This window comes from Henriciella marina, from assembly GCF_027213945.1.
Lineage (GTDB): Bacteria > Pseudomonadota > Alphaproteobacteria > Caulobacterales > Hyphomonadaceae > Henriciella > Henriciella marina_A.
The window spans coordinates 393,857-444,011 of sequence record NZ_JAPWGW010000004.1 but is presented as its reverse complement, the minus strand read 5'-3'; the positions used below and the strand labels follow the sequence as shown (position 1 = coordinate 444,011).

General features: G+C 57.9%; 45 protein-coding genes, 2 tRNA genes and 1 pseudogene (1 of these 48 only partly in view). 31 read left to right on the top strand and 17 right to left on the bottom strand.

The features are described from left to right. From O4G74_RS14155 to O4G74_RS14145, 4 genes are all read right to left on the bottom strand, one after another. A partial coding sequence (locus tag O4G74_RS14155; protein ID WP_269403212.1) for an efflux RND transporter periplasmic adaptor subunit occupies positions 1-929 on the bottom strand: 929 nt, incomplete at its 3' end. Next, positions 926-2,221 carry a TolC family protein gene (locus O4G74_RS14150; RefSeq protein ID WP_034813616.1) on the bottom strand — a complete coding sequence of 432 codons (1,296 nt, stop codon included), beginning with the start codon at positions 2,219-2,221 and terminating at the stop codon, positions 926-928. The genes O4G74_RS14155 and O4G74_RS14150, both read right to left, overlap by 4 nt. Positions 2,222-2,294: 73 nt before the next feature. Further along, entirely contained in the window at positions 2,295-2,603 is a 309-nt protein-coding gene (locus O4G74_RS16480; protein ID WP_034813617.1) for a DUF2946 family protein, read from the bottom strand. A 123-nt stretch (positions 2,604-2,726) separates the two neighbouring features. Continuing rightward, the gene (locus O4G74_RS14145; RefSeq protein WP_084333203.1) at positions 2,727-3,191 is read right to left on the bottom strand and encodes a MerR family transcriptional regulator; all 465 of its coding nucleotides are present in this window, start codon (positions 3,189-3,191) and stop codon (positions 2,727-2,729) included. A gap of 81 nt (positions 3,192-3,272) precedes the next feature. Between O4G74_RS14145 and O4G74_RS14140 the strand changes: the two genes are divergently transcribed. From O4G74_RS14140 to O4G74_RS14070, 15 genes and pseudogenes are all read left to right on the top strand, one after another. Next, positions 3,273-3,734: a hypothetical protein gene (locus O4G74_RS14140; protein ID WP_034813618.1), complete on the top strand. Its 462-nt coding sequence runs from the start codon at positions 3,273-3,275 to the stop codon at positions 3,732-3,734. A gap of 1 nt (position 3,735) precedes the next feature. Next, positions 3,736-4,353, top strand: coding sequence for a cation transporter (locus O4G74_RS14135; RefSeq protein ID WP_034813619.1), 618 nt, complete (start codon positions 3,736-3,738; stop codon positions 4,351-4,353). Positions 4,354-4,519: 166 nt separating this feature from the next. Then, positions 4,520-4,726, top strand: a pseudogene (locus O4G74_RS14130) (transcriptional regulator domain-containing protein); the annotation flags it as partial. 87 nt (positions 4,727-4,813) lie between these two features. Then, positions 4,814-5,347, top strand: coding sequence for a DNA -binding domain-containing protein (locus O4G74_RS14125; protein WP_051607688.1), 534 nt, complete (start codon positions 4,814-4,816; stop codon positions 5,345-5,347). Positions 5,348-5,399: 52 nt separating this feature from the next. Beyond that, the gene (locus O4G74_RS14120; protein ID WP_051607689.1) at positions 5,400-6,224 is read left to right on the top strand and encodes a DNA -binding domain-containing protein; all 825 of its coding nucleotides are present in this window, start codon (positions 5,400-5,402) and stop codon (positions 6,222-6,224) included. Between the two features lie 528 nt (positions 6,225-6,752). Beyond that, entirely contained in the window at positions 6,753-7,316 is a 564-nt protein-coding gene (locus O4G74_RS14115; protein ID WP_034813620.1) for an antirestriction protein ArdA, read from the top strand. Positions 7,317-7,321: 5 nt separating this feature from the next. Further along, a complete protein-coding gene (locus tag O4G74_RS14110; protein WP_034813621.1) occupies positions 7,322-7,795 on the top strand; it encodes a hypothetical protein in 474 nt (157 codons plus the stop codon). After that, entirely contained in the window at positions 7,792-9,813 is a 2,022-nt protein-coding gene (locus O4G74_RS14105) for a ParB/RepB/Spo0J family partition protein (RefSeq protein WP_269403211.1), read from the top strand. Before O4G74_RS14110 ends, O4G74_RS14105 begins: the two co-directional genes overlap by 4 nt. 457 nt (positions 9,814-10,270) lie before the next feature. After that, a complete protein-coding gene (locus O4G74_RS14100; protein ID WP_013301513.1) occupies positions 10,271-10,594 on the top strand; it encodes a DUF736 domain-containing protein in 324 nt (107 codons plus the stop codon). Between the two features lie 240 nt (positions 10,595-10,834). Beyond that, entirely contained in the window at positions 10,835-11,089 is a 255-nt protein-coding gene (locus tag O4G74_RS14095) for a helix-turn-helix transcriptional regulator (protein WP_013301514.1), read from the top strand. Further along, positions 11,046-11,774 (top strand): S26 family signal peptidase, encoded by a 729-nt coding sequence (locus O4G74_RS16475; protein ID WP_156947843.1) that lies wholly within the window; start codon positions 11,046-11,048, stop codon positions 11,772-11,774. Before O4G74_RS14095 ends, O4G74_RS16475 begins: the two co-directional genes overlap by 44 nt. After that, the gene (locus tag O4G74_RS14085) at positions 11,771-13,708 is read left to right on the top strand and encodes a DUF3363 domain-containing protein (RefSeq protein ID WP_034813622.1); all 1,938 of its coding nucleotides are present in this window, start codon (positions 11,771-11,773) and stop codon (positions 13,706-13,708) included. Before O4G74_RS16475 ends, O4G74_RS14085 begins: the two co-directional genes overlap by 4 nt. Positions 13,709-13,898: 190 nt before the next feature. Beyond that, positions 13,899-14,534, top strand: a complete 636-nt coding sequence (locus tag O4G74_RS14080; RefSeq protein ID WP_034813623.1) for a DUF6338 family protein — start codon at positions 13,899-13,901, stop codon at positions 14,532-14,534. A 171-nt stretch (positions 14,535-14,705) separates the two neighbouring features. Then, positions 14,706-15,941 (top strand): metallophosphoesterase family protein, encoded by a 1,236-nt coding sequence (locus tag O4G74_RS14075; RefSeq protein ID WP_034813624.1) that lies wholly within the window; start codon positions 14,706-14,708, stop codon positions 15,939-15,941. Positions 15,942-15,944: 3 nt separating this feature from the next. Continuing rightward, positions 15,945-19,460, top strand: a complete 3,516-nt coding sequence (locus O4G74_RS14070) for an AAA family ATPase (protein ID WP_034813625.1) — start codon at positions 15,945-15,947, stop codon at positions 19,458-19,460. A 22-nt stretch (positions 19,461-19,482) separates the two neighbouring features. On the opposite strand, the gene O4G74_RS14065 is transcribed toward O4G74_RS14070, so the two are convergent. Beyond that, the gene (locus O4G74_RS14065) at positions 19,483-21,375 is read right to left on the bottom strand and encodes an ATP-dependent nuclease (protein WP_051607693.1); all 1,893 of its coding nucleotides are present in this window, start codon (positions 21,373-21,375) and stop codon (positions 19,483-19,485) included. Between the two features lie 470 nt (positions 21,376-21,845). Here O4G74_RS14065 and traG point away from each other — a divergent pair, with 470 nt between their 5' ends. Both traG and O4G74_RS14055 read left to right on the top strand, forming a co-directional pair. After that, positions 21,846-23,768: an IncP-type conjugal transfer protein TraG gene (gene traG, locus O4G74_RS14060; RefSeq protein ID WP_084333209.1), complete on the top strand. Its 1,923-nt coding sequence runs from the start codon at positions 21,846-21,848 to the stop codon at positions 23,766-23,768. 3 nt (positions 23,769-23,771) lie between these two features. Further along, positions 23,772-24,149 (top strand): hypothetical protein, encoded by a 378-nt coding sequence (locus tag O4G74_RS14055; RefSeq protein ID WP_034813626.1) that lies wholly within the window; start codon positions 23,772-23,774, stop codon positions 24,147-24,149. Positions 24,150-24,185: 36 nt separating this feature from the next. Here the strand turns inward: O4G74_RS14055 and O4G74_RS14050 are convergent, their stop codons facing one another. After that, positions 24,186-29,207, bottom strand: coding sequence for a DUF4011 domain-containing protein (locus O4G74_RS14050; protein WP_269403209.1), 5,022 nt, complete (start codon positions 29,205-29,207; stop codon positions 24,186-24,188). Positions 29,208-29,373: 166 nt separating this feature from the next. Continuing rightward, positions 29,374-29,550 carry a hypothetical protein gene (locus O4G74_RS14045; protein ID WP_156947845.1) on the bottom strand — a complete coding sequence of 59 codons (177 nt, stop codon included), beginning with the start codon at positions 29,548-29,550 and terminating at the stop codon, positions 29,374-29,376. A 201-nt stretch (positions 29,551-29,751) separates the two neighbouring features. Between O4G74_RS14045 and trbB the strand changes: the two genes are divergently transcribed. The 13 genes from trbB (at position 29,752) to O4G74_RS16470 (ending at position 40,375) form a co-directional block, all read left to right on the top strand. Next, complete coding sequence (gene trbB / locus O4G74_RS14040; RefSeq protein ID WP_034813633.1) at positions 29,752-30,732, top strand: P-type conjugative transfer ATPase TrbB; 981 nt, start codon at positions 29,752-29,754, stop codon at positions 30,730-30,732. An 11-nt stretch (positions 30,733-30,743) separates the two neighbouring features. Beyond that, positions 30,744-31,076 (top strand): TrbC/VirB2 family protein, encoded by a 333-nt coding sequence (locus O4G74_RS14035; RefSeq protein WP_034798591.1) that lies wholly within the window; start codon positions 30,744-30,746, stop codon positions 31,074-31,076. Beyond that, positions 31,076-31,330 (top strand): VirB3 family type IV secretion system protein, encoded by a 255-nt coding sequence (locus tag O4G74_RS14030; RefSeq protein WP_034798589.1) that lies wholly within the window; start codon positions 31,076-31,078, stop codon positions 31,328-31,330. The genes O4G74_RS14035 and O4G74_RS14030 overlap by 1 nt, the downstream gene beginning before the upstream one ends. After that, complete coding sequence (gene trbE / locus O4G74_RS14025) at positions 31,324-33,762, top strand: conjugal transfer protein TrbE (RefSeq protein WP_269403208.1); 2,439 nt, start codon at positions 31,324-31,326, stop codon at positions 33,760-33,762. The genes O4G74_RS14030 and trbE overlap by 7 nt, the downstream gene beginning before the upstream one ends. Positions 33,763-33,772: 10 nt before the next feature. Then, positions 33,773-34,474 carry a P-type conjugative transfer protein TrbJ gene (trbJ, locus tag O4G74_RS14020; protein ID WP_034813637.1) on the top strand — a complete coding sequence of 234 codons (702 nt, stop codon included), beginning with the start codon at positions 33,773-33,775 and terminating at the stop codon, positions 34,472-34,474. A gap of 6 nt (positions 34,475-34,480) precedes the next feature. Further along, positions 34,481-35,800, top strand: a complete 1,320-nt coding sequence (trbL, locus tag O4G74_RS14015; protein ID WP_034813640.1) for a P-type conjugative transfer protein TrbL — start codon at positions 34,481-34,483, stop codon at positions 35,798-35,800. 4 nt (positions 35,801-35,804) lie between these two features. Further along, the gene (gene trbF, locus O4G74_RS14010) at positions 35,805-36,500 is read left to right on the top strand and encodes a conjugal transfer protein TrbF (protein ID WP_034813643.1); all 696 of its coding nucleotides are present in this window, start codon (positions 35,805-35,807) and stop codon (positions 36,498-36,500) included. Further along, entirely contained in the window at positions 36,497-37,504 is a 1,008-nt protein-coding gene (gene trbG, locus O4G74_RS14005; protein ID WP_034813645.1) for a P-type conjugative transfer protein TrbG, read from the top strand. Before trbF ends, trbG begins: the two co-directional genes overlap by 4 nt. Then, entirely contained in the window at positions 37,501-38,757 is a 1,257-nt protein-coding gene (locus O4G74_RS14000; protein WP_034813659.1) for a TrbI/VirB10 family protein, read from the top strand. Before trbG ends, O4G74_RS14000 begins: the two co-directional genes overlap by 4 nt. Further along, positions 38,757-38,993, top strand: a complete 237-nt coding sequence (locus O4G74_RS13995; RefSeq protein ID WP_084333211.1) for a DUF2274 domain-containing protein — start codon at positions 38,757-38,759, stop codon at positions 38,991-38,993. The genes O4G74_RS14000 and O4G74_RS13995 overlap by 1 nt, the downstream gene beginning before the upstream one ends. Before the next feature lies 1 nt (position 38,994). Then, positions 38,995-39,306, top strand: coding sequence for a DUF736 domain-containing protein (locus O4G74_RS13990; protein ID WP_034813662.1), 312 nt, complete (start codon positions 38,995-38,997; stop codon positions 39,304-39,306). A 16-nt stretch (positions 39,307-39,322) separates the two neighbouring features. Continuing rightward, on the top strand, positions 39,323-39,532 hold the full coding sequence (locus tag O4G74_RS13985; RefSeq protein WP_034813663.1) for a hypothetical protein: 210 nt from the start codon (positions 39,323-39,325) through the stop codon (positions 39,530-39,532). Between the two features lie 222 nt (positions 39,533-39,754). Beyond that, the gene (locus O4G74_RS16470) at positions 39,755-40,375 is read left to right on the top strand and encodes a sce7726 family protein (RefSeq protein ID WP_084333275.1); all 621 of its coding nucleotides are present in this window, start codon (positions 39,755-39,757) and stop codon (positions 40,373-40,375) included. On the opposite strand, the gene O4G74_RS13975 is transcribed toward O4G74_RS16470, so the two are convergent. The 6 genes from O4G74_RS13975 to O4G74_RS13950 form a co-directional block, all read right to left on the bottom strand. After that, positions 40,293-41,378: a beta family protein gene (locus O4G74_RS13975; RefSeq protein WP_269403206.1), complete on the bottom strand. Its 1,086-nt coding sequence runs from the start codon at positions 41,376-41,378 to the stop codon at positions 40,293-40,295. The two genes, O4G74_RS16470 and O4G74_RS13975, sit on opposite strands and share 83 nt — an antisense overlap. Before the next feature lies 1 nt (position 41,379). Beyond that, the gene (locus O4G74_RS13970; protein ID WP_034813677.1) at positions 41,380-42,645 is read right to left on the bottom strand and encodes an XRE family transcriptional regulator; all 1,266 of its coding nucleotides are present in this window, start codon (positions 42,643-42,645) and stop codon (positions 41,380-41,382) included. Then, positions 42,642-43,118: a DUF6932 family protein gene (locus tag O4G74_RS13965; RefSeq protein WP_034813692.1), complete on the bottom strand. Its 477-nt coding sequence runs from the start codon at positions 43,116-43,118 to the stop codon at positions 42,642-42,644. Before O4G74_RS13965 ends, O4G74_RS13970 begins: the two co-directional genes overlap by 4 nt. 110 nt (positions 43,119-43,228) lie before the next feature. Beyond that, positions 43,229-44,473: a tyrosine-type recombinase/integrase gene (locus tag O4G74_RS13960; RefSeq protein WP_233347640.1), complete on the bottom strand. Its 1,245-nt coding sequence runs from the start codon at positions 44,471-44,473 to the stop codon at positions 43,229-43,231. Between the two features lie 286 nt (positions 44,474-44,759). After that, positions 44,760-44,836: transfer RNA gene (locus O4G74_RS13955), tRNA-Asp, on the bottom strand. A 137-nt stretch (positions 44,837-44,973) separates the two neighbouring features. After that, the gene (locus O4G74_RS13950) at positions 44,974-47,412 is read right to left on the bottom strand and encodes a putative bifunctional diguanylate cyclase/phosphodiesterase (protein ID WP_269403205.1); all 2,439 of its coding nucleotides are present in this window, start codon (positions 47,410-47,412) and stop codon (positions 44,974-44,976) included. Between the two features lie 125 nt (positions 47,413-47,537). Between O4G74_RS13950 and glpK the strand changes: the two genes are divergently transcribed. After that, on the top strand, positions 47,538-49,046 hold the full coding sequence (gene glpK / locus O4G74_RS13945; RefSeq protein WP_269403204.1) for a glycerol kinase GlpK: 1,509 nt from the start codon (positions 47,538-47,540) through the stop codon (positions 49,044-49,046). Positions 49,047-49,048: 2 nt separating this feature from the next. Here the strand turns inward: glpK and O4G74_RS13940 are convergent. From O4G74_RS13940 to O4G74_RS13925, 4 genes are all read right to left on the bottom strand, one after another. After that, a tRNA-Pro gene (locus O4G74_RS13940) sits at positions 49,049-49,125 on the bottom strand. A 57-nt stretch (positions 49,126-49,182) separates the two neighbouring features. Continuing rightward, positions 49,183-49,692: a MerR family transcriptional regulator gene (locus tag O4G74_RS13935; protein WP_269403203.1), complete on the bottom strand. Its 510-nt coding sequence runs from the start codon at positions 49,690-49,692 to the stop codon at positions 49,183-49,185. Between the two features lie 10 nt (positions 49,693-49,702). Further along, the gene (locus O4G74_RS13930) at positions 49,703-50,002 is read right to left on the bottom strand and encodes an integration host factor subunit alpha (protein WP_119378009.1); all 300 of its coding nucleotides are present in this window, start codon (positions 50,000-50,002) and stop codon (positions 49,703-49,705) included. 50 nt (positions 50,003-50,052) lie between these two features. After that, positions 50,053-50,155, bottom strand: the final stretch of a protein-coding gene (locus tag O4G74_RS13925) for a beta-ketoacyl-ACP synthase III (RefSeq protein WP_269403202.1). It continues 866 nt past the right edge of the window; 103 of the gene's 969 nt are visible here — the last part of the coding sequence; its start codon lies off the right edge, out of view — the gene reads right to left on this strand; the stop codon is at positions 50,053-50,055.

The window sequence follows — 50,155 nt, the reverse complement described above, 5'->3', positions numbered from 1 at the left end:
GCCAGGACGCGGCCATCCTCCTGCTGGAATGTCACGGTCTGGCCTTCGCTGACCTTGCCGAGATCTTCCTTGTAGACGGCGATGTCGGCCCAGACGACGCTATCATCGATGATGACAAAGATGGGCGCGCCGCCAGCCGATACGGTTTCTCCAAGAGAAACGCTCCGCTGAATCACCTCTCCGGCAAGGGGAGCCGTCACATAGGCTTGTGCAAGCGACCCATCCGCAGCCTCATTAAGCTTGTCCAGTGTGCCATGACCAATGCCGATCGCATGAAGCCTGTTTTCAGCAGCTTCCCGGCCGGCATTGGCTGCAGCGAATGCCGCACGCGCCGACTGCAGATCGGCCTCGGCGGTGATTTTCTGCTCCCAGAGGTTTTCCTCACGCTCAAGCTCGGCTTGCGCGAGGCGCTCGGCGCTCAGGGCATTCAGATAATCGGCCTTTAGGCCGGCGAGTTCACGACTGGTCAGCCGGGCAAGCGTGGCGCCGGCTTTCACGATATCGCCTTCGCCTGCATAAAGTTGGGCAACGGTGCCCTCGACCTGTGGCGAGACCCTTGCGACACGGTCCGCATCGAAACGGATCTCGGCCGGCAGTTCCAGCTGGCCCGAAACCGCTCCGGTTTGGGCTCGCCCGGTCCGGATACCGGCAGCTTCCGCCTCCTCGGCGGTCAGCTCGACATGATCGCCGCCTTCACCTTCGTGTTCGGTATGACCGCCTCCATCTTCATGTCCCTCATGATCGTCGCCATCGGCCTCATCATGGCTTTCATGCTCCTCATCACTACCGTCCTCGTGGTCGTCATGGCCATCTTCGGCTTGTGGGGGCGTCCGGTTTGCACCAGACGAATCGGAGGCGTCACTGCCGCAAGCACTAAGATACAAAAGCGCTGGAGAAAGCAGCGCCGCATAGAATAAATTCAGTTTCATTCGATCTCTCCTTCGAACGGCGCGGCGCCAATCAGCGCACGCAACCGCAGCGTGTATGTCTGGAGCGCCAGCCGGGCATCGATTACGGCGGCGCGGGTTTCAATCAGACTGCGCCGCGCATCGAGCGTGGCTGTGAGGTCGAACTTGCCAACCCGGTAGCCCTCTGCCGCAGCTGTATAGGCTTCTTCTGCGAGCGGCAGCGCTTCGCCCTCGAGACGCTGCAAGCGAGACTTCGCAGCCCGCACCTGCGCGGCGAGGCTCGCTTGCTCGGCCCGCAACCTTGCCTCAACAGTCTGTGCTGATAGCTCGGCACTCTGGGTACGTAATCCCGCCGCCCGCGTTGCGTCCTGATTGCGGTCAAAGACCGGCAAAGGAACACTGACACCCGCCAGAAACGCGCTATCGCCCGTGTCCTCAAATCTTCGGACACCAGCCGATACGGTTATATCAGGCCATGCGCCAGCGCGGGCCCGGTCCGTCGCCGCGCTACGAGCCGTCGCTCCGGCCTTAGCCGCCGCAAGTGACGGATGAACGCCAGAATCTGGTTGAGCCGACCCACCCGCCGGATCTGTTACGATTTCCGCAGTGCCAGACAAGACAAAGTCGATCTCTGGACTACCCCAAACGGACGCAAGCGCTAGCCCTTTGGCTTCGACCTGGCCCCGCGCACCATCCGCAACCGCCTGAAGCGCTGCTGCTTCAGCCCGCGCGCGCAGCAACTCAGGCGGAGCCGACGCTCCAGCGTCCACGCGGCGCTGGACGACGCCAGAGAACTCGGATGCGAGATCGGCTGAGGCCTGAGCGACCTCGGCCATGTCGTAAGCGGCACGAAGTTCCAGATAGAGTTCCCCTGCGAGTTTCTGAGCTTCCAGGCTTCGTACAGAACATTCGGCACTCGCCAATGCGGCTTCAGCTCTGGCGGCCCGCTCGGAAAGTCTTCGTTTGTCGCCAAGCTGTAAGGTCTGCGCCACTGCCAGGGTCGTCTCGTAGGCATTGAAGCCTTCAAGCGATCCGCTGCCGGCAAAGTTCTCGGTTTCGACAGACAGAGATGGATTAAGCCAACGGCTCGCCTGATCGGCGTCGGCCGATGAAGCTTTCGCCTCGAGAGCCGCCGTCAGAACTTCAGGCGAAGCATTGGCGGCGCGAGCAATAGCCGCGTCGAGCGTCAGTGGTTGGGATAGATCATAGTCAGTCGCGCTGACATAGACAGAACTACACCCTTGCGCATAGGCCGTACCGGCCATGACCGGCAGGGCGAGCGCGGTGATCGCGCTGCATATAATAATTTTCATTTTTGCTGGTTTCCTCGTCCAGATTCAACGACAGCGAGGCCGTAGCCACGCAAAATATTCCTGTGTCGTTGGTCTAGGCGCGAGGAGGACGGTAAAGACCGTCTGGGCGGAGGTTCTCGAGAAAAGAACCGCCAGGCAACAAATGTTTTGTCTGCACGACAGACTTCGGAGCGCCGCTTAGATCGCCGCCGCCTATCAGATGGAAATGACAGCTTCCGCACTGATGCGCGGTATGGTCATGACCTTCATGCGATGGCTCCTTATCAGGGGCATCTTGGGCCAGCTCACTCGTAGAACATTCCTCTGCGGCCTGATCGCCCGGATGCATGATATCCGCCGCAGCCGTCATCGGCGCAATAACAAAAGCTATCGCCATCACCATGACGAGCAACCTTCGTAAACACGTTATGACTTGGAACGGAAACATGATTGCTGGCTAGCTACTTTCTTTTACGATCGGGTAAACAGGCTCACTCTCTTTTTAGCACCTCCAGTCACTGGAGGGTCAAGCGCCTTTTGACGGAAGCCCTGCAAGCACCTCGGCGCCATCATGCTGTTCGTGCAAGCAATTCTCGTGCTGGCCAAGGGCAGCGAGCACAGAGCAGGATCCGATCTTGCCGCCTTCGCAAGCGCGGATCATGCGCTTGAGCTCGGCCTCGAGCGCCTCCAATTGGGTCAGCCTGCGGCGAACCTCGTCAAGCTGGCGACGTGCAATCTGGTCAACCAGGACGCACTCCCTGCCTGGCTCTACCTGCAGCGAAATCAGTTCCCTTACCGCTGAGACGGGAAACCCCAGATCCCTTGCATGACGTATAAAACGGAGACGCTCTACAGAGTCCCCTGCGTACAACCGCTGTCCGCTTGCGCTGCGTTGCGGCTCGTCGAGCAGGCCAATGGATTCATAATAGCGGATTGTCGTGACTTTTACGGCCGTCGCCCCTGACAGTTTTCCGATCGTCATCAAGGCCATGATAGCGCCCCTTGCCCCTCTAGTTACTGTAGACTGCAGGAAATAACCTAGACGGCTGAAAACACAAGCGCAGGAGGCAACATGAGTGGCGATACGACAATCCAGATACTCGGCATTGCCACAGGTGGCGCAGTTGCTGTGATTCCTATTTGGTCTGCAGCCTTCCCCGCGCAGAGAATTTGGCTCCCGCAGCGTTATTCGCGTTTTGTGGCACCAATCATCTGGATGGGTACGATCACGAATTTCGGAGCGGCGCTGTCGATTGGGGCTTCAGGTAGGGCAACCGCTCCCGTACCCTGCTGGGCGATATTCGGCCTCGGGTTTGCCCCTCTCATCATCGCGAATATGGTGGTTTGGCGCGCAGATTTCCGGTTCGGTTTCGACGAGACACCAGGAGCCAAGGGCACACTTGCCACCACAGGGCCCTACCGCTACTCCAGCTATCCTCAATACGCTCGCAATACAAAGCTTTCTAACGGAGACGCTTCGGTAAAATTCTTACGGTGCATCTCCCCTCACAGACAACGCATGGTAAAATCATAGGATGGGTAGCGAAGACTTGAAAATCGAGACGTCAGACGAGCGCCGAACTCTTCAAATCGTACTATGGCTAAACATACTCATAGCCATTGGCTTTTTTGTCACAGGCTGGTTCGGCGACTCCAATGCCCTCCTGGCGAACGGGCTGGATAATTCCTCGGACGCGGTTGTGTATGGCTTGAGCCTGCTTGCACTTACACGTTCGCGGATCTGGAAACGCAACGCCGCTCGACTGTCAGGTGGAATGCTTCTTGTATTTGCCGTCGGCGTCGCCGGCGACGCAATCCGTCGATACTTTGAAGGATCTGAACCCCTCGGTCTCATCATGCTGGCAATGGCCGCGATTGCAGGTGTTGTAAATCTGATCTGTCTCTGGCTTTTGAAAAAAATAGAAAAGAAGGATGTAAACCTGCGAGCCGCTACAACATTTAGTTTCAATGACTTCATCTCGAATGGGGGGATCATTATCGCGGGCGTAATCGTACTGTGGACTGGGTCCAACTGGCCAGATCTGCTTGTCGGATTGGGAGTCGCGGCGATTGCGGTATATGGTGGAATCGATATTCTGCGCGATGCGCATGCTGATAAGCATCAGTCAGGTGATGCCCCAAACCCGGAATGAAACAAGTGCGTAAAATTCTCAAAATGGTGCGCGCGCAGCGTCATTGAGCCTCGCATGATGGGCTCCCAAGCGTTACCGTAACAAATATCTACTCAATCAACTTTCTATTCCGGCATTGAATTTGCTTTCCCTGTTTAGTTGAATCTCTCTTGGGGAACGAGGACAAATGTCCCGGCTGGCAGATCATATAAGTGCTTATGACTACACATGGTTGTTGTCAGACAGCAGATGGGCCTGGGAGTTCCTGCGCCGAAACCGCCGGTTTCTTGAGGACTCGTCGCTTCCTTCCGCGAGTGAGCTTAGTTTCGCTCCCGCCTGCCATCAGATCACCCTCGTGCGCCCTAGAGCCTCTCAGGCGCTTGCTGAGCGATGGGGGCTCGCCTTCTTCCCGGATCCAGAGGATAGCGGCCTTGAAGCCGACGCGTTCTGGTCGGGAGGTCTCTATCCGAGGCGGGTTCACATGCAAGTTTCTCCGAGTGGTCCTAATGAATCCTGTGAATTCTATGATCGCACTGTTGGCATCTGCAGGATCACGCACTTCACCGACCTCGCCGGCCGCGAACAATTTCTTCTCAAGGGAAATGGCTGCGTCATTCAGGTATTCTGCACGGGCATGTCACTTCTCGCCCGCGAACCTGTCAAGCTCAGCTTCATCATCGACAGTCTCGACGAATTCCAGGCCAAGCTGAAAACGCTCCAGCGCGCCCAGCGTGTCTATGATCCGCAAGCAGCGGCGGATATCCCGGAATGGACTCGCCATTCCTTGGCCCTTCGCAATGCACTGGTCGCACTCGATTGTCATGATGCCAAACTCTCATATTTTGAGACGGCGCGGTTTATATATGGCGAAGAACGGGCCCGCGAAGCCTGGGACAGCCCAAGCCGAGCGATGAAAGACGAGATGAGACGTGCCCTTGCCCGCGGCCGTGACCTGCGGGACGGCGGTTATGCAACGCTTCTCGGACCCGTCGAAAACGCGCTTCTTTTAGCCTGAAGTAGAATTTTGGCACCTCTTTTGCAGCACCCGCTTGTGAAGGAGGCACCTGATGAGTCCCGCCGACACACCCTCGGTCCGTATTGATCTGGATGACTACGCCTATACTTGCCGACTCTCCAGAAGTCGCTGGGCTTGGGAATTTCTTCGGCGAAATAGCGAATTCAGGCAAGCCGCCCTGCGGGCTGGCGACTCACAGATATCTGAAAAGCCAGCCTGTCATGGCATCCGGCTACTCCGGCCGCTATGCGACCAGATCGACGCTGAGAAATTCGGCTTGGTTTTTTTTCCCGACATAGACGCGAATGGCTACGAGGCCGACGTCTTCTGGATCCCTGCCCTCTATGCTCGCGCCCTGACCATGCAGGTCGTACCGCGTCATCCGAGCGAGCGCGACGATATTTTCGAGCAGACGATCAATGTGTGTGAAGTCACCCACCTCACAGATCGCGTCGGCCGGGAATACCTGATGATCCGTGGGCACGGCCACAGCATCCAGGTCGCTTGTTCTGGTCTGTCACTACTCAGCGTCGAACCCGTCCGCATGAAACTGATCATCGATAATGTGTCGAGCATGGACGAAACACTTAAAGTCATCGGCAAGGCTCAGCGTATTCTTGGCAAGGACGATCCGAGTTTCAACGACACCTGGACACGCTCATCGCTTGCGTTTCGCAATGCGCTCATTGCGCTCGATGCGCATGAGACCGGTCTAACTTATTTTGAAACCGCTGCCATCATCTATGGCGAGGATCGCGCCACCGAAGCCTGGCAGAGCCCCAGCCGGGCCATGAAAGACGAAATGCGCCGCGCCCTCGTGCGAGGACGTGAACTCCGGGATGGCGGATACAGGGCCCTCCTGACTGCACAGACCTGAGCAGATCCAATTTGGCATCAGACCTTGATCCGGCGATCACCCCTCGCTGACGCGAGGGGGCTGTTTCGCGGGCGGCACGCCGCCAGCGGCCCGGCTCGTCTCCGGACCCCTGGTCTGCCCTCTCGGGCAGCCCAGCGGCATGCGGGTGTCTCGCCGGTGATCGCGCCAGGCTGCGCTTCCCACTGCAGGGCAGAGGGGTCGCAGCCTGCCTGGCCTTTGAAAGCGGTTCTGGGACGGTAGGAGTGACCATCTAGCTGCAGGCGCAGCAGAGCTATTCCTGCCCGGCCTATGCCCATTCCCCAGGCGTCCATGACAATCTCCCTCTCAGACGGGGGTGGGCGGACGACCGGTCTGCCCGGACCCGCCGCTTGCGCAAGGTGCCGGGACTGAAGGCGTCTGGAAGTTGTCGCGGCGTCCTACCTTTCCGCCTTGCGCAACCGGCTAACGGGTCCGGCCTGCCGGCCTTCTCGCCGCCCACCCCCGCCTGATGCGGGAGGGACATTTGGGCGGGGAGACGAGACTGACGCCATGACCACACCGCAACCTTCAGCCCCCCTTGCGGCAGACGCTGCACCCACATCTCCAGACCGGCCCCGTATCTATGTAGCCTGCCTTGCCGCCTACAATAATGGCTGCCTGCACGGGCGCTGGATCGAGGCCACCACGCCGGATGAGGTGATGGACGAGGTTCGCGCCATGCTGGCAGAGTCGCCGCTACCGGACGCCGAGGAATGGGCGATCCATGACTATGAAGGCTTCGAAGGCGCGCAGCTTTCCGAATATGCGAGCTTCGAGACAGTCTGTAATCTCGCCGATTTCATTGCAGAGCATGGCAGACTTGGCGCGCTGGTCCATCGCCATTTCGGCGATGATCTTGAGCAGGCCGAGGCGGCTTTCGACGACTATGCAGGCACCTATGCCAGCCGGGCAGACTTCGCCGAGGAGCTGCACCGCGACACCGGCACCGATATCCCCGCAGCCCTCGAATACTATATCGACTGGTCAGCGCTCGCCCGCGACATGGAGCTCAATGGCGACATTATGGTGTTCGAAACAGGGTTCGAAGACGTTCACGTCTTCTGGACGCGGTGAGCGCCATGACCTTTACTACCCGCTTCAACACTTATGCCTCTGAAGACGACACGATCAGCTGCGAGGCCGAGGGCTTCACCTTCACGGCCCGGATTGTCGTCGATGATTGCCCAGATGCGCCCGACCAGCGGCAGGATGGGTTCTGGCCCTCGCTTTACAAGAATGCGCCCGGTTTTATCGGGCCGGGCAACGGATTCCGGCAGCGCTTCGCCGATGCGCAGGCCAAGGCCGAAGCCGTCATGGAGGCATGGCGCAAGGGTGAGTGGTTCTATTGCGGGATCGTGCTTTCGGTCGAGCGCAACGGCATCGAACTGGACCCTCATGCCGCGAGCCTCTGGGGCGTCGAATGCAATTATCCCGGCACAGATAATAGCTACCTCACCGTAGTTGCGAATGAGCTTCTGCCGGAGGCGCTGGACGCAGGCCGCGCCGCTGCCTCGCGTCTTGCCGCGACCGTGACAGGCTGGGCTTCGACATGAGCGCGGCCCGCTGCCTCACTGAATTGCTTGGCCCACGGCCCCGGCTGACGCTGGTCATTGCCGAGGCCCAGGTCGCCGAAATCTGGGTCGAGGGCCGCGCACCCCTGATCACGATCCGCGATTATGACTGGGGCGAAACCGACCCCGAACCAAGCCGCGACCGCGACGGCTTTCCCTTCACCAAGATCAACTGGAGAGGTCCGGCATGGGCGCTGGGTCTCTCGCTTCACCCGCCAGCAAAGGAGACCTCCATGGCACAGCCCGACCTCAAACATATCCCGCTCGACGAGCTTCGGATTTCAAAACTAAATATGCGGCATGGAAGGAAGAAGCCGGACGTATCCGACATTCTGCCATCCATCCGCGAGAGCGGCCTCCGCCAGACTTTGCTGGTCCGCCGCGAGGGCAAATATTATGGCGTCATTGCCGGACGCCGCCGATTCTTCGCCCTGAAAGAGATTGCTAAGCAAACGGGAGAGACGCCGCTGGTCCCCTGCGCAATAATGACAGAGAAGGATGCGGCATCCGCGATTGCCGCCTCCGTGATTGAGAATGTCGGACGCCTGCCAGCGACCGAAATGGAGCAGTATCAAGCCTTCAAGCGCCTGCATGATGAAGGCAAGGCGATTGAAGATATCGCCACCTTTTTCGGGGTGACCGAACTTCTGGTGCGCCGTGTGCTCGCACTTGCTTCGCTCGCCGAACCGATCCGCAAACTCTATGCCGAGGACGAGTTGGACCGTGAAACGATCCGTGCGCTGACACTCGCCACACCCGACCAGCAGGCCGAGTGGCTTCGCCTCATTGAGAGCGAATCCGAACGCGCACCGATAGGCCGGTCCTGCAAAGCATGGATCACGGGCGGCACGACGATCACAACGGACAAAGCGCTGTTTGATCTCGAAACCTATGAGGGACAAGTGACGGCTGACCTGTTCGGCGAGCACGGCGTTTTCGCGGATGCAGACCAGTTCTGGCAGGCCCAATCCACCGCCATTGCCGAGCGGATCGAGGCTTACAAGGCCGGCGGCTGGGCCGATGTCATCTGCCTTGAGCGCGGGGCGTATTTCCACCGATGGGACCATGTCCAGTGCGCCATGGAAGATGGCGGGAAGGTCTTCATCGAAGTCCGGCATGACGGTACGGTCCAGTTCCATGAAGGACAGCTGACTTCCGCCGAAGCCCGCAAGCGGCAGCAGCGATCGAACGGCGAAGGCGATACGGTTCCGGCAGAAATCCGGCCTGAAATGTCCGGCCCGCTCGCGGAATATATTCTGCTCCACCGCCATGCCGCCGCGCAGGCGAGCCTTGCTGCGTCGCCCGCTATTGCGCTGCGTCTGATGGTGGCGCATGCCATGGCGGGGAGCGCGCTCTGGGACGTGCGTCCTCACGAGCTTCGCGCCCGGAAAGATGAGACGCAGGCGAGCGTCGAAGGCTCGACATCTGTGGCCGCACTCACCGAAAAATCGGCTCATACTGACGCCTTGTTCAAGGCGCTGAACGTGAACCCGGCCCTTCGCCGGAACGGCGATGACTACCGGCTGTGCGAGCTTTTCTCTGCGCTGCTCGCCATGTCGGATGAGGAAGTTCTGACGGTTCTGGCAAGTGTCATGGCCCGCACGCTCGAGGCCGGGAATGGCATTGTCGAAGCCGTCCTGCATGTCTGCGGCACCGACCTTTCGGCGGCGTGGAAGCCCGACGATGTGTTCTTCGATCTCACGAAGGACAAGCGCGCCATCAATGCGATGATTGGAGATATTGCGACCCTGTCGCTCGCGGAATCGTGCCGCGCCGAGACGGGCAAGGCGCAGAAACAGGAGCTTGCGAACCGGATCAGCGGGGAGGGTTGCGAGGCCAATCCTGACTGGCGACCGGGCTGGATGCAGGTGCCACCGACCCGCCTTGTCGAGGGGGCCGGATCACCGCCCGCCGATGCGTGGACACGGATTGCGAGCCTGTTCGAAGCGGGGGCGGAAAACGCGTCCGATGAGACGCCTGAGCATCAGGACGCTGCCTGAATAATCGTCTCCTGTTCAGCCAGCTTGAGGAGCCGCCCGGTGCCTGTCACCGGGCGGCTTTCCGCTTTCTGGGACTGGGGACTGTGGCTCCGATACCTGGGCGACCCATGAAAATACCTTCAAAAATATCGCGCGTCTTGAGGTCTCGATGGACAATCGAGACGCGTGTGATGAGGGGTCTGATTTCTTCCCGAAAAGCGTGTCACTGACCCCTTGTTTCCGTCTTTGCCTTGAAGACCTGGACGCGGACTGAGCGGCCATGAAACCGCCTGGGGCGAAGAAATTTCCCCGCCGCTTTGCGGCTCCTCGCGCAGCAAATTTCATCGCCCCAGGCGGTGCTCCGCATGCGCTTCGCCCCTATCGGGTTCTAGCCGCTCAGCCCCCGTCCGGGCGGTCCGGCGTCGACGGGGACAAGGGGTCCCCGGGAGACACGCCAAGGAAAGAAAAGGAGACCCCTATGGCAAACGCACTCGGATATGTCAGCGAGACCAAGTCCGGCTTTGAAGGCACCCTCGCAATGATGAACCTCTCTGCCGCAATCCGCATCGAGAAGAATGCAGAAAAGACCGAAGAAGGACATCCGGACTACCGCATCTATGCCGGTGAAACCTCGACCGAAATCGGCGGCGGCTGGATGCGCAAGTCGAAGGCATCGGGACGCGACTATGTCTCGCTGACGCTGGCAGACCCGCAGATCGGACCGCGCCGGATTTTCGCGAACCTCGCCCCGGTCAAGGGCAAGAAAGGCCGGCACGTCATTCTCTGGAACGCGCGCGACTAGGGTAGATCACAGCCTTGCCAAGCCGCTCCGGAGACACCTCCGGAGCGGTCTTCTTTCATGCCGAAAGGGTCTGAAACGAAGGTGCTGATACGCCTATCAGCGCTGCATTCTAACGTGAGGTTTCTTTGGGAATTCAAGGGTGTCGCCAGCGTGTAGTGCAAGTTCGACACTCTTAATCTGAGGATGAGTTGGCAGTCTGTCAGGGCTTCGAGTTGCGTAGAGGAAAGGAGAAGCAACGCTATGACAGAGACAAATAGAAGTGGAGAGGAGCTTCGACCCAAATCAAACCTCCCAACCCCGACCGAATGGATGAACACGGATGAAACCGCTGACCATCTCGGCCTCAAACCGAAGACCCTGGTCAATATGCGTTCGCTGGGAACAGGCCCGGTTTATCACAAGATCGGCGCCAAGGTCTGGTATCGCGGCAAGGACATCATCGCTTACACCAATGGACGTAGGTTCATGGGGACAGGCCTTCGCGATGAGTCGTAGAACCGCGTTGTTAGGCATGGGATGCGGGCTTAGCCTCATGGTCTCCGCCAGCATTATCAACCGGTCCGACTTCATCTGGAACCGGACGGAAAGCGTGCCCAAGGGCCTTTACTTTGTTGACCGGTCGGCGCGAATTTCGACAGGCGATCTGGTAGCGTTTGCGCCCTCGGATGAGGTTCGACATTGGCTGAACGATGAGGGAATTGTTGGCTCCGACTGGCCCTTGTTGAAGCATGTTGCGGGCCTATCCGGTGACGAGATTTGCAGATGCGATACGCAGGTCTCCATCAACGGGATCACATCTGTTGATGCGCTCAAAGTAACCGAGTCCGGCAGCGCCCTTCCCGCCTGGCAGGGCTGTCAGACCCTCAAAGCCGGCGACGTTTTCCTGCTCAACTCTCATCCCCTATCAGTCGATGGACGATACTTCGGCGTTCAGGACGGCGCGCGCATCATTGGCGTCGCCAGGTCCATATGGACTTATGGCAACCGGTCGGCTGAGGATCAGGCGACCGTCAAAGCGATAGATAGCGGGACGGGAATGGCTTCTGTGTCCCGGAGGGCAAGATTAAGGGAGTGTCACCCTGCGACACTTAACCCATTGTCTGCACATCCTTTTTCATGTGACCCGGCGCCGGAAAGCGGGTGCACGGATTTGCAATCCGCAGCGCGCTTAGAGCCGTGAGCAACGGTTTCGACTTCGTTCCTCGACTCGGGAAGATCAGGTCGCAGGGCAAGGTAAAGACCCAGCTGAAGCGGCTGAAACGTGTCGTCGCGAAGGGGCGGCTTGGCAGCCGTGGCCGCAAATCCCTGGCACCGGGCGCTGTGCGTCATGCAGGGCGTGGAAAAGTACAGGCCGCCCTTGCTCGCCATTGGTCAAACCAGCGGGCCCGGCGCGTCATTGTGAAGGTCCATATTGCGCGGGCGGGTCCAACCGGCGCGGCGAGTTTTGCAAAGCACGTCGCTTACATCCGCCGCGAAGGTGCCGGGCGCGAGGGTGAGCGCGGAAAGCTCTATGACCGGAGCGTCGATGAGGCCAATGCAAAAGCGTTCAACGAACGGGCCGACGAGGACAGGCGGCAATTCCGGCTGATCGTCTCTCCCGAAGACGCCGAGCAGATGAAGGATCTGACACAGTTCACGCGGGAGTTCATGAACCAGGTCGAGAAGGATCTCGGCCGCCGCCTCGACTGGGTTGCCGCCAATCATCACGACACGGCCCAACCTCATGTGCATATTGTCATCAGGGGTGGCAATACCCGGAATGGCGAGCTGCTGATTGACCGCAAATACATCAGGCAGGGATTTCGGGCGCGAGCGCAGGATCTGGTGACGCTTGAGCTTGGTCAGAGGCGGCTACGGGAGATGGCGGCGGCGAGGTCCAATGAGGCCGAGCGTGAGGCGCTGACGGCGATCGATCATGACATAGCCCGTTCGCTGACCGGTGGACGTTACACGCCAGAGAGTGAACGCGGCGGATCGTCGAGATTTGATGGTGCGGTCGTTAAGCGGCGTCTGCGGTTTCTGAAAACGCTCGATCTTGCGAAGCGACAGAAGGACGGTCGCTGGGCGATGCAGGAAGGTTGGCAGGATACGCTTCGAGCACTTGGCAGGCGGGGTGACATTATTCGGTCGCTCGCCAACCTCGAGGGTCGGAAGATCGATATGTCGCGTCTCCATGCCCTGCCCCGTGAATTGAACTCCTCTGGCGAATTCCTGGGGCGGCTCGCGGCCACCTTGCCGGGCGATGAATTGAGGAATGGTACGACGGCACTGATTGAAGGCCTCGATGGGCGGATTTGGTCAATCGAGATGACGGAGCAAGAAGCGGGTCGATTGCCGAAACCAGGCGGGACTGTTTCGGTTGGGCGGCGAGCAGTTGAGCCGAAGCCTGCGGATCGGACGATTGCTGCGATCGCCGAGCGAAACGGTGGGGTGTACTCTGAGGAACTGCATGAGGAGGCTGATCCATCGAGCTCACCGGCGTTCCGGCTCGCGCACAAGCGTCGGTTGGAAGCGATGAGAAGGTTCGGTGTTGTCGACAGGAATGCGGATAGCTCCTGGGCCATTCCAGAAAACTTCGAAGAGCGCGCTTTGCAGGCCGATACGAGAAAGCAACGTCTCGCTGTCGATGTTCGGTCCTGGCTGCCGATCGAAGCGCTTACTGAACGACATGTAGAGACGTGGCTGGATCGGATGAACGCAAATGAGCTGGATGGCGCGAAAGGCCCATTCGCGGACGAACTTCGTACGTCGCTCAGTATTCGAAAGGATTGGTTGCGGAGCAATGGATACGCACTTGATTATAACGGACAGCTGACACGGGAAGACGCAGAGCGTCTCAGGAGACACGAACTTATAAAAGCGGCGATAGCGGAACGCGCCCGCGTTGAGCTACCCTTTACATATCCGGACAACTGGGATCAATTTTCAGGGACCTATTCGCGGCATGTCGATCTGGCTCAAGGCCGATTTGCTGTGATTGAAGGAAAAGACGGCTTTGTGCTTGTTCCGGCATCCGGCCAGAAATTGAATTGGGTCGGCAGATGGGTCGAGCTCAACCGTTCGCGTGCTTCAATTCAATGGTCGTTAGGTAGGTCTAGGATACGTGAATCATGATGGCGCAAAAAGAAAACCTAGACTTGAGTGAAGACTCTCCCTCTTTGTATAAAGCTAACGACCCTAAGTTGATAAACTCCATAGGCGTTTGCAGCGCTAGGCGCTTCAATTTAAGCTGGCACTATGCGCCGTGAGTATAAGCGGGCGATTTGCCCAGCACCCGACTTGAGGCTTCTGTAAAGGAGGTGCATTGAATTTCTCAGACGTGAACGCCGTCAAGGATATGCTCGCTCTGCTGGCACCGGGCTTCATTATCCTTATGGTTCAGGAGGCTCACAAAGTCGGGCCAAGAGACAGTCTGCAGCAGAGGCTCTTTAGCTACGCCGTCGCCTCTACTGCATACTTCGCAGCCATCGCCCCTATTGTTCGCCACGCGGGCGAGGTCCTAAGCGTGCCTGTTCTTTGGGCGCAGGTTGCTGAATACGCTGTACTACCAGCTATCCTAGGCGTCATCCTGGCGGTGTGTCGGTCGAGACGGTGGCTGGACAGAATTTCGCGTTTGCTGAAATTGCCGCCGATTCATCATATTCCGACTGCCTGGGACTGGGCGTTTCCCCTGCAACGTAGCGGAGTGTTTGTTATAGCGACTCTGGAGAATGGGGACCGCTTTGCAGGGCCATGGTCTCCGGCCGCTTTTGCGTCTTCGACAAGCGGGGAACGCGACTTGTACATCCCAGAGGTATGGGACGCAAAGGAACAAGGCCCGTGGGAGCGGTTTGAACCAAAACGCGCCATCTTGCTCTGCGGAAAGGACATTAAGACCATCGAGTTTTTCAATGCAGGAGAAAGCAATGACGAAGAAACCACGTCCGGCACCACACTTTGAAAAGAAGGGTTACACAGCACCGCCGCCACAACCCCATAAGGTCAATGGCGGCTATCAAGGCCCAGGTCAGACCACCAATGAAACCAAGCCGCCATCAGGAGGTGGCGGAGGCAGTCAGTCATCTGGCAGCAAAAAGTAAGACCGTTGGCTTTCGATTCTGGACCAGACTAGATGTTTCGCTTCGTACACACAGCTGACGTTCATCTCGACTCGCCTCTGAAGTCGTTGGCTCTACGCGACCCCGATCTGGCGGAGATGGTTGGCGTGGCGACTCGGACAGCTTTCCGCCGGGCCGTCGACTTATGCCTTACCGAGCAGGTCGATGCATTTATCGTCGCGGGAGATCTGTATGACGGCTCACTGCGAAGCATGAAGACGGCGCGCTACTTCGGTGAGGAAATGCGCCGGCTCACGGAGGCCGGAATTCCTGCGTTTATAATTCGGGGCAATCACGACGCGGAATCCATCATCACACGCGAATTGACCCTCCCAGAGGGCGTGCATGTTTTCAAGAAAACAGATGAGCCGGTCGTTCTGAAAGACGGCGCGGTCGCGGTTCACGGCGTGAGCTTTGAGGAGCCGCACGCGCCGAATTCGCTGCTTTCCCGGTATCAGCCGGGGACACCCGGCGTCATTGATATCGGGGCGATGCACACCAGCCTGGATGGATCGCCGAACCATGACGTGTATGCGCCGTGCTCCACCACGAATCTCGCGGCCCACGGGTATGCTTACTGGGCGCTTGGTCACATCCACAAGCGCAGCGTGACCACGCATGACGACTGCACCATCGTTATGCCCGGTATTCCTCAAGGCAGGCACATGAACGAGGACGGCGTAAAATCGATAAGCCTGACGACGATTACGGAAACTGGAGACTGTACAGTCGAAGAAAAATACGTCGCGCCTGTTCGTTTCGAGCGGCAGTCGCTTGATGTGTCTCAAATTGGAGATTGGCCGGAGCTTATTGGGCTTACCGAGGACGCCTTCAATTCATTGCGCGACGGTCCGATTGCCGACCAAGACGTCATTGTGCGGTTGACCTGTACCGGGGCCGGAGAGTTCGCGCGCAAAATGCGTCACGACCGTGAAAGGCTGGAAGAAGAGCTACGGTCCGCCGCGTCACGGGTCGGGCGCGTTCATTTGGAACAGGTCGTTTTTGACACCGCCGTTTCGCAAGTGGTGAAGGACAACCGGGTTTCTGAACTCTCAGCCATCGTTCGAGGCGGTCAAATCGACCTTGCTCAGATCGCGTTGCGGATTGGAGACGATGTACAGCAATTGATTCAGAAACTGCCAGGCGAACTTCGCGCGCGGTTCGATCCTGCAGAAAATGAAGGTCTGATCCAAGACCTTTCCGAAGAGGGTGTTTCAGATCTGCTGGCGCAAATAGAGGGAGAAAGCTGAGACATGCGCTTTAGCGCTCTCCATCTGACGCGGTTTGGCTGTTTTACAAACGAGTCGATCGACTTCGGCGGCGTCAGTGGCGCGCCTGATTTTCACATCGTCTATGGCGACAATGAAGCCGGGAAGTCTACTCTTCGCGACGCCATCACAAGTTTTCTGTACGGCATTCCCGCCCGCACAGAGTACGACTTTATCCATGACTACAAAGCGCTTCAAATTGGAGCCGAGCTCGACACGAGCGCCGGTCCGCTTTCAGCCGTTCGGGTCAAGGCGAACAGAGACTCGCTACGCTCGCCCGAAAGCGCCGTTTTGTCAGAAGACAGTCTAAAGCGGGAGATGCTGGGCCTCGCCGAGACGGACTTCATCAACCTGTTCTCGCTCGACTTGCAGTCCCTCTTGAACGGCGGGGCGGATATTCTGCAGGCGAAAGGCGATCTTGGGGCTCTGCTGTTCGCAGGCGCCTCGGGACTTTCCTCCGTCACTTCGACATTGGAGCGCGCCCGCGAGCAGGCAAAAGGGTTCTTCAAGCCGAGAGCGACGTCTACTGAGCTGGCCCAATCGCTGAAGCGGCTCAAGGACATTGATGGGGAGCTGAAAACCCTCGACGTTCATGCGCCGGAATATCGGCGCATGAAGCAGAACGTCGGAGAAGCGAAAAGTGCCTACGAAGCGGCCGCCGACGAACAAAAACAACGCCGCGCTGCGTATGAGAAAGACAAAGCGGTTCTGCAAGCGATTGAACCATGGCGCGATCTTCAGGAGCGTAAAGACCGCTTGGAGGCGTTGGGTCCTCTTCCGCCAGCCGATGATGCAGCGCTTGAGCGCGCACGCCAGTTAAAAGCCGAGCTGAAGGCGTTGACCGATGCCAAAGAGGCACTGGAGGCGCGCCTAAAACGTTCAAAGGATGAGCTTGATGATTTGAAGCAGCCGCCTCATCAGGAGAAACTGACAAGCGGGCTTGAAGCTTCGATCGCCGAAGATCTTGAGACACGCGCTCGCGCAGCGGCGCTCGATTTGCCGAGCCGGCGTGACGACTTGAAATCGCTTGATCGGGACGTCGCCGGCTATCTTACACGGCTTGGTGAGCAAAAAGATGCGAAGCCCGAAGCACTGCTCGTTTCGAAAACGGACGCCGCCAACATCAGGGCGCTTGCTGAGAGGGGTGAAAAACTCTCTGAAGAGCATGAACGGGCCCTCGCCGAGCAGGAGAAGGCGGCATCTGATCTCACCGTTGCCAAGGATGAACTCTCTGCGCTGACCGAACCCGTGGATACCGCCTCTTTGGATGACGCGATCACTTCTTATCGGTCCGACCTCGACGCAGCCAGACTTGAGGAATTGGAAACAGACATTGAGGCCTCTAAGAGAAATCTCGATCGCGCGCTGGTGGGTCTGGCGCCCTGGAGTGGTACGCCTGAAGACTTAGAGGGACTGACGCCTCCGTCCGCTTCCGATCTCGATGATGTCCAAGGCCGGCATGATGAACTGAGGGCTGATCTTGAACGATTTGAGTCTGAGCGCCGGAATCTCAACCGGAGTATCGAAAGCGACACTGCGCAACTTGATGAAATAGAGACCGATCCGGAAATCGTTTCAGACGATGCGGCTGCCAAGCTGTTGAAGGCGCGGGACAGTCTTTGGTCCGATCATCGCCGCGTCATTGAGCAGGGTGTCGTCAATGAGATTCAAGTCAGCGCGACCGCTTTTGAAACCGCCATGGGCAAAAACGATGTCGCCGTAGCAAAGCGCATGGCGCACGCTTCGCAGATCGGACAAATCAAAGAACGCCGGCTCAAGCAAAAAGGCGCGATCGCTGAACGCGAGGCCGTCGATAAAGCGATTGAAGAAGCGACTGATCGACTGACGGTCTTGGACGACGAGCTTGCGCGACTCGCCGAAACTACGGGTCTGCCAGAGTCGATCAGCGCCTCGGCTTTTATGGCGTGGCGCGCAGCGTGGGAAGACGCACAACAGGCATTGACGACTTATCAGGACCGTTGCGCCGCGTTCGAGAAAAAGCAAAAGCGCTTCAAGACCGCCGCTTCCGCACTCAGAAAAGCACTGAACTCCGTTGGTGTGGAACATTCAAGCGCCGACGAAACGGTTCTGGCTGCGGCCCTTAGAACACTGGATGATCTGCGCAAGAGCGCCGAAGCGTACAGGATTGCGAAGGCCGAACATGACACGTTGGCGAGACAGCAAGTTCGGCGCGCCGAAGCGGTTGAAAAGGCAAAGACGTCTTCTGATGAATGGGAAAAGGAGTGGGACCGTACACTCAACGCATTCTCGTTTGCGCAAGGTCTTCCGGCCGCGATCAAGGCGAGGCTGGACGATCTCGCCAGTCTTTCCAGCATTCTGGATGAAAGAAATAAATTAGCGCGCCGTGTTGCGCTGATGGAAACGAGTGAAACAAATTTCGCGGACGCCCTCGTCCAGCTTTCCTCAGATACCGGGATTGGAGATAGGAACGCGCCTGCGTTTGATTTGCTCGATACACTGAAATCTGAAGCAAAAGCCCTGGACGCAAAGACTGCACAGAGGCTGAAGCTTTCCGAGCAGGTCGATGAGAACAAGGAAGAATTGGAGGAGACGGTTCGCAAACTCGCCGCGCTTGACAAAGAGGCAGTTGCGCTTTGCGAGCGGTCGAAAGCGGCAGACATCGCGCACTGTATCGAGACACTCAATTTGGCGACCGCAGCGAGAACGCTTGCTGACGAGATTGGCGAGCGCCGCCGACGATTGTCCAATCTCCTCGCCACCGATTCCGAAACCGAATGGTCGCAGATGCTAGCGCCGCTGCTGGACTCGATGGACGCGCTGGCCACGGCAGAAGCGGAGCTAAAAGGCGATCAGACACAAATTGAGATTGAAGAGACCCGCGTGCGGGAGCTTTATTCGGAGTGGAAAGCCGCCGAGCGGGCGCAGGACGGTGTCGACGATAATGAGTCGGCTGCGCGACTTCAGCAGGAGAGGGCGACGCTTCTTGCAGAGATCGAACAAGGCGCGCGTCACTATATCAGCTTGAAAGCAGGCGCTTTGATCGTGGACGAAGCGGTTCGGCTTTTCAGGGATCAGCACAGGGGCGCCATGTTGAAGGCCGCCAGTGAGGCGTTTTCAAAGATTACCCGTGGGCGCTATCCGAGACTGGTCACAGTGACTGCGGAGGACAGGGAGACATTGGTGGCTGAACGCGATGACAATACGACGCTGTCAGCAGACAAGCTCTCCACGGGCACGCGTGCGCAGCTCTACCTGGCCCTTCGTATCGCTGGCCACGCCGAATATGCGAAGTCTCAGACGCCGCTGCCGTTCATAGCAGACGATATCCTCGAAGCGTTCGATAATCAACGTGCGAAGGAAACGCTCATCCTGTTGTCCAGCATGGCGGAGTCCGGTCAGGTAATTTACCTCACGCATCATGAGCATCTGGTTGATATGGCCCGCACCGTCGCGCCTGATCGCTGCAAGGTCCACAGATTGAATGCGAAGGCCGCCGGTGAAGCGTTGGCTGCCGAGTAACGCCCAGCACTCTATCGCAGCCTTACCAGGAGTCGTCGCATAGTCTCGATGTGACTGCGTTCAGCTTGCCGAGTGTCCAGCCTCGGTCTCCTGCGACGCACATGAGCTCGTACAGGAACAACGAGTTCTTGTTCAGCTTGGCGACACCGCCACAGAGTGCGCGCGCCTCTGTTTTTGCAGACTCCAATTCCGCATCAGCAACGTCAGAGAAAATCGATCCCTGGATATCGTTGTGCCAAACGGCCATTTTCGACCCAACGAAATCAGTATCGGGAAAATCAGATAGTCCGTCTTCGCCCGCCCATTTGAACAGGGCGTTGTTTAAGGCCTTATGGTCTTCGCGAGCGCCTTCCTTGCAGTTGCTGTCCCCATCGAACATCAGGAAAGTAGGGATTTCCATTGCCTCTGCTAGCAGGCAGCACCGCAGTAGGTCCGACTTCCCATTGACCGGCACGATCGAAACGCCGCGTCGGCGAAACTCCTTTTCGAGCCCGGTTGCATAAATCCACGTTGTGAGGATGACCTGATCTTCGATGCCTTCAACGAGGACAAGCTTGTCTGTGAAAAGCATCTCGCTCAGCGCTGGTTGTAACGTTGTCTCGAGACGCGCCCGCAGACCCTTGGGAGGCTGCGGGGCCTTTCCCACTATCTCCGCTTCGCGATCCGCCAGTTGCTGGTAGACGGCGGCGCAGCTGTAGGCTTGGTCAGCCGCGTTTCGTCGGATCGCCCGGACGTTTTCGAAGCCACGACCAGAGACGAAGTATGGGCTATGCGTCGCCGCCAAGACCTGTGCGTTGCCATCCGAGAGCTGCTGTAGGACATGGGCGAGGTGTTTCGCCTGAGGCGGATGCTGATAAAGTTCAGGCTCCTCAATCCCCAGGACGAGCGTTGAAATGTTTTTGTCTCCGAGCGTCGCCAGCTCCTGCAAGAGGCTGATAAGATAAGAGCGCTGCAGGCCATGACCGATGCGCGCCAAGCTGCCTTCGAAGCCTTGCTCGCCCGTTTTCAGGCGTGCGGCCGGCTCTTCGATTTTGAACTTTGCAGGATCCTGATACCAGGCGATTGAGACCGTGGCGCGCGGATTGCCCCAGTCTTGCAGGCGTTCTTGCAGGGACGAGGACAGCTCGCTCAGAGCGCCATTCTCCGCTTCGATCAGTTTTTGATACTGGGCCAAAGTCGAATTTCGTAAATCCTCAATCTGATCGCCGAAATCGACTTTGGACCGGACCGCTCGATCAAGCAGCTTGGAGAAGGCGGTGTTCTTGCTCTCCAATTCCTCGGTCGCCGCGTCCTTCACGGCGGGCACGTAGACCCATTGAATGTGTTTCTCCAGAAGATTAGCGCCTTTGGAAAAGCCGTAGAATTGCGACTCGCTCTCCAGTTCTTCGCAGAGGTCGGGATGGCTTTGTTCAAAACTGTTCAGCGCTTCCTGCCCGGCCGCCGCGCTCGACCATTTCGGCAGTTCGGTGAATGAGCCTTGGAGGTCTTCATAAACCGCTTTCTTGTCTTTCGCGCTTTGGGCTTCGAAGAACGGCCTGAACTTTCCGATCCCCATACGCGATCCGTACTGCCGAATGCCGGCGCCGCTTTCCGAGAATTCAGCACGCGCTGTAACGATCAGCTTATTGCCGCGCACATAGTGCTTAAAATCTTCCCGGGCTTCGTCGGAAAGATCGCCAAACGTGACCTTGATTTCGATCGGTTCGGACGTGTCCTTTTGAAAGAAGTCTTCATCTACCAGATTCCTGACGTCGGTCGCGTTTCCATCCTGATAGCCGAAAAAGACGTTCAGCGCGGCCAAAACTGTGGACTTACCAACGCCATTGGCCCCGACCAAGCAGGTATAGTCGTCAAAATGGATCGTGCAGTCTTTGAACGCGCGAAAGTTTTTAATGCCGACGCTTTCAATTCTCATTTGGCCGAGTCCTTCGCCAACATCTTTGACCGCATTACGCTCTACTCGCCGGATTCATATTGTATTGGAATGAGGTCAAACGAAGTAATTGCATTTGGCTTTTTATACTCGCAGTATTTCTTTGGAAGAGAATTCACTTCACGCTTCGCTTTGACAGATTGATCTCGCTCAGAGATGCTCAACGAGGTGCTTTTGAACCTCGGCTATGCGGATAGCCGAGAGGCGATTCGCCGCTTTCGAACATTAAAGTGCAGGTTGTTTGAACGGTCAAAGACCCATTTATCGTGCAGTTTTAGGGGCAACTTGTAATCTCATTGTGTCTGCTTCTAAGAAGAATCGGCCATCCCCGCTGACGACAGCTTCTGCGATTAGAGTGTCACAACTGACCACTTAGAACTCCCCAGAAGTCCCCTCGCATTTCCAAGCCGGCATGGCATTATTGCGCCTCGCAGTGGCGGAGGAAACAAACCATTACCCCCACAAAATTTCTTCTCGGTCAGTTTATTTTGACGCTTTTGCTGATCACCTGTTCGGTGTGGGTGGCGACGCAATGGGTGGCGGGTGTTCTGGATCATCAGCCACGTTTGGGTGGTCCATGGTTCGAGCTTGCGGGTCAGCCTATCTACAAGCCCTGGCGACTGTTCCAGTGGTGGTATGCCTATGATGCTTACGCGCCAGACGTGTTTGCGCGTTCAGGTTTGATTGCCTCGCTGGGCGGCATCGCCGGGATTGTGATGGCGATCATCGCGTCGCTCTGGCGGGCAAGACGTGAGAAGAATGCGACGACCTATGGCTCTGCGCGCTGGTCTTTGGTGCGGGACGTTCGGCGATCTGGTCTGCTTGGTACGTCAGGTGTGGTGCTGGGGCGATTCAAAGGGCGCTATCTTCGGCACGCTGGCGCCGAGCATGTCATGGCCTTTGCGCCGACACGGTCAGGCAAGGGTGTGGGGTTGGTGATCCCTACCCTTCTTTCCTGGACCGGCAATGCGATCATTCATGACATCAAAGGAGAGAACTGGGCACTGACATCGAATTGGCGATCGAGCTTCTCTCGCTGTGTCCGTTTCGATCCGACGGATTTGTCGAGTTCGCGGTTCAACCCATTGCTTGAAGTGCGGCTCGGGGCACATGAGGTTCGCGACGCGCAGAATATTGCGGACATACTCGTCGATCCGGACGGCTCCCTGGAGCGACGTAGCCATTGGGACAAGACGGCGCATTCACTGCTTGTTGGCGCCATCCTGCATGTTCTTCACGCCGAGGACGACAAGTCGCTTGCGGGCGTGGCGACGCTGCTCTCTGATCCGACCCGGCCGATCGATGACACGCTGGAGCGAATGCTTGAAGCGAACCATCTCGGAAGCCGCGACCGGCCAATGACGCATCCGGTTGTGGCGGAAGCAGCGCGTGAGCTTTTGAACAAGTCCGAGAATGAAAAGTCGTCGGTCGTGTCGACGGCGGTTTCATTTCTGGGACTCTACCGCGACCCAATCGTTCAGCGGGCGACATCCGGTTCGGATTGGCAGATTGAGGATCTTTTTCGGAGTGGGAAACCTGCGTCATTGTACTTGGTTGTTCCGCCCTCTGATCTCTCGCGAACCAAGCCCTTGATGCGGTTGATCCTCAATCAGATTGCACGGCGGCTTTGTGAAGAGTTGCCCGATGGGCAAGATCGCCGGCAGACGCTGCTTATGCTGGATGAGTTTCCGGCGCTCGGACGGCTCGACTTCTTCGAGAGCTCGCTCGCCTTCATGGCGGGCTATGGGATCCGCGCCTTCCTGATTGCTCAGTCTCTGAACCAGGTCGAGAAGGCATATGGGCAGAACAATTCAATCCTCGACAATTGCCATGTCCGGATCGCGTTTGCGACCAATGATGAGCGCACGGCCAAGCGCATCTCCGACATGCTGGGCACCACGACGGAGCAGCGAAACCAGAAGAACTATACCGGGCACCGGCTCGCGCCCTGGCTCAGTCATGTCATGGTTTCGCAACAGGAAACCCAGCGACCGCTCCTGACACCCGGCGAAGTGATGCAGATGCCAGCCGTTGATGCGCTAATCTTTCTGGCGAGTCATCCCCCGATCCGGGCGAAGAAGCTCCGCTACTATGAAGATCGCAATTTCACGGATCGTGTTGGCGCGCTGCCGATTGCTGCTGCCGGTGCGGATACGTCTCGGCTGTGCGGCTATCACCAATCTGGTGTGTCGCCTTCGGACGGGGAGTCAGGCGGGCTGGCGCGATCGGTCGGCGCCGACATCGGCGATGAGGAAGATATCTCGCAGGATGTTGCGAGTGAGGAGGAGCGCGGGCCGCAGCAGCGCGGCGGCATACAGGACCAGATCGCCCGCTACTACCTTCAAGTCCAGGAAAATGGCGGACGGGAGCTTTAGAACATGGCGCGCAATCCAAGGCTTCATATACGCGTCTCCGAAACGAACCATCGCAAGGTGAAGCAGTTCTCTGCTGAGCATGATGTCCACGTCGGCACGCTAATCGACGAAGCTCTGACCCTGTTGTTTACACCGCCTGAGGACAGGCCCGATGCGGCGATCATCCAGCGGCTGGAACGCGTTGAAGACCAGATCGAGAAGCTGGAGACCGGAACAGCGTTCCAGACGGACCTCTTGATCGAATTCATTTTCGAATGGCTGAGACAGCGGCCAAGTAAGAACCCGTTTGAGACGCCAGCAGATGCAGCGCGAGCGCGGGCGGAATTGCAAGCTCTGACTAAGCGCGTTGTTGACCGCTCCAATCCACATATCTGGAATTAGGATTGCGAGCCTCTTCGAAGTGCTGAGCTGAATGCCCTAGGCGCTTACTTGCCGAAGAATACGAAAGACAATTTTAGCAAACGTCGAAAACTGTTCCGAGTCGGTACCTTCCCTTAGCTTCAACGGGATCATGTCACGGAACTCAGTTTCGTCTTGGGGCAAGTTTTCCAAAAGCGTCTCAACCATGACTTTTCGCAGCAAACCGCGTTCAGGCGGAACTTCGGGCATACTTGGCTTAATCGTGTCCTCGCGCAGCCGTATCAAAACGTCTCGGGCTTCACTTCGCGACATTCGCCGATCCTGAGCTGGCGCCTCTTCGAGCACCGTATCGTCTGGGTCGAGATACTCCGAATCTTCTTCTTGCTCCGCACCATACTGAATGGAGATGTCTTCTTCCAAAGATAGAGGTGACCGGCGCTCAGGCGAAATCGGTCTTTGTCTTTGAGCAATCCTACGGGCTTTTTCATCCTCAATCGCATCGATTATCCGAGAGAGCTCCCGGCCGGGCTCTTGGAACCAATCGGTCGACCAGATGCGCTCAATTCGCCAGCCTAGGCCCTCAAGAATATCCTGCCGCAGTCTATCCCGGTCACGAGCCGATTTACTCGAATGATAGCTCGCTCCGTCACATTCAATGCCAATCAAATAAGTCTGTGGTGCCTCAGGATCTTTCACTGCCAGATCCAGGAAGAATCCATCTACACCTAGCTGCGCGACGACCTCATAGCCCTTTCGACGTAACGCTTCTGCGACCGCTATCTCAAAATCACTATCAGGTTCCCGACCACTTCCCACGGGCACGACCCTGCCAGGCAGGATACCGGTTTCCGAATATTCGAGGAAGCCGCTCAATGCCCTGACGCCAAGTTTTGAGCTTTCACCCACAAGCACCTCGGATGCCTTCATCGAAGAGAAGACAATCATGCGTTCTCGTGCCCTGCTGAAAAGGACGTTTAGTCTGCGATGGCCGTGTTCGAGATTGATCGGGCCGAAGCGCTGATAGACCTTCCCGGTCTCAGGACTCGGCCCGTAGGTCATGGACAACAACACCACATCGCGCTCATCACCCTGCACATTCTCCAAGTTCTTTACGTCGAATGGCTCTCCCCTGCTGGAATCCTCTTCAGCTCTGACAATGGAAACGTCGTTCCGGGTCTGCTCGTCGATGTACTGTCTGATCCGGTCGCGCTGGGCTGAATTCATCGCAACGACGATCAAAGATTGCTCGGGGCGGGCTCGCATGTGTTGGATCGCAGCCTTCGCTACTGTGCGCGCTTCTTCATCATTTACGCCGCGGTCGAACCTGCCCGTGGGTACATAATTGAAGTCTATTCCCAAACGATCACCTGTATTGTTTGGCGTGGGATAGACGATCAGTTTGTTGTCGTAGAACCACGAGTTTGAGAACGCGATGAGGCTCTCATGCCGCGACCGATAATGCCATCGAAGCATGCGGCTATCGAACTTGGACGCAGCGAGAGAGAGGATACTCTCTTCCTTCTCGCCTACAACTTCCTCGTCGTAGTCTTCGGTTCCGTCGCCCTCCAGACCGATCTTGTTGAAGAAATTCGTGGGCGGCAATTGCTTGTCATCCCCAACGACAACCAACTGCTTTCCTCTCGCCACCGCAGATAAGGCATCCTCGGGGCGCATCTGCGACGCTTCATCCATTATGACAACGTCAAACTGAAGGCCGCCGGGTTTTAGGTATTGAGCAACTGAAAGAGGGCCCATCATGAAACACGGCTTCAGAGCCTGAATTGCATTTCCGGACCTGTCCATCAAATTGCGGATGGACATCCGAGGCCGCTGGAGCCCCCACTGATGCGACAGCAGAGCCATTTCCGTAAGATCGCCAACCCGCGCCGACGATCTACCCGGAGGTGGTCGCCTGCTATGTGCCTTGGCTGCGATTTCTGACCGCCTCGCCTCCATAATGTTCTCGTCAAGCGCACGAAAGATCTTTCGCTCCTGGTCCCTTTCGCTTCCGTTCTTTTCATGCAGCGGCGGAGAGGCCTTGAATACCGTTTGAGCCGAGCTGCGATAGGCGCAGTATCGCCAAACACCCGCGAGATCTTCAAAGAGCGGATAGCCTTCTTCAGCAGCTCGTATGAGAGGTGCTGTTGCGGCATCCAGAGCTGCCTTCCGATACCGAGCATAGCGAATCCAGGTTGGCAGATGATTCAGGCGATTTAGTTGGCGGTGCACCCTCGCCAGCTCATCTTCTAATGAAAGCCAGTCTGCGTCGGTGTTCCGCCCGAGGGTTATGTCAACAGAGAGTCGCGCACGAACTAATGCGTTTGCAGCCTCTCCTGTCTTTTGAATTATCTCAATCGCAGCCTCAGGCGTACCGCCTCCTTCGGCCGTCAATAGCGGTCGAAATTCATCAGGAGCGAAGGCGTACACCAATCCGGTCCAGAAGTCAGATTGATAGCTTTCCATAACGGAGCTGCCGCCGAGATCCATTGCCCATTGAAGCTCCTCCTTGGGCGAATTCAGATCTATGCTGGCGACACGTTCTATCGAACGGAAGTCTTGTGAAAGAAGCCAGTCTGCGAGCCTGTCTGCTTCCGCATCTCCTGAAAGCGCCTTTCTTGCACGGCGTCTCCAGCTGACGATTTCGTCGAGAACGGCAAACTCAGTATCCATGCCATCGAAGAGCTGGTCGAATAGGCGCCTTCCGGCCTTGTCTGTTGCTAGGGCCTCCCTCCGTTGCAGCAGGCCTGCCAGATCGGCTAAGCGAAGTGCCCATACATCCGGCTTCTCCGACGAAAAGTTTCCCCCAAGAGATACGATGGCGGACTTGGCTTCCTTCCAGGACTTCGAAAAGAAGCGCGCAATCGGGGAAATTGTAGCAAGGTTTGAACTGTGCAAGAGGAGTTCAGCGTCACCGAGATGGGACGTTCGCGAACGAAGGAGATGCTCCTCGATGGCATCGAATCCTGCGTTTAACTCCTCAGCTTCCGATCGAAGTCTTGCCAGCTGGACATCTGCATCCGGCTCATCCATTTCGGGCTTGCTGTAATTTAGCCAGGCCATCGGCGCCGTCTTTGCAACTTCGCAGAGATCCACGATGCGGCGCAGCATCTTCCACGAAGGACTGACACGAAGCGAGAGGTGTTCAGCGAGTTCGTCGAAATCTTTCGTGGCACCCACTATTCGCGCTCTCGACGTGGCAACGATCTTGGTCGATTCCCACATATTTAGAACGCGTTCCGGACTGACCCCTTTCAGGCTCAATCCGTAGTCAGAGTCTAACTGAGCCAAGAGCCCGTCAAATTCTTTGAGTGCCGTGGCAAATGCATTCAATTGGCCTTCAATTATGGGCCTGTCGCTTTCCAGAAGGCTGAGGTTGCTCGCTCCATACCAAGGGCTGGCGCTGATCGGCTCGTCGGAGGACACCTCCTTCGCAGTCTTGGCCAGATCCGTCAGCAAATCCTCTCGTGCTTCGATATCAATCGGCGTGCCCCTCAACGAGCTGAGCCCCTTCGACACGAGTTCAGGCAAACGCAATCGGTCCACCGTTCTGGCGGTTTCACCGATTGTCAAAGTGTGCCGCCCGGCACCAAGCAGCAGATCTGCAACAGAGCTTCCGGCCGATGTGTTCGCGCTTACTGCTGCAACATAGTCGTTCAAGCTTTGTCGGACGTTCGCTGCCTTTTCCTTGAGCTTCGACAGATCACTTCTCACTCGCGGCTGGTGCGATTCAAAACGTGTACGGAGCGCTTCCAGAAGTGCTTTCTTTTGCGTCTTGTGACTGTGGAGTTCGAGACAGTACGGGTCAAAACCAAGTCCCGATAGTCGTCGCTCCACGACCTGCAAGGCTGCCAGTTTCTCGGCAACAAACAAAACGGACTTGCCCTTGCTGACCAGCGCGGCAATCAAGTTTGTAATTGTTTGTGATTTGCCGGTCCCTGGAGGGCCCTGCACGACCAGGTTCTTTCCTTCAAGAACCAGACGGATCGCTTCGAGCTGAGAACTATCAGCGCGGTCGATGAGTGGGAATTCCATTTCCTGTGAAATGGTTTCTTCGGAGACTTCGTAACTTATCGCTCCGGTCGGAATTGCGTCTTCCGACATTGCACCAAGCAGGGATCTAACGAGTTCGTTCTTCACGAAAATCCCGCGACCAGGCCAATTTGAAGGATCGAGGTCGTTGTAAAGCAGCAGTCGCCCTAATTGCGAAATGAGGCTCAAGAATATCTGACGCCGAACCACCCAATCACGGTTTTCTCCGATCGCTTCCTTGACGGCGTCAAAATACTCCTCGAGTCCGGTTCCATCCTCATACTCGGGAAGAGAGATTCCGAAGTCCGCTTCAAGTTTCTGACGGAGTGCGAGATTGATCTGAACATCGTCGCCATTTGCTTGTAGCTTATATGCTCTTGGCCCTCGTCGGACTTCAGGGCGAACGAGCTCCGCTGGCAACAGTAACAGCGGCGCGAGTTGGGTCTTACTTTCCGCAGTCTCTCGCCACTCAAGGAAACCAAATCCCAAGAATAGCATGTTCGAGCCGGTTTCATTGATCGCGGATCTTGCGTCCTGCGCGAGCTTCCTGACGGCTGACTCCAAGGAGTCGTACCATTCCAGTGTCTGAAGTTTCTGGTCTCGATGGACTGACCTTCTACTCCCTTCCCCCGGATCAGAAGGAAGGTCGAATTCCGGAATAATTCCTTTGTGCTTCGCCCAATCCCTTTTCGGTATATCACGCCGCTTCGCTGCGCTGACATCTGATGCATCTTCGTTCAGCTCTTCACTCGTTAGCATGAACTCTTCGGGAGGCTTCGTGGCCGCTTCCCACTCTTCGACTTCTGCCTGAGTTGGCTCGGGAAGAGGGAGGAAAGAAAAGCTTCTTCCGTCGATCAGGGACGAAAAGACCTGATCAGGGAGTTCGTCGATCAGTCGAAGCGTCCGTTTGGTGAATTTGAAGTTCAACAGCGGATTGCGAAGCGACAAATCGAGGAGCTTCAATCGCAACTTTTCGATCGTCGACGCGATCGTGGCGAGCTGGTCCGCGCTGGAATCTGATTGGGTTCTGCGGGCCTGGCTCGCCTCCATTTCGAATCCTCTGATAGCGGCAATGCAAAAAGTGCATTAGCACATCAGGAGCGCAATTATTCAACCACCAGATTTCAATCTAAAATAATCAGATCCTCTCGCTCTGTATCGCCGTTTCGAACTCTGCGGCATCTTCTTCTGACCTGAACATATAGCGGGCCATGTGTTAGCCCCTCTCAAAATGGCTGTGTGAGCGCCAGTCGGGACCGATATTTGTGTTGAGCCAGGCGGCGATGATGTCGAGGCGCTTGCCGAGGCCGAAGGGCGGGATCGGCAGTTCGACATGATGCGGGAAGTCCCGCGCACCCTTTTCGGCCATGAGAACGGATATGTAGCGACCCATGGGCTTCTCCTCGTTGTTCGTGCGTTGTTCTTTTTTCTCCTTCCGGTCTGATATCAATCCCTGCGGCGCGATTTCCTGTGAATTGCCCCTCTGCGTCCTCGGACTTCCCGGTGGCGCCTTTTGTGTCCTCCGGCCCCAACTGTGCAGCGGCGTATAGTGACCTGATGTTGGTTCCATCACTGATGAGGACCACACGCTGTCATGTCTACCCCGCCCCAGCCCAGCGAAACCGAGACCCGCCGAACGGCGATGCTCCGCACGGCCTTTGACGGGCCGGTTGGCGCCGCACTGGCAGCACCTGACACGATCGAGATCCTCGCCAATCCCGACGGATCGGTCTGGGTCGAGAAGGCAGGCTTTGGTCTGCAGCGGGCTGCGGAGACTCTAGGCCGCGCCGAGCGCGAGCGGATCATCCGGCTGGTCGCTTCCTCCGTCGGTGAGGCCTGCGACCGGGCCTCACCCATTGTGTCGGCCGAACTGCCAGGCTCCGGCGAACGGTTCGAAGGCATCCTGCCGCCCGTCTCGGAAGCGCCCTGCTTTGCCATCCGCAAACCGGCAGGTCAGCCTATCGCGCTCGATACCTATGTCGAGACCGGTGCGCTGACGCCGGCGCTGTGTGTCGCGCTCAGGCAGGCGCTGGAAGACCGGCTTAACATTGTTGTCGCGGGCGGAACCTCGTCGGGCAAGACGACCTTCACCAATGCGCTCCTGTCTGAGCCCGCTCTGGCAGACGACCGGATTGTCATCCTGGAGGACACCCGCGAACTCCGTTGCACAGCCGATGATGTCACACAGCTTCGCACGCATCGCTCAGGCATCACCTTGCGCGACCTTGTCCGCTCGACCATGCGGCTCCGGCCCGACCGGATCATCGTCGGCGAAGTGCGCGGCGGCGAAGCGCTCGACCTTCTCAAGGCCTGGAATACCGGCCATCCGGGCGGGATCACCACGCTTCATGCGAACTCGGCGCTAGGCGGGATCACCCGGCTTGAACAGCTGGTCGAAGAAGCAACCAGCGCCCTGCCCTACGCCCTGATCGGCGAGGCGGTTGATGTAATCGTGTTCATGTCCCGCGCCAGTGGGTCGCGGCGCGTCGAGCAGGCCCTACGCATTACAGGCTTTGACGGCGCGGATTATCGCACCGAGCCGCTCGCCGCCCCCTTCATCAGCATCGTCAATTGAGGAGAGATTCCATGCACTATCACCAGATCAAGGCGCTCAATCGCAGCGTTCAGGCAGCAGCGCTAATTGCATCGGTCGGCCTGCTCGCCTTGCCGGCGCATGCCGCAGGCACCGGCATGCCCTGGGAAGGCCCGCTCGACCAGATCCTGCAATCGATCGAAGGCCCTGTCGCCCGGATTGTCGCGGTGATCATCATCACGCTGACCGGGCTGACGCTCGCATTCGGCGAGACCTCTGGCGGATTCCGCAAACTGATCCAGATCGTGTTCGGCTTGTCGATCGCCTTTGCGGCCACATCGTTCTTCCTGACCTTCTTCAGCTTCGGCGGCGGCGCGGTGCTCTGATGCTCGATGGCTACGAGATCCCCCTCCACCGCTCGCTCGCCGAACCCATCCTGATGGCCGGCGCGCCACGTTCGGCCGCCATCGCCATCGGGACGCTGTCAGCCGCTTTGGCCCTCGGCCTCCGGCTCTGGATACCGGGGCTTGTGGTCTGGGTGGCGGGACACTCGCTAGCCGTCCTCATGGCCCGGTCCGATCCGGATTTTCTCGCCGTCGCAATCCGGTCTGCCCGTCACAAGGAACATCTTTCATGCTGAACCTTTCCGAATACGCGGCGAAACCGGCACACCTCTCAGACTACCTCCCCTGGGCGTGCCTCGTCGCGCCGGGCGTCGTCCTCAACAAGGACGGCGCCTTCCAGACAAGCTTCCGCTATCGTGGCCCCGACCTTGAAAGCTCGACGGAAGCCGAACTCGTTGCAGTCACCGCACGGGTCAACAATGTGCTCCGCCGGTTCGGGTCCGGCTGGGCGCTTTTCTTCGAAGCGGTGCGGGCGGAAGCTATTGCGCTTGAAGAGAGTACTTTTGACTGTGCGGCGGCCTGGCTGATCGAGCAGGAACGGCGCGCTGCCGCCGAGGAGACCGGTGCCCGGTTCGAGAGTTTCTATTATCTGACCTTGCTCTGGCTTCCGCCCGCCGATGCGACGGGCCGTGCTGAGAAGGCCCTGATCGAGCGGCCGGAGAAACGTGACGGCGAGGACTGGCGCCAGCGGCTCGAACATTTCCAGACACGCGCCGCGCAGACGCTCGATCTTCTTGCGACGGCCCTGGATGAGATCCATCCGCTCTCGGAAGAAGAGACGCTCACCTATCTCCATGCCTGTATATCGTCGAAACGGCACAACGTGTCGGTTCCGGAACTGCCAGTTTTTCTCGATGCGGTGCTCGCCGATGAAAGCTTCGCGGGCGGACTGGAGCCGCGGATTGGCGAGGCACACCTTGCGACGTTTACCCTGCTCGGCTTTCCGGCCTCGACCCTGCCCGGCATGCTGGATGAACTCAACCGCCTAGGCTTTTCCTATCGCTGGACGACGCGCTACATCGCGCTGGACAAGGCCGAAGCAGAGAAGCTTCTTGCGAAGAAGCGCCGGCACTGGTTTGCCAAACGCAAATCCGTTGGCGCGGTCCTTCGGGAGACGCTGTTCAACGAACAGGCCGCGCTTCTCGACAATGATGCCGACAACAAGGCACTGGACGCCGATGCGGCCCTGCAGGAGCTCGGTTCGGACCTCGTCTCCTACGGATATGTCACGACCACGCTGACACTGATGGGCGCCTCCCGCGAGGAAGTCGAGGAACGCACCCGCGCCGTCGAGCGGGTGATCAATGGGCGCGGGTTCACGACGATCCGCGAGACATTGAACGCCGTCGAAGCCTGGCTCGGCTCGCTGCCGGGCCATGTCTACGCCAATGTGCGCCAGCCGATCCTCCATACACTGAACCTCGCTCACCTCGTGCCGATCTCTTCAGTCTGGGCAGGTGATGCGTGGAACGATCACCTCGCAGATCGCGCGCTTATAGAGGCCCAGACCGAAGTCACCACGCCGTTCCGGCTCAACCTGCATGTCGGCGATGTCGGCCATACACTGATCATCGGCCCGACAGGCTCCGGCAAGTCGGTGCTCCTGTCGCTCCTCGCGGCGCAATGGCAACGATACGAGGACGCGCAGGCCTTCATCTTCGACAAGGGCCGTTCGGCGCGGGCGGTGACGCTCGCCATGGGCGGCACCTGGTTGCCGCTCGCGGGCGATGAGCGTCCGGCGCTGCAACCCCTGAAAGACATCGATACCGAGCGCGGCGCGAGCTTTGCCGCAGACTGGCTGCTCGGCCTGATCGAAGCCGAAGGCGTGACGGTCACGCCGGACCTGAAGTCCGTCTTGTGGGACGCGGTGCAGTCACTGGCTTCAGCGCCTGTTGCCGAACGGACGCTGACAGGGCTCAGCCTGATCCTGCAATCCGATACGTTGAAAGCGGCGCTCCATCCCTACACGCTGGAAGGCGCCCATGGGCACCTGCTCGACAGCGATGCTGAAGCGCTCGACTTGTCATCTGTAGCCTGTTTCGAGATGGACGAGCTGATGCAGACGCCGTCTGCGGTCGCGCCGGTCATTACTTATCTCTTCCACCGCGTGGAAGACCGGTTCGATGGCCGCCCAACCCTGCTTATCCTCGATGAGGCCTGGCTGTTCTTGGATCATCCGGTGTTTGCGGCGCGGCTGCGCGACTGGCTGAAGACGCTGCGCAAGAAGAATGTGGCCGTCGTGTTCGCAACCCAGTCGCTGGCCGACATTGAAGGCGCCTCCATTGCCCCGGCCCTGATCGAATCCTGCCCGACGCGGATCTTCCTGCCGAATGAGCGGGCACTCGAACCGACTGCCCAGGCGATCTATCGCCGCTTCGGGTTGAACGACCGCCAGATCGACATTCTCGCCAAGGCCATCCCGAAGCGGGACTATTACTATACCTCGCCGCTTGGCTGCCGACTCTTCGAGCTGGGCCTCGGCGAAGTCGCGCTTGCCTTCTGCGGCGCCGCCTCCCCTGCCGACCAGAAGCTCATGGATCAGTGTCTTGAGGCCGACGCGGAAGCGGGCTTCGCCCGGAGCTGGCTGGAGCTGAAACAGCTTGGCTGGGCCGCCGATCTGCTGGCCGAGCAGCCGAGCGCACCCCTCCCACAAATCGCTGCTGAATAGGAGCCCCCAAATGAAAGCCCTTCTGTCTTCCGTCGCGCTTGTTGCCATTCCGCTGTCTGGCCTGATGGCCCCGCCCGCCTCGGCGCAGCTTGCTGTCTACGACCCGGCCAACCACGCCCAGAACATCCTGCAGGCCGTGCGAGCGCTTCAGGAAATCGATAACCAGGTTCGCCAGCTCACCCATGAGATCGACATGATCGAGAAAATGGCGCGGGATTTGGAAACCCTGCCTGTCGAAGTTGCCCGCGCCATCATTGCCGACCGTATTCGGCGCATCAGCGAACTCATGCGCGATGCTGAAGGCATCGGGTACGGCGTGGAAGAGGTCGAGGACGAGTATGAGGACCTCTATCCCGAAACCTATGGCGATACGCCGCCTCAGTCCGATGTACTTGTAGAGGATGCGCGCGCCCGCTGGCGCCAGTCGCGTAGTGCCCACAAGCACACGCTCCTCATGGTCGCTGAGACCGTGCGTAACAATGCCGAGGATTCCGAGGCGCTCACTGGTCTCGTGGATGAAAGCCAGACCGCGATTGGCAACCTCCAGGCCCTGCAGGCCGGCAACCAGATCGGCGCGCTCTCGGCTGAGCAGCTGATCCAGATGGAGGCGCTGATGGCCGCCCATTACCGGGCCATAGCCTTCGACCGGGCACGTGAGCTTGAAGAGGCCGAACGCGGCCGGGCCCGCCTTAAATCCTTCCTCGGAGACTGACCCGTCATGGAAGAGATGGGCGTCATCGACCGGTTCCTCGAAACCTTCATTGCCTATATCGATTCAGGCTTCGGCCTCCTTGCCGGCGATGTCGCTTACCTGACAACCACACTGATAGTCATAGACATCACGCTCGCCGGTCTCTTCTGGGCGCTGTCGCAGAATGCCGACGTCATGTCGGGCCTCCTCAAGAAGGTGCTCTATGTCGGCTTCTTCGCCTTCATCATCGGCAACTTCACCCTGCTCGCCAACATCGTGTTCGAGAGCTTCGCGAGCCTCGGTGTGAAGGCGGGCTCCAGCACGCTGACGGCAGGCGACCTTATGCGACCGGGCTATATTGCCGGGGTCGGGTTCGAGGCGGCAGAACCCTTGCTGGCCGAAATCGGCGACATGCTTGGTCCAATCAGCTTCTTTCACAATTTTATCCTGATCGCTGTCATGTTCCTGGCCTGGGCGATCATCCTCGTCGCCTTCTTCGTGCTCGCGGTTCAGCTCTTCGTGGCGATCCTGGAATTCAAGCTGACGACGCTGGCCGGGTTCGTACTGATCCCGTTCGCGCTCTGGAACAAGACCAGCTTCCTCGCTGAACGCGTGCTCGGCAATGTCGTCACCTCGGGCATCAAGCTGATGGTGCTCGCTATCGTCGTCGGGATCGGCTCAACGCTCTTTGCTTCGATCACGGATGCTTTCACCGGGCCGGGCGATACGACTCTGGCGCAAGTGATGGGCACCGTGCTTGCCGCCATCGTCTTTCTCTGGATGGGTGTGTTCGCGCCGGGAATTGCGTCAGGCCTTGTCACCGGGGCGCCGCAGCTTGGCGCCGGTTCGGTCGTCGGCACAACAGCCGCTGTGGGTGCGGGCGCGATCCTCGCAGGCACAGGCACAGTCGCTGCTGGACGCGCCGCAATTGGCGGGGCGTCGGCAGCGGTCAAGGCCGGGGCCTCAATGTCGGGCGCGGCTCGCACCTCGTATGACCTTGGACGGCTTGGTTCCGGCGCCACCGGCTGGCGCGGGCATCTCGCTGGAGCCACAGGTATGGCGCAGGCTGGCTCGGACGCCATGCGGCGCATGGCCGGACGGCCCTTGCAAGGCGCCCGAAATGCTTACAGGCGCGGCAGTGAAGCCGCCTTTGCGGCAACCGGCGGGAGCACAGCATCTACAGGCGTCAGCGATGCCGGAATCAGCGGTTCAAGCCCGGCCTGGGCCCGGCGCCTGCGCACAGAACAACGCCTGCAGCATGCCGGCGCGATCACTGTGCACGCTCTGAAAGATGGCGACCGCGGCATGGCTGGCGAGAACCCGAAACTTCAAAGAGACGAGGACTGATCCCATGTTCAGGCGAACTTCCACCCATTACGGGCAAAGCCCGCATCCCGAAACGCCCTACCAGAAGGCCGGCCAGGTCTGGGATGACCGGATAGGCTCAGCCCGGGTCCAGGCGAAGAACTGGCGGCTCATGGCGCTCGGTCTGCTCGGACTTCTGGCCGCTTCGTCTGCCGCGCTGGTCTGGCGCAGCCTGCAATCGACGGTGACGCCGTATGTCGTGGAAGTGGACGATACCGGCGCGGTCAAAGCGGTTGGCCCCGCCCTCGCCAATTACGACCCGACCGATGCACAGGTCGCCCATCACCTCGCCAACTTCATCTCCGATGTCCGCAGTCTTTCCATCGATCCGGTCATTGTCCGGCAGAACTGGTTGGCGGCCTATGACTATGTGACCGACAAGGCCGCCATCACGCTCAGCGATTATGCCCGCGACAATGACCCCTTCGCCGAGATCGGACGTCGCTCGCGCAGTGTCGATGTCGTAAGTGTCGTCCGCGTCTCGGACGAGTCCTTCCAGGCGCGCTGGCTTGAGAAGACCTACGAGAATGGCGCGCTGACCGGCGTCAAACGGTTCACCGGCCTCTTCACCCTGATCCACTCCCCGCCGCGCGATGCGCCGACGCTCCGCGCCAACCCGCTCGGCCTCTACATCCACAGCCTCAATTGGGGCGAAGACCTTATCACAGGAGACAACCCATGATCCGCACTCTCACACTGGTATCCACACTGGCCCTTACCACCGCCTGCGCCAGCGTTCCGGAGGCCGCGCCGATCGAGCCGGAACTGTTTGTCGCTGCCGCGCAGGTCGAGGACGCAGAGCCCCGTCCTGTCGAGATCGTCGAAACACCAACACCTTTGCCGCTTCCCGGCCAGATGAAACCGGTCGACGGGGTCAAGCGCACGGTAACCCGTGTCTATACCTCGCCCTCCGAGACGATCCGCAAGGGCACTTCAGAAGCCCGGATCGAACCGTCCGTGGACGGCTATGTAAATGCCATTCAGGTCTATCCCTATACAGAAGGGGCGCTGTACAGATTGTATGCCGCGCCGGGACAGGTCTCCGACATTGCGCTGCAGCCCGGCGAGACGCTGGTCTCTGTCTCGGCTGGCGATACGGTGCGCTGGATTGTGGGAGATACATCCTCCGGTTCAGGCGGAACAGCACGCGCACATGTTCTGGTCAAACCGATCGGCGCCGGCCTCTCGACCAATCTCATGATTGCGACAGACCGGCGGACCTATCATCTGGAACTGGAGAGCGGTGACGGCACCTATATGGCGGCGTTGTCTTGGCGTTATCCGGCCGACGAGCTCTCGCAACTCATCTCTCGCAACAGCGCAGCGCTCGCGCGGGAAGAGACATCAATCATGCCGGGTGTTGCACTCGACCGGCTGGACTTTGATTACCTGATCGATGGTGACCGTCCAGACTGGCGACCCGTCCGCGTGTTTGATGATGGGCGGCAGGTTTTCATCCAGATGCCGGAAGGGTTGTCGACTATGGAGGCCCCGCCCCTCTTTGTCCTTGGCGCTTCTGGCGAGGCCGAACTCGTCAATTATCGCCTCAAGGGCAATTACTACATTGTCGATCATCTCTTCCGGGCCGCTGAGCTTCGCCTTGGTGAGAAATCCCAGACCGTCGTCCGGATCCGCAAACGCGAACCACGTTCCGGTTTGGCAAGTCTGTTCGGGAGCAAGGGATGAGCGAGCCAGCCCCTTTCCCGAAGCAGGCGGATGCGTTGAAACTACGGGCACGCCCCCGCCCCGTCACCCGCATCAACCGGAAAGTCCTGATGATCGGCGCTGGGCTTGGCGTAATGGGTCTCTTCGCCGCCGCCTCGATTGCGCTCGATCCGCCGAAAGCTGTTGATCCGGCAGATCGTCAGGAACTCTACAACACCTCGACTAAGCGCGCGCCGGATGGGCTGGCAGACCTTCCCTCCTCCTACGCGACCTGGACGCCTTCGCCGGACACGCCCCGGCTTGGGGCGCCGCTCGCCGGCGATCTTGGCGGCACCATGGTGTCGGAAGAGAAAGAATGGGGCCTGGATCCGGACTGGAATGTGGCCCCCACGGAGGATTTTCGGCCCTCGCTCGAAGATGAAGCCTTGCGCGCTGAACGCCTTGTCGCGGCCAAGCTTGCCGACGCGGCAGGAAAATCCTCCGTGTTCTTCGATATAGGCGCGGGCACGAGCATCGAGCCCGCATCCTTGCCGTCTGCCGAACTTCCAGCCTCGCTCGGCTCTGAACTGCTGGCACTCGCGGGCCAGGGCGCAGGCGGCTTGCCGACAGGTTTCGACAGCGATGAGAACCTTCAAGCCCGCAAGATCGCGTTCGCCGACGAGGAGCGAGAGGGCTCGATGTACAACCCGCGTGATCTCGAGACGCCTGTCTCGCCCTATCAGGTCATGGCCGGCACACTCATCCCGGCCTCGCTGGTCACAGGGCTGAACTCCGACTTGCCAGGCACTGTGGTTGGCCAGGTTACCCAGCCGGTCTATGACACGGTGAGTGGGCGATATCTGCTGATCCCGCAGGGGGCTCGGCTCATCGGACGTTACCAGTCGGAAGTCTCGTTCGGTCAGCAACGTGCGCTACTGGTCTGGGACAGGATCATCTTCCCGGATGGTGGTTCTGTTCAGATTTCGGAACCCTCGGCCGACAAACAGGGCTTTGCGGGTCTCGCCGACCGAACAGATCATCATTGGAGCCGCGTGTTCGCCGCAGCGGGTCTTGCGACCCTTTTGGGTATCGGGTCGGAGCTTGGCTCAGATGATGACGACATTGAGCGGGCCATCCGGCGCGGGTTCGGGGATAGTGTCTCCGAAGCGGGCTCGCGCGTCGTTGATCGCAATCTCGGCATCCAGCCGACACTGCGTATCCGGCCGGGCTGGCCGGTCCGCGTGATCGTCACGCGCGACCTTGTTCTGAAACCCTATTCTGACGGAGGACGCTAATGGTGCTTCGTATCGCCCAGCTACCAGACCGCACACCGGTCAAACTCACGCTCTCTGTCGACCCCGATCTTGCTTTGGCCCTCGAGGATTACGCGGCGATCTATGCCGACACCTATGGGGCTAAAGAAAAACCCGAGACCCTGGCTCCCGCCATGCTGGAAATGTTTCTCGCAGGCGATGCCGGGTTCAAGCGGGCCCGCAAGGCCCTTCATGCCAAAGCCAGCAAAGGAGCTTGATATGGCAACCATCGGAACCTTCAGCCAGAAGGAAGGCAAGTGGACCGGCACGATCCGGACCATGACAATCAATGTGAAAGCGCAGATGGTGCCTGTCGCCGAGCCGGTCGAGGATGGCCCGGCCTTTCGCATCTTTGCAGGCGGCGCAGAACTCGGCGCCGCCTGGCGCGAGGAGAGCAAGGATGGCGAGACGCCTTACCTTGCCGTGAAGCTCGATGATCCGGGCTTCGACAAGCCGATCCGGGCGGCCTTCTTCGAAAAGGAAGAGGATGGCAGCGGCGTGCTGGTCTGGAACCGGCAGAAGCTGAACTAAGCCCTTGAAGGACGGCATGAAATCCGCGGACACTGGCGATATCGAGGACGCCCTCGATATCGCTGCGCGGATCATTGACCGCTTTGGATACCGCTATTGGCCAATCTTTGAGCGCTTAGAGGCAGAGCTCGAAAACCGCACCAGTCGCGAAATGCGGATTCAGGCCAGGCTAAACCCGGCCATGACGGAAACCAACCAATCCGGGCAGCCATCTCGCTATCAATAAGGACCTATATCGGTACTTTCAGCGCTTTTCATTTAGCATTTGACGGAACGCCCGATGACGCACCGGCTTCATGCCGCATCGACAATGGGTCACCCGCCATGCAAACCAAAGATTGGAAATTATTCTGGCGGGCCGCCCTGTTAACGCCATGGAGATGGGGACCCGTCAATCTTGGAAAAATCGATTCGCACCATCAAACTCAGCCGTTTGGGCAGTACTGCAATGCACAAAGACCATCACATCCGGAATGCGCTCCACTCAAAGAAGCTGAGCCATCTCAAGCAATGCCGTGATACGCTTGTCATCGATGAACTCGGCTTGTCCCATGCACGAAGCCGTATCGATATAGCCGTCCTGAATGGCACGCTTCACGGCTACGAAATTAAGAGCGAAGCCGACAATCTGGACCGATTTGAATTGCAATTGCAGACGTATAGCCAAGCGCTAGGCCGCCTCACATTCGTTTGCGCAACAAAGCATGTGCAAACCGTGCTCGAACATGCACCCAACTGGTGTGGCGTGATGGAAGCGCGACGCGGCGCACGCGGGGCAGTCCTTTTTTCAACACTCCGGCGCGCCAGCTCAAATCCGCACCTCGACACAGAAGTTCTTGCTCGTTTGCTGTGGCGCGATGAAGCCGTAAAGTTGCTCATAACCAAAGGGATACCAGCATCCGGTTTACGCGGCCCTCGCCGGGAGCTTTATACCTTGATTTCAGATGTGTGCTCCAAGAACGAGATCTTGTCCGAAATCAAGATGGCTATGCGCCAGCGTGAAAACTGGCGAGATCGTCCAGTACGACTGTCATATGATGACTTATCCCTACATGTTTCCAGCGCGTGAGATTGCTGGTGCCCTCAGAGCGCGCCGCGCATTGGGTAATGTAGTGGTCTCCGAATGAGTATGAAGATCCTTTGAATTCAGAAAGCAGAACGATTGCATCGCAATGACCATACATTTGATCACGGTTGTCGCGAAAAGAACCTCCCTTTTCGACGTGCCAGGAATTGTCAGTGGCATAAATGACTTTTCCTGCGGGTTTCACCATGCGCATATCCATCGCGACGAATCCAGGATGGGTAATTGTATAGTCGCCGAAATTCGGCAGGCGCCCAACAGACGGTAGTGAGCCGATTAGCGACTTATAGAATATCCAGTGATTTCTCGGAATCGACGACGCCCCCGTTGCGATACCTGCCATACTCTCGGGAAAACCTGTACCAATGAGCGCAAAGTTCCTGAATTGCTCAAGGATAGGAAAAGCCCGGAATTGGGCGAGAAGAGCATTAACGAACGGCACGAGCGGGTCGTAGTTTGGCGCCTCAATATCGACCAACAGGTCGGTCTCACTGATGTCGCATCCGACAGCATTCAATACCGCCAAGGAACGCGCAACCTTGTCAGGGTGGATCAGATCCACGAGCGTTAATCGCAATCCAAGTCCGAGTTGATCTTTCGAGACGATATCACCGATCACTTTTAGCGTGGCCAACGGCATATCGAGGGACGCAACGGGAATAGCTGTCGCCCTATCGTCGCGGAGGCCATCAAAGACGTACTGGTAGGTGACACGACCATCATCCATAAGTGCTTCTCTAAGAGTGGGATGAAGGTCGACCCAACACGGCCGGGTTCCCCATTTCTTTTTGAGACGCGTTACGAAAGGATGGACATGTTGATGCGGCGTCTTTTTCGGAACACCCAGTTCGAAATCGAATTCGAGCGGGGGAATTGTGACGAGAGGGCAGATTCGATCTTTACGATCCTCAGGAAGGAAGAGCAAAGATTGATACTCCGCCTGCCGCCAACGCAATGATGGCGTGTAATCTTGGATATCGAGCTTCACCTTAGCCCTCCTCGAATTGGCGGTGCACTTCGCCCTGTCCGACCAGGTCGGTCAGGATGGTGTAGTCATTTCGTTCTCGGCGTATCCGGCCTGCGAGAATGCTAGGATGAATATTGAGCCGCTCGGCATCCAACCGGACAGCATCTGCCGATAAAGCGAAGCGGGAAAGGCAGGCCGCCCAGCTTTCCGGTGGAACGAGCATGTCCAGCGCAAAATTGTCCGCTTCCTTTTCGAGTATGTCATCGCCCGTTGGCCCTTCTTCATCAAAGAAATCAAAATGCGTGTGGTCAAATAAATGTCGAAAGACGTGCCCCAGCTCATGAAGAAGAACGAACCAAAAATTATCCAGCCGATCGAAACGCAACGTAAGCGCCACGATGGGATTGTCTGAAAGAGACAGCATCGCTGCCCCATCCAGGTACGAGCCCGGGAGATGTGGTTCGATTACAAGAACAACCCCGTGGCGCCACAACATATCCGCTGCTTTTGACGGGCCCTCATCATCAGCTGACAGACCAACCAGTTCCTTCACCCAATTTTCATTGTGATCAAAATCGGGTAGCTGCGACACATTCGTTTTCTGGCGCGCAAGGTCTAGAACTCTGACCTGCCACGCCAGCAACGCAATTTCGTCCGGAAGATTCTTGCCGCGGAGTTTTTTCCTATGGTGAGCACCGGCAATAGCACCTCCCGCAACGGTCTCTACATAGGCCCGCGCTCCTGCTACCAGGCTTTGTCCGAGTTCCGGCTTGAACCAACTTCGCCGAACCATCTCCTTCACAGGAAACTTGTCCCATGCGACATCGTCGAGACTTCTCCACGTCAAGACACCCCCGGATTGTTCGTCATTGGAAGAAAAGGATTGAGCGACCTGTACGCCCAGCACATCTGCGAGCTCAATCAGTCTCGAAAGAGAAGCGCCCAGATAACCGTTCGCTTCATACCGTTGAACTTGCTGTTGTTTCATGTCTAGCATCGCGGCGAGCTCAGTCTGGCTCCACCCTTTTGCAATTCGAGCCTGGACAAGAATTCTGGGCAAATCCGCCAGAGAATAACTTTCGGAAAAGGCGATCTGACGATCCCGAAGCAACTCGTATTCCTGAATTTCTACCTCGATATCCGCGATCTGGCTCTTGAGAGCATCGGCCTCAATTTTCGCAATCCATGAATTGGGGTCGTCGGTCGTCGTCTGGCACTGATCAAGAGCAGCACGGAGACGTTCCAGTTCACGCTTTGCTACCGATAGCTGTTTGTTGCTAAGTATCATACCGCGCTCCGGCCCAATGTGGGATCAGTCGAGAGATCGATGAGGAGGATGCCTTTTGCGTCCCCGGAAAATCGATCGACCTGAAAGAAGTCCACGAACGCCTGCCCGCAGCCGCCCTCAATCAGCGAGGAGGGGAAAAACTCTCCCTTGAACGCAGCCTTCTGCGCCGCACGGCCATTCGAAAAATCTTTGAAAATAGGATCGAGAAGACGCTCCTGTACTCCTGAAGGATCCCAACACGCATCAAAATCGCCAGGTCTCGGTTTCGATGTTACAAAGCTCCCATCCACATAAACGCGCTGACAACCAGCTACGCTTAGCTGCTTCACCCCGACGACCAGTCCCTCAAATAGCTGACGACGATATCGGCTTGCAGCGTACACGGCTTTCACTTCCTCCAGAGTTGCCTGGTGAACTCCGGCCGGAAGCACCTTCCACGGCGAACCGCTCAACGAGACTAAATCCGGAATCATTGCTTACAACAATAATGTTGTATAGAAGGTATTGCAAGACAAATCAGGAACATATTCACCTCTACAGAGAGTTCTCGGCCTATTTGCACCATTTTGGATTTAATTTTCGCTTACAGGCCAAGGCTTGCTGGCCGATCAAACAGATCCGACGAAAAAGGATGTGCGATCTTCTTGAGCGCGTCGCGCCTGTACGCCAACGATCCGCCCTGACCGTACTCCGGTCGATTGTTCTTATGACCCATCAGGGCGCAGCGCAGCCCATAGTCGAGCCCCCCTTCGAGCATACGGTCTTCAAAAGCGTGCCGGAAAGAATAGATGACGTGATCCTTGCTTGGCAGGAGTTTGCGCTGGTTAAACGCTTTCAGCAGATTGGCGGATACGAGCGTGTTTCGATCATAATAATGATCGAACCCATGGGGACACAGCTTCATCGCTGGTAAGGCCACTCCGACAAGCGGTATCTGGCGCTCGGAGTCTCCGGTCTTCAATTCACGGTTTTGTTCAGGTCTGATCAGGATATGCGGCACGTCGTGGTCGAGACGGATATCTTCCGGCCGGAGATTCACGATCTCGCTGGGACGCGCACCGGTCTCAATGAGCAGGTAGATAATCGCCCGCAATTCGATGCGTAGTCCATTGAACAGACCTGGCACAAGAATGCGGTCGCGTACCCACTCATCGCTGAAGGCGGCACGCTTTGCCGTGGATTTCCCCGCAAAGAAAAAGTCGCGGAACGGGTCCTCGATATCTGTGATGCCGCGGTACTTGAAATAGCGCTTGCGGAGCGAACGGATATTGCCGATATGCCTGTTGGCCGTATTCGGCGTGATCGGACTGGAACCGTCTTTCTGTGGCAGCATACGGGATTGCCACCAATCCCTGTACCGCGTCGCGACGTCCCTTGAGATGTCGATCAACGGGATGTCGCCTTCGCGCTCAATGAAGTAGCCGATCGAGGTTCTCTTGGTTTTCTCCCATGCGTATCGCTGGGCTTCGGACTTGTTGTATTGGTCATCGAATGCGATCTTGGAGACGTACAGTTCGAAGGCTTCAGAGACTGTCGTGCGATCCTTGGCTTCCGGCGCCCCGCCAAGCAAGGCTTCCGCTTTTTCTTCCGTCGCAGCGCCGCTCCTGTCCACCTCCTTGAGCCGAGCGATGATTTCTTCAATGTCTGGCAAGGAGGCGATCTCTTCGACGGGTCGATAGACAAACCCTTCAGCCATGGCTCTGGCGACGCCCGCGCGATGACGTTCGCTCGCCGCCCGGTTTTTTGCTCGTTCGCCCCCCTCGGCCTGCAAGGCAAGACTGCACCAAAGAGCATCATCAGCTTCTGCCAGCCCGTTGCGTCGCATCATGGCGACTTCCTGCGACTGCGTTCGCAGCGCGACCTGGATCAGCCCACGCTTGTCGACATCTTTGAATCTTTTTGGAACACGCCTGACATAATGCCACCAGCCGCCGCGATCCTTTAGAAATTTTGATCCAAGTGAGAAATGCTTCATCGTCGTTTGTAGTGCAAAAAGTTTGCGTTTTGTGGTGCAAACAGTAGTGCAAAACCGGCGAGAGAACCTGGAGAACCCGAAGATTCTCCAGTATTTTCAATGATTTCAAGGGATCTGGACGGTTCCATTTCCGGAGAAATGGCGCGAGTGACGGGGCTCGAACCCGCGACCTCCGGCGTGACAGGCCGGCACTCTAACCAACTGAGCTACACCCGCGCAGATCGTCCACCGCGTTTGGCGGTGAGGCGCCTGATTAGACAAGCCACGCGCACCGGTCAAGCGTGAAGTGTGCCTGTATGCAGACGAGTTGCAGCTCCTGCCTTCGAACAGCGAAGTTCTCTGCCGATGAGGCGTCACCCCGTTGCGGTCTGGCGGTTACGCAGCATGCCTTCGAGGCGGATGACATCGCCTGACGTGGACGCTTTCGCGGGCGAATTCGCGAGCAGTCTATCCGCTTCTTCTTCAGAGCGCACGGGGAAAAGATGGCCAAGTTTCTCTAGCGGCTGCGGCCGACTGATCAGGTAGCCCTGCAGTTCGTCGCAGCCGATTTCAGTGAGATACTGCTTCTGGGTTTCGGTTTCGACGCCCTCAGCGGTGCAGCTCATATTCAGGGCCTTCGCAATCTGGAGCGTCGCCTTTGTGATGGCCCTGCTCTCATGATTGTGGTCGATATCCTCTACAAAGCTCTTGTCGATCTTGAGTTTGTCGAACGGGAACCGGCGCAGGTAGCTCAGCGATGAAAAGCCCGTGCCAAAATCGTCGAGCGAGATACGCAGGCCGATTTCTTTCAGCTGGTTGAGTCGCTTCAGCGTGAATTCGGTATCCGTCATCAGAACCGACTCGGTGATTTCCAGTTCTAGCCGGGCTGGATCAATCTGATTCACTGCGATTGCGTTGATGATCGTCGTCACCAGGCTTGAACTGTGGATCTGCAGCGGTGAGATATTCACTGCGACGCGCATATTGTCCGGCATGCGGCGGGCTGCGCTAAGCGCTTCGCGCAGGGCCCAATCACCCAGGCGAGTAATGATGCCGCTATCTTCGGCGTGCTGGATAAAGTGACCCGGTCCGATCAGGCCGCGGGTCGGATGCTGCCAGCGAATGAGCGTTTCAGCGCCGATAATCTCATTTGTCTGGGCGTTGAGCTGTGGCTGGAAGAAAAGGCGAAGTTCATTGTTCTCAAGCGCTTTGTTGAGGTCGAGCTCGATGCTCTGGCGTGCTCTAGCGCGGTCTTCGAGGTTCTGGCTGAAAACACACCAGGTGCGCTTGCCCGCCTCCTTGGCCTGATAGAGCGCAAGGTCGGCATGTTTGAGCAGCGTCTGGATTTCCATATTATGCTGCTCGATGATCCGCACGCCGATACTCGCGCCGCAATGAACGATTGAACTCCAGATATCGTAAGGCCGGTTCAGACGTTCACTCATCGCCTTCACTGTCTCGATGAGCTCGTCCTGCGAATCGCACTCGAGGAGCATTGCGAACTCATCACCGCCAAGACGCGCGATAACGTCTGCATCAGGTGCGCCGTCTTTCAGACGCTTTGCGACCTGACAGAGAAGTTCATCCCCCGCGGGGTGGCCCAGTGTGTCATTGACCCATTTGAAGTTATCCAGATCAAGCCAGAGAAGAGCGCGGCAGCGGCCGCCGGGAACCGGACGGATCGACGCTTTTTCGAGATATTCATGCAAATTCGCCCTGTTTGGCAGGGACGTCAGAGGATCGAAGTGGGCCATGAAGGCAATGCGGTCTTCAATGGCTTTCGATTGGGTAATGTCAGATGCTACGCCTCGAAACCCCTGAAACTTGCCTGCCCCGTCGAAGATCGGCTTGCCAGTCAGTGACCACCAGGTCTCGTCCTCGCCTTCGACTTCCAGGTTCAGGTCACGAAAGCTTTGCTGGCGGTCGAGGCACCGCGCCAGCGTCTTTGCGTCCTCATTATCCTTGAAAAGCGAGCGTAGGCTGACACCGACCGCCATCAGTTCAAAATTGTTCTGCTCTGATACCGTCGGAAGCGGAATATCGATGAGCGAATTGGTTTCATCGGTCTGCCACAGCCAGTCTGACGTGCTCTCTTCGAAGTCTCGCAGAAGCAGTCCGATAAGCTGGGCCTGTTGTTTTACTGCGGAGCCGTTGAGATGTTGTTCGACGAACTGGTTGAATGACCACTTCGAAGACGTCCACAATACGACAGCATAAACAAAAGCCAGAACCGACAGGAAGTCATTGCGCGGATCCTGACCGAGCTGGAGGCCTACGATGTAACCGATCACCGTCGGGATCAGGAAACCCATCGCGGCTTCCGGTATGCGGCCAACAAGCAGGACCCCGGCAAACATGACGCCTGCAACGATCGAGCTCACGGCAAGCTGGTTGGTATGATCCGTGAGCGGGAGAATTAAAAGCGGAAGTATTCCCCACAGCATGCCAAGTACCGAGGCGAAACGCGCAAAGCGATCAATGCTGTTCTTACCGGTGTCCGCAGAGGGTGAACTGCTCGGATTGTTGGAACGCCGACGCATGATGAAAAAGCCAACCAGCATGATCGACGTTGCGATCACCATCGTCAGCGACCAGACACCAAGGAGCCGGTTGGCGGCTGTGTTGGCGAATGAGATCATCACCACGGCCGCATTTATGAGGTTGGCCAGCCCGATGACAGGCAGCAGCGAGCCGACGGCAGCAACTTGTTTTTGACGGATCGCGCCGAGCTGCTCGTCAGGTATATCAATCGAGCCAAGAATGTTGGCTGACTTCAGTTTTGGTGGCTCCGCCGGGTGCGATGCATCGCCCATCACCATTCCTCTTTGCGCAATTATGGGACGTCTCTTAGAGAGAAGATGTGAACATCCTCTCAAGACAAGTCTTTGAAATTTGATCGATTGGGTGAGAGTGTTCTGGTCAAACAGGAGTCTTCGCGATGCCATCTGATGCGCTCATCCTGACGCTCGACCAGGGAACGACCTCCAGCCGGGCAATGGTTTTCGATTCCGGCGGCGCCGTCGTCGCTGTCGCTCAGGAGGAGTTTGCCCAGCACTTCCCCAAGCCTGGCTGGGTCGAGCACGACCCGGAAGACATCTGGCAAACCACGCTCGATACAGCGCGGCGCGCGATGACGGCCGGCGAGGCCGAAACGGGTGGCAAAGTTGTCTCCATTGGCATCGCCAACCAGCGAGAGACGGTCATCGTATGGAACCGAGAAACCGGAAAACCTGTTAGTCGGGCGATCGTCTGGCAGGACAGGCGCACCGCTTCAATGTGTGAGGCGCTAAAGGCCGGCGGACATGAAGACATGGTCAATGAACGAAGCGGCCTGACCATCGACCCCTATTTTTCTGGCACAAAGCTTCGCTGGATACTTGAGAATGTTCCTGACGCTGCCAGCCTTGCCGATGCTGGCAAACTGGCCTTTGGCACGGTCGACAGCTTTCTGATGTACCGCCTGAGTGGTGGTCAGGCGCACGTAACGGACGAAACGAATGCCAGTCGGACCCTCCTCTACAATATTCGAGAGGGCCGTTGGGACGAAGACTTGCTTAGACTCCTGAAAGTGCCGCGCTCGGTCCTCCCTGAAGTAAAAACCAGCACAGCAGCATTCTGCGACGCGGTACCGGAATGGTTTGGCCGGGCGCTGCCTGTAACAGGCGTTGCGGGTGATCAGCAGTCTGCTGCATTCGGCCAGGCCTGCTTTCACCCCGGCATGGTTAAAAGCACTTACGGCACGGGGTGCTTCCTGCTTGCGAACTGCGGCAATGAGTGTCTGACCTCGACTAACCGCCTATTGTCTACAATCGCCTGCCGCACCGGTGCGGCGCCACAATTCGCAGTTGAGGGATCGATATTCATCGCGGGTGCGGTCTCGCAATGGCTCCGCGATAGCCTCCAGATCATCAAGAGTGCGAGCGAAACCGAACTTCTGGCCCAGCAGGCTGGCGGCAATGACGGCGTCTATTTCGTGCCCGCTTTTACCGGGCTCGGCGCGCCGCATTGGGACGCTGATGCGAGAGGTGCGATGTACGGTCTTACACGCGGCACTGACAAAGCCGATATCGCGCGCGCGGCACTGGAATCGGTAGCGTACCAGACGCTCGACCTGCTTACGGCGCTGAACGCCGATGGCTTTGATACGGGGCGCATTCGCGTAGATGGCGGCATGGTCGCCAATAGCTGGTTCCTGCAATTCCTTGCAGATGTGACGGCGACGACAATTGACCGGCCGGACATGATCGAAAGCACAGCACGTGGCGCGGCTTTTCTCTCGGGACTTCAATCTGGCGTCTTCGATAGTATCGAAACACTTGAGAAGCTTTGGCAAAGCGAAACGGTGTTCAGGCCGTCGATGGAGGAGGCTGAACGGAAGGTGCTCGTCACAGGCTGGGAGAAGGCTGTAAAGACAACGCTTTACAGAGCTCAACTCGACCGCGAGTAAAATGGTCGGAGCGGCGGGATTCGAACCCACGACCCCTTGTCCCCCAGACAAGTGCGCTACCGGGCTGCGCTACGCTCCGACTAGGCGCTTGCTTAATCGCGGCGCCTCTTGATTGCAATCACTGTTGCTGCAGCTCTCAGGCCGCTTTACGTAGGCGCGCCGCATCCAGCCGGGCTTTGATATCCATCAGGTCGCTCAGCATGGTTTCGAGCCGGTCATGGCCCTTCGGCCCGCTAGCTTCTGCCATGTCTTCGTATGAGAAAGCGTCCCGAACCGTTTCCTGAAGTTTTCGGGCCGGGCCTTCAGGAGAGACAGGCGCGGTTAAACCTGAATGCGTGGTGTTTGAACCGAGCACAGCAGCGCCTTCAAGCACGGCGTCCAACCCTTGTTCGTTGAGAAGTTGACTCGCACCTTTGAGGGTGAAGCCTTTCTCGTGGACGAGGAGCTTGATCGCTTGCAGCGCGCGAATGTCTTCTGGCCGGTACATGCGACGGCCGTCGGGCCGCTTCATGGGTTTAAGGTGCCGCTTAAACTTGCCCTCCCAATAGCGAAGCACGTGAGGCTGAAGACCCAGTTCTTCAGCGGCTTCACCAATTGATCGATAGGCGGCTGCGGATTTCTTGATCCGCTTTGCGGCATTTCCCATGAATTTCCCTCTAGTCTTTATCTGTTTCCACGGCAGATTTGAGGAGCGGAGAAGGTTTGAAAGTCACGACGCGGCGTGCCGAAATCTTGGCCTCAACGCCAGTCTTCGGATTGCGTCCCGCCCGGGCCGCTTTCTTGCGCACCACGAAGTTTCCAAACCGCGAGAGCTTAACTTCATTCTCATGCTCGAGGCTCTTGCCGATTAGATCGAGCACTCGGTCGAGAATATCGCCTGATTCCTGACGGGTGAGACCCACCTCGCGCACGATGGCGTCCGAAATCTCTACGCGGGTAACGGTCTTATTGCTCACGAATTCAGCTCCTCTGGTTAACAGATATGGCTGAGTTCTTAACGAAAAGATTACAGCCGAAAGAGGGAGGCGCCCCAGGAAAAGCCGCCGCCCATAGCCTCACTTAGCACAAGATCGCCTTTCTTGATGCGACCATCCGAAACCGCCGTGTGA

Coding starts and splice junctions, on each gene's coding strand:
- O4G74_RS14150 (WP_034813616.1), bottom strand. CDS start 2,221: ATGAAAATTATTATATGCAGCGCGATCACCGCGCTCGCCCTGCCGGTC.
- O4G74_RS16480 (WP_034813617.1), bottom strand. CDS start 2,603: ATGGTGATGGCGATAGCTTTTGTTATTGCGCCGATGACGGCTGCGGCG.
- O4G74_RS14145 (WP_084333203.1), bottom strand. CDS start 3,191: ATGGCCTTGATGACGATCGGAAAACTGTCAGGGGCGACGGCCGTAAAA.
- O4G74_RS14140 (WP_034813618.1), top strand. CDS start 3,273: ATGAGTGGCGATACGACAATCCAGATACTCGGCATTGCCACAGGTGGC.
- O4G74_RS14135 (WP_034813619.1), top strand. CDS start 3,736: ATGGGTAGCGAAGACTTGAAAATCGAGACGTCAGACGAGCGCCGAACT.
- O4G74_RS14125 (WP_051607688.1), top strand. CDS start 4,814: ATGCAAGTTTCTCCGAGTGGTCCTAATGAATCCTGTGAATTCTATGAT.
- O4G74_RS14120 (WP_051607689.1), top strand. CDS start 5,400: ATGAGTCCCGCCGACACACCCTCGGTCCGTATTGATCTGGATGACTAC.
- O4G74_RS14115 (WP_034813620.1), top strand. CDS start 6,753: ATGACCACACCGCAACCTTCAGCCCCCCTTGCGGCAGACGCTGCACCC.
- O4G74_RS14110 (WP_034813621.1), top strand. CDS start 7,322: ATGACCTTTACTACCCGCTTCAACACTTATGCCTCTGAAGACGACACG.
- O4G74_RS14105 (WP_269403211.1), top strand. CDS start 7,792: ATGAGCGCGGCCCGCTGCCTCACTGAATTGCTTGGCCCACGGCCCCGG.
- O4G74_RS14100 (WP_013301513.1), top strand. CDS start 10,271: ATGGCAAACGCACTCGGATATGTCAGCGAGACCAAGTCCGGCTTTGAA.
- O4G74_RS14095 (WP_013301514.1), top strand. CDS start 10,835: ATGACAGAGACAAATAGAAGTGGAGAGGAGCTTCGACCCAAATCAAAC.
- O4G74_RS16475 (WP_156947843.1), top strand. CDS start 11,046: ATGGACGTAGGTTCATGGGGACAGGCCTTCGCGATGAGTCGTAGAACC.
- O4G74_RS14075 (WP_034813624.1), top strand. CDS start 14,706: ATGTTTCGCTTCGTACACACAGCTGACGTTCATCTCGACTCGCCTCTG.
- O4G74_RS14070 (WP_034813625.1), top strand. CDS start 15,945: ATGCGCTTTAGCGCTCTCCATCTGACGCGGTTTGGCTGTTTTACAAAC.
- O4G74_RS14065 (WP_051607693.1), bottom strand. CDS start 21,375: ATGAGAATTGAAAGCGTCGGCATTAAAAACTTTCGCGCGTTCAAAGAC.
- O4G74_RS14055 (WP_034813626.1), top strand. CDS start 23,772: ATGGCGCGCAATCCAAGGCTTCATATACGCGTCTCCGAAACGAACCAT.
- O4G74_RS14050 (WP_269403209.1), bottom strand. CDS start 29,207: ATGGAGGCGAGCCAGGCCCGCAGAACCCAATCAGATTCCAGCGCGGAC.
- O4G74_RS14045 (WP_156947845.1), bottom strand. CDS start 29,550: ATGGGTCGCTACATATCCGTTCTCATGGCCGAAAAGGGTGCGCGGGAC.
- trbB (WP_034813633.1), top strand. CDS start 29,752: ATGTCTACCCCGCCCCAGCCCAGCGAAACCGAGACCCGCCGAACGGCG.
- O4G74_RS14035 (WP_034798591.1), top strand. CDS start 30,744: ATGCACTATCACCAGATCAAGGCGCTCAATCGCAGCGTTCAGGCAGCA.
- O4G74_RS14030 (WP_034798589.1), top strand. CDS start 31,076: ATGCTCGATGGCTACGAGATCCCCCTCCACCGCTCGCTCGCCGAACCC.
- trbE (WP_269403208.1), top strand. CDS start 31,324: ATGCTGAACCTTTCCGAATACGCGGCGAAACCGGCACACCTCTCAGAC.
- trbJ (WP_034813637.1), top strand. CDS start 33,773: ATGAAAGCCCTTCTGTCTTCCGTCGCGCTTGTTGCCATTCCGCTGTCT.
- trbL (WP_034813640.1), top strand. CDS start 34,481: ATGGAAGAGATGGGCGTCATCGACCGGTTCCTCGAAACCTTCATTGCC.
- trbF (WP_034813643.1), top strand. CDS start 35,805: ATGTTCAGGCGAACTTCCACCCATTACGGGCAAAGCCCGCATCCCGAA.
- trbG (WP_034813645.1), top strand. CDS start 36,497: ATGATCCGCACTCTCACACTGGTATCCACACTGGCCCTTACCACCGCC.
- O4G74_RS14000 (WP_034813659.1), top strand. CDS start 37,501: ATGAGCGAGCCAGCCCCTTTCCCGAAGCAGGCGGATGCGTTGAAACTA.
- O4G74_RS13995 (WP_084333211.1), top strand. CDS start 38,757: ATGGTGCTTCGTATCGCCCAGCTACCAGACCGCACACCGGTCAAACTC.
- O4G74_RS13990 (WP_034813662.1), top strand. CDS start 38,995: ATGGCAACCATCGGAACCTTCAGCCAGAAGGAAGGCAAGTGGACCGGC.
- O4G74_RS13985 (WP_034813663.1), top strand. CDS start 39,323: ATGAAATCCGCGGACACTGGCGATATCGAGGACGCCCTCGATATCGCT.
- O4G74_RS16470 (WP_084333275.1), top strand. CDS start 39,755: ATGCACAAAGACCATCACATCCGGAATGCGCTCCACTCAAAGAAGCTG.
- O4G74_RS13970 (WP_034813677.1), bottom strand. CDS start 42,645: ATGATACTTAGCAACAAACAGCTATCGGTAGCAAAGCGTGAACTGGAA.
- O4G74_RS13965 (WP_034813692.1), bottom strand. CDS start 43,118: ATGATTCCGGATTTAGTCTCGTTGAGCGGTTCGCCGTGGAAGGTGCTT.
- O4G74_RS13960 (WP_233347640.1), bottom strand. CDS start 44,473: ATGATGCGACGCAACGGGCTGGCAGAAGCTGATGATGCTCTTTGGTGC.
- O4G74_RS13950 (WP_269403205.1), bottom strand. CDS start 47,412: ATGGGCGATGCATCGCACCCGGCGGAGCCACCAAAACTGAAGTCAGCC.
- glpK (WP_269403204.1), top strand. CDS start 47,538: ATGCCATCTGATGCGCTCATCCTGACGCTCGACCAGGGAACGACCTCC.
- O4G74_RS13935 (WP_269403203.1), bottom strand. CDS start 49,692: ATGGGAAATGCCGCAAAGCGGATCAAGAAATCCGCAGCCGCCTATCGA.